Origin of the sequence: Kitasatospora sp. SolWspMP-SS2h (assembly GCF_003259315.1) — a bacterium.
Classification (GTDB): domain Bacteria; phylum Actinomycetota; class Actinomycetes; order Streptomycetales; family Streptomycetaceae; genus Kitasatospora; species Kitasatospora fiedleri.
Map to the genome: position 1 here is coordinate 56,177 of NZ_QLLT01000016.1, position 50,111 is coordinate 106,287.

Genomic DNA, 50,111 nt, shown 5'->3' on the forward strand with positions numbered 1-50,111 from the left:
GCCGGTGCCGATCGGGTGCTCTTCGGCGGTGCCGTCGGGGCCGGTCAGGGTGAAGTCGCCCTGGCGCAGTCCGACGGTCTGGAAGATCCGGCCGGGCCGGGTGGTGTACGTGAACTCCTGGCGCAGCACCCCGTGGTGCAGGGTGAGGGTGCCGGTGACCAGGTTGCCGCCGGTGCGCTCGGTGACCCGGACGCCGTGGTCGACGGGCTCGATCTCCAGGTCGCGGGCCTGGCCCTCGCGCCAGCCGGCCGAGCGGTCGGCCTCGGCGCTGGGCCAGGTGGAGGCGAACACCGGTCCGTGGTGGCCCTCGGCGTGCACGGTGAGGGTGCCTTCGGCGGCGTCCAGCTCGGCGGTCAGGCCGTGGTCGCCGAAGCGGTGCGGCCGGCCGTCGCCCGGGGCCTTGACCTGGTGGGGCGGTTCGGCGATCCGCAGCGGCCGGGTGGCGCCGTCGGGGCCGGTGAGGGCCGCGTCGAGCATCAGGCCGCGGTCGACGTCGATGGTGGCGGCGAGCTTGAAGGCGCCGAGGGCCAGAGCGTAGGCGACGGTCCTGGTTCCGTCCACCACCCGTACATCGGAGCGGAGTTCGCCGTCCCGGCCGTCGGTGACGTTGCCGAAGCTGCTGAGCTTGCCGAGTTCCGCCACGGCCTCGGGGCCGAGGTCGTGGAAGACGCCGCGCAGGATCAGCGGGATGTAGTTGTGCAGTTCGACGTTGCCGTCCTCGCCGGGGACGGTCTCGCCGACGGAGACGCAGCCGACCCGCCGGTAGAGCTTGAACGCGACGGTGTTGGCCGGGTTGACGGTGAGGCGCAGGACCAGGCAGCCGCAGCGCATCATCCACTCGACGGCCTCGGTGAACAGGCGTCCGGTGATGACGCCGTTGCGGTAGGCCGGGGCGACGAAGAACATGTCGGCGATGAGTTCGCCGGCCCGGGCCGAGCGCCGTCCGGTGCTGTGGAACAGCCCGAAGGTGCCCACCACCCGGCCGTCCTCGGTGGCGATCAGGAAGGTCGCGGTGTCGCGCTCGGCGAGTTCGCGCTCCAGTTCGGCGCCGGTGATCCCGCCCGCCACCGGGTTGGGGTTGTCGCGGTGCCGGTTGTACAGCTCGGCGATGTCGTGCGCGTCGCCCTCCTGGTAGGGGCGGATCGTGATGGACATGGCACACCTCCTTGTCTGTGCTGGTGCGGTGGGGCGGCGCGGGGTCAGCCCTTGCGCTCGGTGGTGACGATCAGCGAGCCGGCGGCGGCGAGTTCGGTGCCGACCGAGGCCCGGACCGAGACCGAGCGCAGGCCGCCGAGCTTCTGGCCGAGCTTGGCCTCCAGGGTGAGCTGGTCGCCGGGGACGACCAGCCGGGAGAACTTCATCGAGCTGATCGAGCCGAGGTAGCCGACGCTGGCCGACGGGTCGGCGGGCGCGTCCCCGGCGGCGGGGGCCGGGGCCTCCAGCAGTTCGGCGACGTAGACCACGGCGACCAGCTGGGCCATCGCCTCGACGATCATCACGCCGGGCATGATCGAGTGGTCGGGGTAGTGGCCGGCGAAGAACGGCTCGTTCACCGAGACGCTCTTGACGCCGCGTCCGGAGACGCCGGGGACCACGTCGTAGGCGCGGTCGATCATCAGCATCGGCCAGCGGTGCGGGAGCATCCGCTTGATGTCGTCGGAGGAGTAGGCGAAGGTCTTCGGCTTCTCCTTGCCCGGGGCGGCGGGCGCGGCGGCCCGGGCGGGGGCGGGTGCGGTGGCCACGGTCAGACCTCGCGGGCTTCGATGAAGTCGACCAGGGCGTTGATGGAGCCGAAGGCCTCGAAGTCGTCGTCGCTGATCAGCACGTCGTACTCGTTGTTGATCATGACGACGATCTCCAGGGTGTCCAGCGAGTCCATCTCCAGGCCGCGGCCGAACAGCGGCTGGTTGTCGGAGACGACCTCGGCCTCGGCGTCCAGGCCCAGGCGGTCGATGATCATCGACTTGATCTTCAGGTTCTTCTCCAGGCGCTGCTCGGCCTGGGTGCGGACGTCCTCGAAGGTGGCGGTGGACATGGGGGACTGCCTCTCTCTACGGGTCTCTACGGATTGATGGAACGTCAGTTCGATTGCGGAGGACGGCGGCGGTCAGCTGTAGAGCATCCCGCCGTCGACCGTGAGCACCTTGGCGGTGATGTACGAGGCCGCCGGGCTGGCCAGGAAGACCGCCGCCTGCGCGACCTCCTCCGGGGTGCCCATCCGGCCCAGCGGGATCGCCGCCGCGGCCTCCTTGAGCTGGGCGCGCGGCACCTTCTTCACCATGTCGGTGTCGATGAAGCCCGGCGCGACCACGTTGACCCGGATGCTCTTCGGCGCGCCCTCGTAGGCCAGGGTCTTCGCCATCGCGATCACCCCGCCCTTGGAGGCGGCGTAGTTGGCCTGGCCGACCCGGCCGGCGATGCCGGAGGTGGAGGCGATGAAGACGATCGCCCCGCCGGAGGCGTACATCTGCTTGGTGGCCTCGCGGGCGGTCAGGAACGCCCCGGTCAGGTTGGTGGAGATCACCTCCTGCCACTTGGCGGCGCTCATCGCCGCGAAGTGGCCGTCGGCGGTGATGCCCGAGTTGAGGACCGCGACGTCCACCCCGCCCCAGGCGGTGCGGATCTCCTTATACATCGCGGTGACCTGCGCCTCGTCCGAGACGTCGGCCCGGACCAGCAGCGCGCGGCGCCCCAGGCCCTCGATCTTCTCCGCCAGCTGCTCGGCCTTCCCGGCGCTGGAGCGGTAGTTGAGGGCGACGTCGCAGCCGTGCTCGGCCAGCTGGAGCGCGATGGCCGCGCCGATGCCGCGGGAGGCACCGGTGACGATCGCCCGGGTGCCCTCGGTGAACAGGCCGGTCATGCCGCGCTCCCGGTCAGGTTGGAGGTGACGGTGTGGGTGCCGGGGTCGAAGCCCTCGGCCTCGGTGCCGAGCCCGGCCTTCTCGGCGGCGGTCAGCACCGCCTCGGCGACGGCCAGGTCGAGCACCCCCAGCCCGAACGGGGAGAACACCACGGTGCGGGCGCCGGAGGGGAGTTCGGCGGTGCCGTCGAGCAGCGCGCCGATCTCGGCGGTGACGAAGCGGCGGTGGCCGGCCTGCTGCTCGGCCTTGTGCAGCGAGGTTTGCTCGCGGATCGCGTGGTCGGCGTCGTCGACCACGTTGACCGCGCCGAGCACCGACTCGACCGACAGGTCGCGCAGCGACAGGTGCAGCACCACCTGGCCGTGCGGGCGCTGCGGGTGGTCGGCGAGGTCCAGCCAGTACGAGGAGTCAGTGGTGGCGATCGACACCGTGTCGGCGCCCAGCACCCGGCTCAGGCCGGCCGCCCGGAAGTCCAGGTGCGGGTACGCGGCGGCCAGTTCGGCGGCGAACACCTCGGCCCGCTCCGGGAAGGCGTCCTGGAGCAGGACGGTCTCCAGCTCCTCGTGCACCTGGTCGAGGAAGTGCACCACCCGCTGGTTGATGGTGCCGCAGCCGACCAGGCCGACCGTGCGGACCTCGCGCCCGGCGTTCAGCAGGCCGGAGGCGAGCGCCGCGCCGGCCGCGGTGCGCACCGCGGAGATCTGGCTGCCCTCCATCAGGGCGAGCGGGTAGCCGGACTCCAGGTCGTTCAGGATGCACAGCGAACTGGCGCGCTGCATCCCGCGCTTGACGTTCTCCGGGAAGGAGGAGATCCACTTCAGGCCCATCACCGGGGCCGGTCCGCCGAGGTAGGCGGGCAGCGCGATGATCCGCGAGTCGGAGCGGTGCAGCGGGCGCAGGAAGGTCGAGAAGGGGAGGTCGGACTTGCCCTGCCCGTGCAGCACGTAGGCGTTGCGGACCAGGTCGACGACGGTGGCGTCGAGGCCCGCCAGGGCGGTCCGGACGTCCTCCCGGCCGAGGATCCTCATGTCGTTCCTCTCTCTTGCTCGGTGGGCGGCAGGTACTGCCGGAGGTAGGTCTCGACCCACTGGTCGTCGTAGATGGTGTCGAGGTAGCGGTCGCCGCCGTCGGGGAGCACGGCCACGCAGGTGGCGCCGGGCTCGATCCAGGAGGCGGACTGCCCGATCGCGGCGATCACCGCGCCGGAGGAGCCGCCGGCCAGGATCGACTCCTGGCCCAGCAGGCTGCGGCAGCCCCGGATGCACTCCGAGTCGGTCACCTTGACCACCCGGTCGGCCAGGCCCGGCTTGAGCAGGGCGGGGACGACCGCGGCGCCGTGGCCGGGGATGGTGCGCCGGTGGGAGGACTCCCAGGGCTGCGGCGGTCCGAAGATCACGCTGCCGACGGCGTCCACCGCGACCACCCGGGTGGGCAGTTGCTGGTCGTGGATGTACTCGGCGCAGCCGCGCAGCGTGCCGGTGGTGCCGGCCGCCAGGAACAGGTAGTCGGGGGCGGCGGGCAGCGCGTCCACGATCTCGCGCATGGTGGTGCGGTGGGCCCGCGCGTTGTCCTCGTTGGCGTACTGGTTGGGCCACCAGGCGTCGGGGACGGTCTCCAGCAGGTGCCGGACCCGGGCGATCCGGGCCGGCAGGTACTCGCCGGTGGCGGGGTCGCGGTGCTCGACCACCTCCACCCTGGCGCCGTAGGCCCGCATGATGGCGAGGTTCTGCGGGGTGGTGCGCGGGTCGACCACGACGACCAGGCCGAGCCGGTGGAAGTTGCACAGCTGGGCGAGCGCGATGCCCAGGTTCCCGGAGGAGGACTCCACCACGGTGGAGACGCCGGGGACGATCCGTCCGGTGGCGATGGCCTGTTCGACCATCGACTTGGCGGCGCGGTCCTTGATGGAGCCGCCGGGGTTGAACCGCTCGCACTTGGCGTACACCTGGAAGCGGGCGGGCGGGAAGAGTCGGTCCAGCGCCACCAGCGGGGTTCCGCCGATCGTGGCGACGATGTCGGGGTCCGACGGCCGGTGCGGGCGGGCCCGCACCGTGGCGCCGTCGGGGACGAGCACGGTCATTGGGGCACCTCTCGGCTGATCTGGAGCCGCAGCTCACTGACGTAGCGCTCGCCGTCGGCGTCGGGCAGCCAGGACTCCTCGATGGCCGGCAGCGGCTCGCTGACGGTCACCGCGGCGTCCGGGTCGGCCTGGAGCGCCCGGCGGACGAGGTTGGCGAAGGAGAGCACCAGCACGGGGCTGGTGAAGTCGACCAGGGAGGGCTTGGTCTCCTCGGGGAACTTGACGAAGGCCCGGTCGGGCAGGCCGCGGTCGGTCACCCAGCGGCGCACCGCCAGGTAGTCGCGGTGCCGGTCGGCCTTGGCGGGCAGGGCCGGGCCGGTCAGCGGCAGCCGCCAGGTCTCCCGGAACAGGACCAGGCGGTCCAGGGTGACCCGGGGGGCGTGCGGGCGGTCCAGGCCGATCTTGAAGGCGTCGCAGGCGATGATCGAGACGAGCACGGCGAGCAGTTCGGACAGCGAGCGGGAGCGGCCGTCGGCGGTGGTCGCGGTGACGGTGCCGTCCTGTTCGGCCAGCGTGACGGAGACCGCGGGCTCGATCCGGTCGCGCCGGTCGAACGGGGCGCGGGTGAAGCCGATCAGCCGGTCGCCCTCGCCGATCGGGGCGGGGACCATCCGTCCGCTGTTGCGCTTCCAGCCGACCGGGAGCAGCGGCACCAGGCGTTCGGCGCCGATCGCCCGGTTGACCTTGTCGCGGACCGAGCCGCCGTCGGCCGTCCAGTCCAGGAAGGGCAGGTCGAGGGTGGCCAGGCAGGCGTGCATCTCGCCGAGCACCACCAGGTGCTCGCCGGCGTTGACGGCGTCCACCGAGCGGGCCACGACCTGGAGGTCGGGGCTGTGCACGGCCAGGTGCGGGGAGCGCACCGGCCCGGTGGCGAAGACCCGCCGCGCCCGGTCGGCGATCGCGTCGACCGCCAGGTCGATCCGGGTGGCGCCCTCGGGCACCTCCCCGATCACCTCGCGCCACTTGAGCGCGAGTTCCCGGACGGCCTGCCGCACGGGGTGGTCGTGCTCGCCCCAGAACAGCGCCAGGGTCTGCGGCCAGACGTCGGCCAGCGTGACGGGGGCGCCGGCGGGCAGCCGGCCGGCGGCGGTGCGGACGAAGCCCGCGACCTCGGCCTCGACCAGTTCGGCGAGGCGGTTGCCGAACCAGTCGGCGGCGTCGGCGACCAGGGCGAGCGGGCGGGCGATGCCGTCCAGGAAGTCCCGGCCGAGCTCCAGCCGGCAGTCCCGCAGCGCGTCCTGGTAGCTGAGGGTGCGGCCGGCGTACGCCTTGCCCTCCTCGCGGGAGGCGGCCTGGCCGGTCACCTCGACGAAGTGGGCGTCCAGCGCGTCCAGCGCCTCGACCAGCTGCTCGGCGGTCCGGGCCCGGTGCACGGCGTCCTTGAGCCGGGCGAGTTCGGTGAGCACCGCGTCGTGGCGGACGAACAGGGCGGGGTCGCCGATCGCCGCGACCCGGCGGCGCAGCACCTCCTCGGCCCGGACGTCGACCGGGATGTTGGCGTCCCAGCCGAGCACGCGCTGGCGCAGCAGCCGGCCCAGCGCCTTCTCGACCTTCCGGTGGGCGGTGGCGGCGTCCCAGCCGTGCTCGGCGACCAGCAGGTCGGTGATCTGCTCGGCGTTGCGGTCGCCGTCGGCGAGCCGCAGCAGCTGGGCCTCCTCGGGGCGCAGCCGGAGCACCTTGCGGGTGGGGAGCACCAGCTGCTCGCCGTCCAGGTGGACGTCGGGGCGGAGCATCGGCGGGAACCACCAGCGGGCGCCGGGCTGTTCGGCCATCCGGTCGGCGATCGCGGCGACCGTCCAGCGTTCCAGCGCGGTGTGCGTGGCGGCGACCGGGCCGGGGCCGTTCTCGATCGTGACGGCGCGGTCGGTGCGGCCGACGCCGATCCAGGCGGCGGGGCCGAAGAAGCCGATGGTGTCGGCCTTGGCGCAGTAGCGCAGCCAGTACATGGCGAGGGTGCGTTCGCGCTGGCGGCGCTTGGTCTCCTTGCCGCCGGGGGCGGCCAGCGAGTCGAGGACGCGGAAGACGGTGCGGTTCTGCCAGGCGATGGCGAGGCGGAGCCTGGGGTCGGTGGCGAGGGCGGCGAGGGCGGCGCCCTCGTGGTCGGCGTCGGCGGTGTAGGCGGCGCGGAACTCGTCCTCGGTGGCGCGGCCGGCGGCGAGCGCGGCGGCGGCGGCCGGGGCGCGGGTGCCGCCGACCAGGTCGAGGCCGGAGACCGGGAAGCCGGCGCTGCGCAGCAGTCCGACGCCCCAGACCTTCCAGTCGGTGCCGGCCAGCGGGTGGCGCGGGCCGAAGTCCGCCCAGTCGGCGGCGGGGGCCTCGACGGCGGGCGCGGTCATCCGGCCACCTCCGCCGGCTCGCGGGCGGCGGCGGGGGTCCCGGTGAGGGCGGCGGCCAGCCGGCCGATCCCCTCGGGGATCTTCGTGCGGGGCACGTTGCTGAAGCACAGCCGCAGGCCGTCGGCGTGCTCGCCGTCGATCGAGAAGTGCCCGCCGGGGACGACCGAGACGCCGCGGTCGGCGGCGGCCCGCGCGTACGGTCCGGCGTCGGCCCGGTCGCGGTGGCGCAGCCACAGGTAGAAGCCGCCGGCGGGGCGCTGCCAGTGCCAGGGGCTGTCGGTGCCGAGTTCGGCGTCCAGCGCGTCGGCCATCAGGGTGCAGCGCTCGCGGTAGGCGTCCCGGTAGCGGTCGATCAGGTCGCTCCAGCCGGAGCGGGAGTAGTGGGCGGCCAGCGCGCCCTGGGCGAGTGCGGAGGGCGACAGCGAGATGATCTCGGCGACCCGGGCCAGGTCGTGCCGCAGGTGCGCGGGGGCGGCGATCCAGCCGGAGCGCAGGCCGGGCGCGAAGATCTTGGAGAACGTCCCGAGGTAGACCACCCGCTGCGGGTCGAGGGACTGGAACAGGGCGGTGGTGGTGCCGTCGAAGCCGAGCAGCCCGTACGGGTTGTCCTCGACCAGCAGCAGGTCGAGCTCGCGGCAGGCGGCGAGGACCTCGGCCCGGCGCGGGACGGCGAGGGTGGCGCCGGTGGGGTTCTGGAAGGTCGGGTTGGTGTAGAGCAGCCGGACGGTGTGCCCGGCGGCGCGCAGGTCGGCGACGTCGCGGCGCAGCCGCTGCGGGTCGATCCCGTCGGCGTCCTCGGCCGCGGCGTGCGGGCGCAGGCCGGCGGTGCGGAACGCGGCGGTGGCGCCGGGGTAGGCGGGGGTCTGCACCAGGATGGTGTCGCCGGGGGCGCCCAGGGCCAGCGCGACGGCGGTCAGGCCCATCTGCGAGCCGCTGGTGGGGATCAGGTTCTCCGCGTCGGCCCGGCCGTCCTCCCGGGCCATCAGGTCGGCGACGGCGGGGACGAGCGCCTTGGCGACGTGCGGGGTGGTGTACTGGAGGGCGAGCTTGCCGCCGAGGCGCACGAGCCGGGCGAGCTGGGCGGATATCTCCGCCAGCGGCAGGACGTCCAGGTCGGGCAGTCCGCCGGCCAGGGAGATCACGTCCGCGCCCCGCTCGAACAGCTTCGGCATCTCGGCCGGGGGTCTGGTGTCGGTCCACATGGCTGTTCGGTCCTCAGATCCCGGCCGGGGCGGCGGTGTTGGCGTGCACGTAGCGCAGCAGGCCGGCCGGGGAGGCGAGCGCCGGGTCGGCGAGGGCGTCGGGGTCGACCTCGAAGCCGAACTCCTCCTCGATCGCCATCAGCAGGGCGATGGTGTGCAGGGAGTCGACGCCCAGGTCCACCAGCGGGGTCTCGGAGTCGGTGACCTGCACCGAGCAGGTCCGTTCGACGAGCTGGTCAAACTGCGACTGGTTCATGGCTGCTCCTCGGGGATGCGGGGGTGGTCTGGGGGGCGGTGCTCGCGGCGCTCCCGGCGGCCTCGACCAGGCGCTTGGCGGCGGCCCGGTCGGGCTTGCCGTTGGCGGTCAGCGGGACGGCGGCGATCGGGACGACCTGGTCGGGCATCCGGCTGTGGTCGAGCCGGTCGGCCAGCAGTGCCCGGACCCGCTCCGGCGGGAGGGTGCCGTGCACGGCCAGCAGCAGCGGGGCGCCCTCGGGTTCGGGGCGCAGCGCGACGGCGGCGCTGACGCCGGGGATGCGCTCGGCGGCGTCCTCGACCTCGGTGAGGGCGATCCGCATGCCGCGGCGCTTGATGATGTCGTCGTCGCGGCCGACGAAGTACAGCCGGCCCTCCTCGTCGAGCCAGCCCTTGTCGCCGGTGCGCAGTTCCAGCGTGCCGTCGGGGCGGCGGACGAACCGGTTCTGCTCCTCCAGCGGGATGCCCCAGTAGCCGGCCATCACGGTGGGGCCGGAGACGGTGATCTCGCCGGTCTGCCGGGGGCCGAGCTCGGTGCCGTCGGCGGCCAGGATGCGGATGCGGTCGCCGGGGATGGCCGGGCCGACCGAGTCGGGGTGCTCGGCGTACTCCTCGGGGTCGAGGATGGAGATCCGCTTGCACTCGGTCATGCCGTACATCGAGGCGAACTCGGAGCCGGGGAACAGCTCCAGCAGTTCGGCGGTGACGGCCCGGCCGGGGCGGGCGCCGGTGTTGGTGAACAGCCGGACCCTGGTGGGCCGGTGGAGCTTGCCCTGGAGCAGGGTGAGGATCTGGGCCAGCGAGGGCACCAGCGGGACGACGGTGACGCCGGTGCGTTCGATCAGCCGCAGCAGGCCCATGTCCTCGCTGCGCCGGGCCAGCACCAGGGTGGCGCCGACCAGGGCGGACATCAGGGCCTGGTAGAGGCCGTAGTCGAAGGAGAGCGGCAGCCGGCAGAGCACCACGTCCTGCTCCTCGTAGCCGAGGCAGGCGTGGACGGCGTCGACGGCGGCGAGCATCTGGCGGTGCGGGCAGACCACGCCCTTGGGGCGGCCGGTGGTGCCGGAGGTGTAGATCAGCAGCGCCACCGCGTCCTCGTCGACCTCGGCCCGGTGCGGGTCCGCGGGGGTGGCGAGCACCTGCTGCCAGGCCGGGCCGGCCTCGACGGTGCGGGCGGCCCGGCGGCCGGCCGCCGGGCGGCAGACCGCGAGGGCGGCGCCGCTGTCGGCGACGATGTGGTCGACCTGGTGGTCGGTCAGTTCGGGGTGGACGGGGACGAAGACGGCGCCGGTGCGCAGGGTGGCCCAGAACAGGGCCAGGAAGGCCCGGTCGTTGCCCCCGGCGTACACCACCCGGTCGCCGGGGGCGATGCCCTGGCCGCGCAGCCAGCCGACGGCGCGTTCCACGGCGGTGCCCAGCTCCCGGTAGTCCAGGGTGCCCTGGGCGTCGATCACGGCGGGGTGGTCGGCCCGCTCGCCGAGCGGGTACTCCAGCAGGTCAGACACCGGCATGGGCGGACACTCCTCGGCCGGCGGGGGCGGTCAGCCGCTCCCGGGCCCGGGCGACGTCCCGGGCGGTGGTGACGGACAGGACGTCGAGCGCGGGGTGCTGGCGCTTGAGGATGCTCGCCAGCGTCTTGGCGGGCGGCAGCGACACCGTCAGTTCCGGTGCGGCGGCGGCGAGTTGGAGCAGACACAGGTCCCAGCGGACCGGGCTGACCACCTGCCGGACCAGCCGGCGGCGGATCTCGTCCGGGTCGGTGACGGCCACGCCGTCGGCGTTGCCGAGCAGCGGGTGGGACGGCCGGGCGAACGGCACCCGGGCGGCGGCCTCCTCGAAGGACTGCCGGGCCGACTCCATGTACGGGGTGTGGAAGGCGCCGGCGACGCTGAGCCGCTTGACGGTGGCGCCGGCCGGCGGGGCGGCGGCGAGCTGGTCGAGGGTGTCGGCCAGGCCGGCCGCGACGATCTGGCCGGGGCCGTTGAAGGTCGCCGCGTACAGGCCCAACTCGCCTATTCTGTCCAGGACTTCGCTCTGCTCGCCGCCGACCACGGCGGCCATCGAAGTGGGTGCCTCGGTGCAGGCCACCGCCATCGCCCGGCCGCGGACCGCGGCCAGCCGGACCGCGTCGGCGGGGCTCAGCACCCCGGCGTACGCGGCGGCGGTGAGTTCGCCGACCGAGTGGCCGGCCGCCACCGCGGCGCCGTCCGGGACGGCGTCCCGGAGGGCGTGGTGGGCGAGCAGTCCGGCGGCCACCAGGAGCGGCTGGGTGTGCTCGGTGCGGGCGATCTCGGCGGCCGGGGCCTTGGTGCCGAGCTGGACGAGGTCGACGTCGGCGGCCTCGGACCAGGCCCGCACCCGCTCGGCGGTGGCCGGGTCGCGCAGCCAGGCGGCCAGCAGGCCCGGGGTCTGGGAGCCCTGGCCCGGCGCGATGAATGCGAACATGTGTTCTAACCCCCTTTCGGGTGGGACCCGCGCCCGGGAGGCGGGCGCCGGACGCGTGGATGACGGAGCTGTGCGGTCCCGGCTACGGGCGGCCGGTGGACTTGCGGAAGCGGCGGATCGCCAGGAACGAGAACCCGGCGAACCAGGCCAGCAGGTTGATCACCGCGCCGGCCACGCCGGAGTGCTCCCCGTGGAACGAGAAGCCGTCGTTCAGCGGGTACCGGGCCAGCGTCGCCACCCCGTACATCGGGGTGTAGCGGGAGACCTCCAGCATGGTGCCGCTGAGCGGGATGAACAGGTTGCCCAGGAAGGCCAGCGCGGTCATGGTCAGGCCCGGCATGTGCATCACCACGTCGGGCTTCATCGCCAGGCCCATCCCGATGCCGAGCGCGGCGAACACCGCCGACCCGACCCAGGCCACCAGCAGCGAGACCACCCACACGTGGGCGTCGGCGTGCGCCCCGGTCAGCGCGCCCAGCGCGCCCACGATGACGACCGGCACCCCGGCCATCAGCACCGAGCACAGCACCTTGACCAGCAGGTAGCCGGGCGGGGTGAGCGGACTCATCGCGATGGTCCGCATCCAGCCGGCCGACTTCTCCACCGAGATGGTGGCGGCCGAGCTGACCGCCGCGGTGGCCGCGCCGTACACCGCCTGGCCGATCATCATCCAGGCCGCGAAGTTGCCGTGCGGCAGGTCGGCCCCGCCGGACGGGGCGGTGCGGAACAGCGCCAGGTAGAGCACGGCGGGCAGCAGCACCGTGAAGATCGTGGTCTGGCGGTTGAAGCGGCGGCGCAGCTCGTAGCGGACGAAGGTCGGGTTGACCCCGTTGAAGACCGAGGTGCGGGGGGCGGCGGGCGCCGTGACGGCGGCCATCAGACGTTCTCCTTGGCGGTGTCGGCGGCGGTGTCGGCGGCCCGGGCCCCGCGAGCCTCGTGGGCGTTCTCGGTGAGGGCCAGGAAGGCCTCCTCCAGGCTGCGCGGCGCCACCTCGACGTCCCGGGCCCGGGTCTCGCCGACCAGCACCCGCAGCAGGGCGTCCGAGTCGGTGCAGGTGAAGTAGGTGCGCTCGCCGCGCGAGGTGCTGGAGCGCACCCCGGGGGTCCGGGCCACCAGGGCGGCCTCGTACGGGCTGAGCACCGCCGAGACGGTCCGGCCGCTGATCGCCGAGCGGATCGAGGAGGCGGAGCCGTCGGCCACCACCGCGCCCTTGTCGATCATCACCACCCGGTCGGCGAACTGGTCCGCCTCCTCCATGTAGTGGGTGGCGAACATGACCGTCATGCCGCGCGCCGCGTCCTCCCGGACGGCCGACCAGAAGTTCCGCCGGGCCACCACGTCCATGCCGGCCGTGGGCTCGTCCAGCACCAGGAAGTCCGGCCGGGAGAGCAGCGCCAGCGCGAAGCGCAGCCGCTGCTGCTCACCGCCCGAGCAGGCCGCCACCCGGCGGGCGCGCAGCTCGGTGATGTCGGCCCGGGCCATGCAGCGCTCCGGGTCCGAACCCGGGTGCAGCGAGGCCAGCATGTGCACGGTCGCCTCGACGGTCAGGTCCGGCAGCAGCCCGCCGGACTGGAGCACCGCCGCCACCCGGCCGGCCCGGACGGCCTGCTCCGGGTCGGTGCCGAACAGCCGCACCTCGCCCTCGTCCGGGCGGGTCAGCCCGAGCAGCATGTCGATCGAGGTGGTCTTGCCGGCACCGTTCGGGCCGAGGAACGCCACCACCTCGCCGCGCCGGATCCGCAGGTCCAGCCCGTTCACCGCGGTGAACACCTCGCCCTTGGCGTTGCTGAACCGCTTGACGACGCCGGTCAGTTCAGCGGCCAGGGGGTCGGACGCCGTCCCCCTCGACGTCGTTCGGTTCTGGTAATCGATCATCATCCGGGTCCTCACGGTTCGGCGGAGTTTCGCCTCCTGGTGAGCACCACTCTCCCGGCCGCCCCTATCCCCCCGAACCGACCGGCCTATCGGCCCCCTATCCCCTCCCGCACCCGCCCGAACACCCGCCCCACCCGCCCCGCGAGCGCCACCGCCACCGCGGCACCGCTCCGGAAACACCGGTGGCGGCGCCCCGGCGACCCGGGACACCGCCGCCGACCGGTGCCGTCAGACCTCGACGACCTCCACCCCGGCCTCCAGGCCCCGGAAGTCGTCGGCGTTGCGGGTGTACAGCGGCAGCCCGTGGGCGGCGGCCGTGGCGGCGATCATCAGGTCCATCCGGCGCGGCCGGGGGTTCCGGTCCGCCTTGACGGTGAGCGCGACCAGGGTGCCGAACCGCCGGGCCGCCTCCCGGTCGAACGGGAGCGCGGCGAACTCCGCCTCCGCGTCCGCCAGTCGCTGCGCCCGCGCCATCATCTCCACCGGGTCCTTCGCCATGGCCACGCCCTGGGCCAGTTCCGCGAGCACCACGGCGGAGACCGCCGCCTCCAGGGGCAGCGACTCCGGGTCGATCGACGGGAGGTCGATCAGGACGCAGGTGTCCAGCATCCCGCGCGGCCTGCGCCCGCTCACTCCCGCTCCTCCGGCTCGTCGCCGATCCGGTCCTCGTCGCCGAAGAACCCGTCCGCCTCCGCGCGCATCCGCGCGGCATCGACCGCCGGGGCATTGCGCCACTTGCGCTGGAGCTCGTCGAGCGGCACGAAACGGCGGCGCGAACCGAGGGGCCGCACCTCGGCGATCTCGGTGCCGTTCCGGGTGACGTGGTACGTCTCGCCCGCCTCGACGTCGTCCAGCACGGCCTTGGACCGGGCGGCGAGCTCCCGTTGCGTGATGGTCTTCATGCCTCCAGCGTAATGCGGCGTATTGCAGCGCGCCACGCCTGCGCGGCCAGGATGTCGCGCGCTCCGCGAGGAGTCGGCGGAGCGAGGTGGCGACCCGGTCGGGTCCGCCGGGTTTCCCTGGTCCGGTAGCTCCGGCAACGGTCATCCGTGCTCGAAGTCTCGTGACAGGCCGGACAGGGCTGTGCCAATATGGCCGCCGCAGGTGACGAGAGGGTCGCCGTGAGCAACCGGGAAACCCAAGTGATCAACGGTAATGCCCTTCCGCTGCCCGGCTGGGACGGCGGGGACGGCAACAGTGCCTACCTGGACAAGACACTGCGGCACCAGCCGATGGATCGGGCGCTCGACGACCGGGTCAGCGGGCGGCTGGTCCTCCGGCTGTGGACCCGCGGGTTCGTCGCCTCGATGCTGTCCTTGCCGGTCGTGCTGGTGCTCGGCTCGGCCCTCGCGTCGTCCGACGCCTCGGTCTTCTCCCTCCTGACCGGGCTCTGGCTACTGCCCGCCCTGGTGTTCTGGGTGGTGTTCCTGGGCAGTCGCCTGGTGGAGCCGATCGCCGAGTGGCGGGTCCTGTTGAACGACCGCCAGGACACCGCGGAGTCGGTCTACGCGCAGATCCTCCAGGTGGTCGGCCGGCGCTACGGGATGCTCGCCGTGCGGCCCCGCCGGATGGCCCTCGGCAAGGGGGACGAGGTCAGCAGCCGGGTGATCCTGGGCAGCGGCGACTGCACGGCCACTGTCGTGGTCTTCCGGTACGGCGGAAGCCTGTACCTGGGCTGGCAGATGTGGCGCACCCGCCGCGGCGGGAAGCTGGTCTGGCAGTACCTGGTCGACCTGGTCGGATCGGTCTTCGGCCAGGGTGACCTGCAGTGGGCGATGCTCCGCGCCGAACGGGTACGCGCCATGCGCGAGGCGGTCCACGCGGCCTGCCGGGAGGGGCTGATGGTGGCGGTCGAACAGCGCCCGGTGGCGCTGCCCGCCCAGATGGGCGGGCACCTCCCGCCGGTCGAGTTCCCGCGCAGCGCGTCCGTGCCCGTCGGCGTGGTCCCCGTGCCCCGGCCGGCCGCGCCCGCCGGCCCGGCCCCGGTGCCGCCGGCCCAGCCGCCGACCGGCCAGGTCTGGGCTGCCGCACCGCCCGCCCCTCCCGTGCCGCCGCGTCCCGACGCCGGGCCGTTCCCGACCGGCCCCGGACAGCCGTGACCGCCGCACCCGCGGTCCTGGTCAGCTCGACGACGGAGCGGTCCTGGGCCTGGACGGGCGTCCGGATCGAGCCCGCCCCGCTGCTGAGCGACCACCAGGGCTGGGCCGATCGGCCGGAGTCCGCGCGCCTGCACAACGCGGCCGCCGCCGAGCTCGCCTGGCTGCGGGCGATGCGCCTCCACACCGGCACCAGCTTCGAGCTGCGGCTCAGCAGCCGGGACGGCCGCCTGGACGCCGCCCTCCTCGGCCGGGCGTCCGGCACGACGGCCGAGCAGGCCCGGCAGGCCGCCGGGGCACTGGCCGCGGCATTGCTGCATGTCCCCCGGCACGTCCACGCCGTCCCGGTCGGCGACGAGACCGAACTGGCCGGTCTGCTGGCCCTGCCCGGTCCCGTCGACGGGGACCCCCGCGTCCACCTGCGGGAACTGCGCAAGACGCTCACGGTGCGCCCGCTGTCCCGCCACGCGGAGCTCCGGCCGTGGACGGTCACCACCTCCCGGCTGGCCGAATCCCGCACCCCCTGGGACACCGTGTGGACGGAGCTCGCCGCCCGCCCCGCGCCGACCGTGCTCGCCGTCTGCCTGCACCCCTACGAAGTGCCGGCCGCCCTCACCGCCCACCTCGAACAACGGGCCCACCGGTACGCCGCCCTCGCGACCCCCGGCCCGGGAAACCCGGTCTGGGGCGGTCGGCGGGGCCCCGACCACGCGGCCCAGGCGGCGCGCGACCACTACGCCGACGCGGCCGTGCGCTACGCCCGGCACTGCTACCAATTGCGGATCACACTGGCCTCCCTCGCCCCGTTGCCGCCCGGCCTGGCCGAGCGGGTCGCCGAACAACTCGGTGCGCCGGGCGAGGCCACCGCCGTCCCGGTCGCCCCGGCCGAGGGCGAGGAGCACCGCGTCGCACGGCACGGCCTGCGCACGCTCGACCTCCACCGCCTGCCGCACGCGCACCGGACGGTCCAACCGCCCGAGCTCGTCGAGGAGTTCGACCTCGCCCTCGCCGACTTGGCCGACCCGGCCGAGGCCGCCGTCGCGTTCCGCCTGCCGTACGCGCTACCCGCCCGACCGGCCTTGTTCCACCGGCTCGTCACGCCCCTGCCCGCCGCACCCCCGCCGGGTGCCGGGCGGCCCACTCCGCTACGCCCCACGCTCTGACCGCCAAGGAGACCACTGTGTCCACCATCCTCATCACCTTCGACGGCTCCCCGGAGACCGTCGACGAGGACGCCCGCGACCTGCGCGGCCACCTCGACCAGGACGACGAACTGCGCGGCCGGGTCGGCGGCCGACTGCTGCCCGCTCAGCCCGGCACCCAGGGCACGATGGCCGAGGCCGTCGAGATCGCCCAGGCCCTCGGCCCGGTCGCGGCACCGCTGATCAGCGCCTGGGTGACCGCCCGGCTCCGCCGCGGGCCCGCCTCGATCACCGTCCGACGCGCGGACGGCGCCCAGGTCACGGTCAGCGGCAAGAACGCCGCCGAGACAGCCGAGCTGATCGAGCAGGCGGAACGCCTCCTGACCGAAGAGTGACCGGGTCCCGACGGGCAGTCCCCACGCCCCGCCCCCCGCTGCTCCCCGACCCGGACACCTCCTGGGCCGTCCTGGTCGGTGTCTCCACCTACCGGGAGCTCAGCCCCGTCCCGCCCGCCGTGTACTCGGCGCACCGCCTCGCCGAAGCGCTCTCCGGCCCCGACGGCCTGCTCGACCCGGCCCGGACGATCGTCTTGGCCGACCCGCAGTCGTCCGACGAGGTGCTGAAGGCGGTGCACCGGGCCGCCCAGGCCGCGAACAGCCTGCTGCTGTTCTGCTACGTCGGCCACGGCGAACGGCCGCAGAACGACGACGGCAGCCTGTACTTCGCGCTGCCCGGCACCGAGTCGGAGCACGTCCCGCGCACTTCGCTGGACTCCGCAGGGGTGTTCCGGGAACTGCACCGCTCACCGGCCCAGCACCGCGTCGCCCTGCTGGACTGCTGCTACTCCGGCCGCGCCCTCGACATCCCCGCCGCCGCGGACGTCCACCTGCTGACCGCGGCCGACCGGGGCCGCCGGGCGCTCTACCCGCCCAAGGGCGACCTGACCTGCTTCACCGCCGAGATCCTCAGTTTCCTGGCTGAGGGCGTCCCGGACGGGCCCGCGTACCTCGACCTCGCCGAACTGCACCGGCGGCTATCGGTCACCCTCGGCCAAGTACCGGAAGGCTTCAAGAAGGGCACCTTGGCGCCCAACCCGGTCCAGCGGACGATCGGCCCCAGCGGAGACCTGGCACTCGCCCGCAACCCCGCCCACGGGACCGGCCTGACCCGGGAAGGACTACTCGCCCGGGGCAGGTTCGCCTACCAGGTCTCCGACGTGCGGCACGTCCGGCAAGCCTGGCGCGCGGTCCAGGCGGAACACCTGATGGCAGGAATCGCCACCGACGCGGCCTTCGCCCTCGGCCCGCACGACCCCACCACCCTGCGCCTGCGCTACGCCCACGCGGCCACCGTAGACGCCTCAACCGGCCCGGCCGCCGCCGCCGCGCAACTCGCCCCGCTGCTGCACGAGATGCGACAGTTCCTCCCGGCGGACGACCCCCTCCTGGCCGAGGCCGCCACGACCTTGGCCACGTGGCGCGCATCGACACCCACGGCCACAGCCACGCAGTAGCCGACCGTGAACTACGCTGCGCCGCAGGCCTCCCGGGTCAGAGGTCGCCGAACTCGCCTACCACGACGGCGGTGACGAAGGCGTCCCAGCTCGCGCGCGTGAAGCGCAGGCGCGGGCCGTCGGGGTCCTTGGAGTCACGGACGGTGCCCGGACGGTTGGCGTCCAGCTCGACGCAGGCGCCGCCGTCATCGTTGCTGTAGCTGCTCTTGACCCAGTTCTCAGGCATGCCGTCGGGGTGCATCCTCAGCGAATCCTTCCAGGGCGGAACTGATCACGGTCTCGGAGTCCCGTGGAGAGAGGGACTGAGCCCGCAACAGATCGTAGTCCTTCCGGCGTCCCACGACGGTCTCTGCGTCATCGTGCAAGCGTCCCCAGCGATCGCCCTCTTCGTAGACGGCCACCGACCGGTCCGGTGAGGTCAACATGATCAGTGAAGAACCACTCATCCGCGAGTACGCACCGGTGCTGAACGGCAGCACCTGGATCGTCACATTGCGGCGCCGACCGGCAGCCAGCAGCACGGAGAGCTGTTCCACCATCACCTCCGGACCGGCGATCGGACGGCGTAGCGCTGACTCATCGAGGATGAACCAGTACTCGCACACTGCCGGTTCGGCGCGGAGGCGTTTCTGCTGTTCGAGCCGGGCGGTCAGCCAGCTCTCGATCTCAGCGTCCGACGCGCGAGACGCGCTCGCATACATGATGGCCCGGATCACCGGTTCGATCTGGAGCAGACCAGGGATCGACAGTGAGTAGGAGGCATGTTCCACCGCGCGGTCGTTCAGTCTGTGGAACGCGCTGTACTTGTCGGGGAACGGCTCCCGCTTCGCCAACTCGTAGAGGCGGCAGAACAGTCCGTCCGTCCCGAAGGCCATGTCCAGCTTCTCCGACAGGCCGACCGGCGGCTTGGACGCGCCGCTCTCGATCCGCGACAGGTGCGCCTTGGAGAACATGAGGATGTTGCCCAGCGCCTCCAACGACATGTTGTCGTGCAGCTTGCGGAGGCGGCGGATCTCGGCGCCGTAGAAGTGCCGGGGCGAAAGGTCCGGCTGAAGGTCCCGTTCCTGCCAGGCCATCCGTCCGGCCCCCTCCTTGTTCCGTGCCGGACCCCCGCTCAGGCCCGCAACACCGTGCTCCTTGTCGAGGGTAGCGCCGCCCGGCAACGCTTGAGGCACAGACAGTGACCGAAGCGGACGGCAATCTCCCGACGGAGCAACGATCATGACGACTTGTCAGCCAAACCCCTTCATCCCACCGGCGGCAGCCGAGGGGCCGTCCGACGACCGTCCCGCCCCGAAGCCCGGGATGACGATCCGGGTCTACACGGTGCGGGCCGACGGCAGCCGGGAGCAGGTCTCGTTCCGGACGTCCGACGAACCGCTGATGCCCGCGCCGCGCTCCACGCTGACCTGGCCGGCCTGCGGGTGCCCGCGCTGCATCGGCAGCGGCACCGCGCAGGAGCCGGACGCGGCCTGAACTCCCTCTCCCCTCATCCACCGAACGGAATCAAGTGCTGTACACCGGACAGTCGTTGGAGGAAGTCGCCGTCCTCCGGCGTTCCCTGCGCGAGGGGTCCGACGACCCCGAGCGGGCCTCGGAACCGGTCGAGCCCGCCGCGCCCCTCCCCCTCCCGCCCTCGTCCCCCGCGTCCCGCCCATGACGGACGGGGAGGCCGCCGCCGAGGCGTCGCAGCAGCGCGCCTGGACGATCGCCGAGCGGCTGGCGCGGGCGGGTGGCGGGAAGGCGCGGCTGAGCACCATCCCGGGCGGGTACCGGATCGAGCTGCACCTGGAGGGCCCCGCGCCGGACGAGTACGGGGTGCTGGCGGCCCTCGCACTGGGCGACCGCTGGGGCCACCGCCGCTCCCTCACCTCGCGCGACGGCGGTGGCGGCGTGCAGGAGAGCGTGTGGAGCGAGGTCCACCTGCCCCCCGCCGACGGCGCGGCCCCTCCGGCCGGACGCTGAGGACCTCCGCCGCCCTCCGCCCGAGGACCCGACCGGTCGCCGCACCTGTACGTGACGTTCCGTCAGGGTGCCGAGTCAGGAACTCCCTTGCTGCGGTCGTACGCCTGGACCGGCGTCATCCAGCCCCGGTAGCCGGGCAGTTCGACGGTGCCCTCGTGGCCGACCTGGGCGCAGCGGCTGGTGTCGTCGGCGGTGCTGGCGTCGGCGCCCTTGAGGATGGCGGACGGGTCGGCGGGGGGTGCGGGCGCGGTGGTGGTGCCGGTCCCGGCGGGGTAGCGGGTGCCGGTGGGCCAGTCGGTGCCGATCAGCAGTTCGACCGAGTCGCCCTCCCCGGCCCGGACGGCGCTCGCGGGCAGGCCGAGGGCGGCGGCGACCTGCTGGGCCGCGGCCTCCTCGCCCGCCGGGTACGTCACCGCGCTGTGTTCGGCGGTGACCTTCGGACCGGTGGTGGTGCCCTTGGCGAAGCCGGCCTGCCGCAGCGCGTCGACGAGCGCCCCGGCCCGGCCCGTGACGCCGGTGCCGTTGCGCACCACGACGGTGATCCCGCCGCGGGCCGGTCCGGTCGCGGCCGGGGGCGCCGCCGTCTCGGCGGGGGCGGACGGGACGGACGGGGTGGCGGACGGGGCGGTGTCCCCGGACTGCGGGCCGCCGCTGAGCGACCGGTCGTCCTTGATCGCCCGGAACAGGTCGGTCGCGCCCGGGCCGATCAGCCGCCGGTTGTCGTCCGCCGGGTCGTGGATGATCTGCATGGTGGTGAAGGTGATCCGCTCGGACGGCACCTTGCTGATGTCCTGGCCGAGGCCGACCAGCTCGGTGATGCCGTCCAGGCCGGGGTCGACGGTGAGCGCCTTGGTGGCGGCGTCGGCGAGCGACAGCAGCTTGCCCGGGTCGGTGAGCGTCCCGGCGCCCTTGAGTTGGCGGATCATCGAGCCGAGGAAGAGGTGCTGGGCCGAGGAGCGGCCGGTGTCGGTGCCGTCGCCGAAGCCGTGCCTGGTCCGGACGAACTGGAGGGCCGCCATGCCCTGGAGGGTGTGCTCGCCCTTGGTCAGCTTGAGGTGCGAGTACGGGTCGTAGACGTTGTCGCTGACGCACACCGGGACGCCGCCCACCGCGTCCGACATCTTGACCACGCCGCTGAAGTCGACCTGCACGAAGTGGTCGATCGGGAGGTCGGTGAGCTTGCGCACGGCCGCCACGGTGCAGCCGGGGCCGCCCTGGAGGGTGGCGTTGATCAGTCCGCGCTGCGCCTTGAACACGGTCTTGCCCGCCGCGTCGCGGCAGCCCGGCAGGTCGGTCCGCAGGTCGCGCGGGATGCTCATCACGGTCGCGTTGCCGCGGTCCGCCGAGACGTGGAGCAGCAGGTTGACGTCGGCGTTGGCGCCGCCGCCGCAGTCGCCGCCGATCTGGCAGTCCTCCGGGTCGGCGCGCGAGTCGGAGCCGATCACCAGCACGTTGATGGGGGTGCGGCCGAAGGCGTCCGCCACCTCGTGCCCAGCGTCGCCCTCCTCGCCCGCGTACAGCGGCGCCTGCTTGATGTTGGCGTTGAACCGGTAGTAGAGGTAGCCGCCCGCACCGGCGGTCAGCACCACCGCCCCGACCGCCGTCCACAGCAGCGCCCGCTGCCAGCGCCGCAGCCGTCGGCGTCCCCGCCGCCCCGACCGGCGGGCCGCCTCCCGGCGCGCCGCCCGCCCGCCCGTCGCCGGGCCGGAAGCCGGACCGGAACCGGAAGCCGGACCGGAACCGGAACCGGAAGCCGCACCGGAACCCGGCCCCGCGGACGGACCCGCCGACGGCCCCGGCGCGTCCGCCGCGCCGCCCGCCCGTCGGCGGGCCGCCCGGCCGCCCTCCCGCTGCCGGGGCAGCGCGCCCTCGGACCCGTCGCCCGCCGGTCCGGCGTCCTCGGCCTGTCCGCGTATCACATCGCACCCCCGTGGCCCGGCCGTTCCGGGCTCTCACCCCTATAGATGCGCGACCGGGGCCGGGTGTTTCACGGTTCGTCCGAACACTTCTCCCGCGCACCGCCCCGGCGGGGTCACAGCCTGATCCACCCCGCCGCCAGCGCCACCACGCCCAGCACCGCCCCGGCCGCCGACACCGCCAGCACCACCGCCTCGCGCGGCGAGAACGGCCGGCGGCCCTGCTCGCGGCGGGCCATCACGAACAGCACGGTGGCGGGCGCGTAGACGACGGACGACACCAGCAGGTACGTCCAGCCCGCCGCGTAGACCAGGAACGCGGTGTACGCGGTGGCCAGCCCGGCCACCAGCAGCGCGGCCGGGCCCGCGCGGTCCCGCCGGGCCACCCGCACCCCGTACCCGGCGGCCAGCAGGTACGGGACCAGGCCGAGCGTGCTGGTCAGGTCGAGCGCGAAGTCGAAGGCGTCGTCGGAGAAGGCGGTGACCACCAGCATCAGCTGCGACAGCACGCTGGTCAGCAGCAGCGCGGGCACCGGCACGTCCCGGGCGCCGGTCCGGGCCAGGAAGCGCGGCATGTCCCCGTCCCCGGCCGCGACGAACAGCACCTCGGCGGCCATCAGCGTCCACGCCAGGTACGCGCCCAGCACCGAGACCACCAGGCCGACGCTGACCAGCACCTGGCCCCAGGTGCCGACCGCCGCCGCCAGCACGCCCGCCATCGAGGGCTGCCGCAGCGCGGCGATCTCGTCCGCCGGCAGCAGGCCGTAGGAGACCACGGTGACCGAGGCGAACACCGCGAAGACGCTCAGGAAGCCCAGCACGGTGGCCCGGCCGACGTCCGAACGGCGGGCCGCGTGCCGGGAGTAGACGCTGGCGCCCTCCACCCCGAGGAACACGAACACGGTGGCCAGCATCGTCCCGTGCACCTGGTCGTAGAGCGAGCCCGTGGCGGCGGCGCCCCGGACGTTGGCGGCGAACACGTCCGCCCGGAAGCAGGCGAGCGCCAGCACCACGAACACCAGGATCGGCACCAGCTTGGCCGCGGTGACGATCCGGTTGACCGTCGCGGCCTCCCGCACGCCGCGCCGCACCAGCAGGAAGAACCCCCACAGCCCGGCCGAGGAGAGCAGCAGCGCGAGCCAGGTGTCGCCGTCCCCGAGCGCCGGGACGAGCGCCCCGACCGTCGACATGATCAGCACCCAGTACGTCACGTTGCCGACGCAGGCGCTGGCCCAGTAGCCGAACGCCGAGAAGAAGCCCAGGTACTCGCCGAAGCCCGCCTTCGCGTACGCGTACACGCCCGCGTCCAGCTCCGGCCGCCGCACCGCCAGCGACTGGAACACCAGCGCCAGCATCAGCATGCCCGTCCCGGCGATCAGCCAGGAGACCAGCGCGCCCAGCACGCCGGTCTCCTGCGCGAACCGGCTCGGCAGCGAGAACACGCCCGCGCCGACCATCGAGCCGACCACCAGCATGGTCAGCGTCCGCCGGGTCAGCCGCGCCGTGCCCGCCGCCGGTCCCCGGACCGCCGCCGCCGTCTCCCGTGCCGTCTCCTCCGCCGCCACCCGCGCCGCTCCTCCCGCTCGCGGCCCGGCGGCCCCGGAGGCCGCCGCCGCGGGCGGAACGCTACCAACCGAATGTCCGTTTGGCACCGTTGTGCACCCGTTGGTCACCCGTCCGCGCGGCGACGACCACCGCGGCGGCGGCCACTGCGACGGCGGCCACTGCGGCGGCGGCTACTGCGGCAGCAGCTCCCGGCGCAGGCGCTCCTTGATGACCTCCAGGTCCTCGCAGTCCCCGTCGGTCCGCTCGGCGATGTGCACCCGGTACAGCTCCTCCAGCCGCGCGTCGTCGGGCTCCAGGCCCAGCTGCTCCAGCAGGTGCCGGAGCACCGTCCGGCCGGAGTGCCGGCCGATCAGGACGGAGCGGGTGCGGCCGAAGCGGGCGGGCTCGACGTACTCGTAGGTGGCCGGGTTGCGCAGCACGCCCTGCTGGTGGATGCCCGCGGCGGTGCCGAAGGCGTAGGTGCCGAAGATCGCCTTGTTGCGCGGCTCCTCCAGCCGGATGACCCGGCGCAGGACGGTGTAGGCCTCGTACATGGCGGCCAGGTCGATGTCGGTGCGCAGGCCGGTCTCGTCCTCCTTGTAGGCGAGGATCGCCGCGATCTCCTCCAGCGGGGTGTTGCCCGCCCGCTCGCCGACGCCGCCCAGGGTCGCCTGGACCTCGTCGGCGCCGGCCAGCAGGCCGGCCAGCGCGTTGGCGGTGGACAGGCCGAAGTCGTCGTGGCAGTGGGTGGCGATGCAGGTCTCCGCCGGGACCCAGGACCGGAACCGGCGGATCAGCGCCGCGTACCCGTCGGGGGTCATCGCGCCGGAGGTGTCCGCGACCACGAAGCCGGTCGCCCCGGCCTCGACCGCCTGCTCGGTCATCGGGCGGAGCAGGTCGTCCTCGCCGCGGCTGGCGTCCTCGATGCCGACGGTGACCGACTCGACGCCGTAGGAGCGGGCCAGCCGCACCGACTCGACCACCTCCTCGATCGCCTGCTCCCGGGTGATCCGCCGCTTGTACTCCAGGTGCAGGTCGCTGCCGGTGGCGGCGATCTGGACCTGGTGGTTGGCGGTGCCGCCGGCCTCGACCGCGGCCAGGACGTCCCCGGCGACGGCCCGGCAGAAGGTGGTGAAGCGCGCCCGGGTCAGGTGCTTGGAGATCAGCCGGGTGGCCTCGAAGTCGCTGGGCGAGGAGGCCGGGAAGCCGGTCTCGATGCGGTCGACGCCGAGGGCCTCGATCCGCAGCGCGAGGTCGAGCTTGTCCTCGGGGCCCATCGCGTTGGCGGGCGCCTGCTCGCCGTCGCGCAGAGTGGTGTCGAAGAAGGAGATCCGCCGCACGTTCTCGTTCATGGTTGTCCCCGTTTCCCGCACTGCGTCGCGGCAGTGGGTGACGTCTCGGAATTGCGGAACCGGTTCGGGCCGGTCGGCGGTGTCACCGACGGCGTTGGTGCAGCGCGGTGGCCATCCGGTCGATCGCCTCGGTGATGACCTCGCGCGAGGTGGCGAAGGAGAGCCGGATGTGGCCCTCCCCGCCGGGGCCGAAGGCCGATCCGGGCATCACCGCGACGCCGGCCTCGGACAGCAGCCAGGTGGCGAACTCGGCCGAGCTCGCGAAGCCGGTGCCCCGGATGTCGGGGAAGGCGTAGAAGGCGCCCTCCGGCCGGGGACAGCTGACGCCGGGCAGCGAGTCGAGCCCGGCGACGATCAGTTCCATCCGGGCCGCGTACTCGTCCGTCATCGCCTGGACGGCGTCCTGCGGGCCGGTCAGCGCGGCCAGGCCGCCGCGCTGCACGAACGAGCCGGCGCAACCCACCGAGTGCTGCTGCACCTTGAGCATCTCGGAGATCACCGGCGCCGGTCCGGCCACGTAGCCCAGGCGCCAGCCGGTCATCGCGTACGCCTTGGAGAAGCCGTTGACCAGCAGGGTGCGCCCGGCGCCCGCGGGCAGGCTCGCCGGGCTGACGTGCTTGGTCCCGCCGTAGACGATCTTCTCGTAGATCTCGTCGGAGACCACGAACAGGTCGTGCTCGTCCGCGACGGCGGCGACCGCCTCGGCCTCGGCGGCGTCCAGCGCCCGGCCGGTCGGGTTGTTGGGGGTGTTGACCAGGATGACCTTGGTCCGGTCGGTGATCCGGCGCTCCAGCAGCTCGCGGGTGATCCGGAAGCCGTCGTCGCCGTCGAGCGGGACGTCCACCGGGACGGCGCCGATCAGGTGCGCCATCGAGTGGTAGCTGACCCAGCCCGGCGTCGGGACGAGCAGTTCGTCGCCCGGGTCCAGCAGCGTGGTCAGCGCGGTGAACAGCGCGTTCTTCGCCGACGGGGTGACGATCACCTCGGTGGCCGGGTCGACGCTGACGCCGTTGTCCTCGGCCAGCTTCCGGGAGATCGCGGTGAGCAGCTCGGGGATGCCCCGGCTGGCCGTGTAGTGGGTGAAGCCGCCGGCCAGGGCGCCGGCGCCCTCGGCGGTGATGTGCGCGGGGGTGTCGAAGTCGGGTTCGCCGCCGCCCAGGTCGAGCACCTCGACGCCCTGGGCGCGCAACGACTGCACCAGTTCCAGGACGGCGAAGGTCGCGGACTTCTCGATCCGGCCGAAGCGGCGGGCCACGCTCCTCATCGGTCCGCCCCCGGCGTCCCGGCGGCCTGCGCCCCGTCGGCCGGTGCCCCGTCTGCCGGTGCCGCGTCGGCCAGCGCCTCGTCGACGGTGGTGATCTCGGCGCAGCGGGCGATCACGGTGAGCGCGGCCCGGTGCATCTCGGGGCCGTCCGCGGCGGTGGCGTCCTCCAGGACCTTGACCCGGTAGTCGCGGTCGTGGCCGTCGCGGGCGGTGGCCAGGATGACCATGTCGGTGGAGACGCCGGTCAGCAGCAGGGTGTCCACCCCGAGGGTGCGCAGCAGGAGGTCCAGCCCGGTGCCGTGGAACGGGCTGATCCGGTGCTTGGCGATGACCGGCTCGCCCTCGGCGGGCTTCACCGCGTCGTGCACCTGAGTGGCCCAGTCGCCGAGCAGCAGGCGGCCGTCGGGCTTGGCGGCCCGGAAGATCGGCGAGCCGGGCGGCCACTCGGGGTAGCCGGCGGTGAAGCCGACCACGACGTAGATCACCGGGATGTCCGCCGCGCGGGCCCGCTCGATCGCCCGGGCCGCGTTCTCCAGCACCCGGCGGTCGGCCACCTGCTGCTGGTACCCCTCGGCGCCGTATTTCCCCCGCGGATGCACGATTTCATTTATCAGATCGAGTACAAGAAGCGCCGATCGGCCCACCGATTACCCCTCCAATGAAACCCCGGTCAATACCTCCGCTATTAGAACCAACCGTTCCAAGATCGTCAAGATTGTTATGTGAACCCCGCGTCAAACCCGCCCCGCCGACCGCCCGCACCGCCCGTACCGGACCGTCGATACCCCATCCCACCTGGACGTATGCCACGGCGGACGGCCGCGCTCGATCCATGAGCAAAATCGATGCGAAGCATGAATCCATTGACATTGCATTTCCCGGCCGGAGCCGGTTAGCGTTGATCGCGCACTGCGGTCGCCGATAAATCACCCGCGGACCGGCCGGTCCGCCGGAGGGGCGCCCACCATATCTCGGGTCAATTTCTGGTGAATTCTTCACCACAGGCTGCAGGGGTGACATGAAGGACCGCGCCACCACCAACTCCACCGGAACGGCCCCGCACCGGATCGCGCTGATCGGGAGCGGCCCGCGGGGGCTCAGCATCGTCGAGCGGCTGGCCGCCCGGCTCGCCGGGGGACCCGCGCACCGGCCGGTGGAGATCCACCTGATCGACGCCGTCGAGGTGGGCACCGGCCGGATCTGGCGGACCGACCAGCCCGACTGGTTCCTGATGAACACCGTGGCCGACGAAGTCTCCTCCTTCTCCGGCCCGCCCGACGACGGACCGGCCCGCCCCGGCGCCGGGCCGTCGCTGGCCCAGTGGTGGGCCGAGCACCGCCCGGACCACCCGGGCCCCAACAGCTACGCGCCGCGCCGGCTCCACGGCGAGTACATGCAGTTCGTGCTGCGGACGGTCGAGGAGAACCTGCCGCCGCACGCCGCCCTGCACCGGGTGCGCGGCGAGGTCACCGACCTGGAACGGCTGGCCGACGGCTACCGGCTGGCCTTCGCGGACGGCACCGAACTGCGCGCCGACCGGGTCGTCCTGACCACCGGCCACACCCGGCCCGAACTCTCCGGGCTCCAGAAGCGGCTCGCCGACTTCGCCGCCGAGCACCCGGCGCTGCGCTACATCCGCGGCGACTCCGCCGCCGACATGCCGCTCGACGAGATCCCCGCCGGGTCGCCGGTCGGCGTCCTCGGCCTGGGCCTGTCCTTCTACGACGTCATGGCGGCCCTCACCGAGGGGCGCGGCGGCACCTTCGTGGAGACCGACGGGCCGGGCCTGCGCTACGAGCCCAGCGGCACGGAGCCGCTGATCGTGGCCGGCTCCCGCAGCGGCCTGCCGCTGCTCGCCCGCGGCCGCAACCAGAAGCACCACGACCACCGCTACACCACCCGGCTGTTCACCCTGGACCGGGTCCGGGCCGCCTGCGCCGGGGAGCGCGTCGACTTCGCCGCCCACGCGGTGCCGTGGCTGCTCGCCGAGGTCCACCTGGTCCAGTACGCGACCGTGCTGCGCGGGCGCGGCGCCGGCGGCGAGGACGCCTTCGTGGCCGACGTGCTCCGGGCCGCCGAGGCCGGGGTGCCCGACGTCGCGGCGATCGCCGCCCGGCACGGGATCGCCGAACTGCCCCCGATCGACCTGGACGAGGTGGCCCGCCCGTTCCACCGGCGCAGCTACGCCGACGACGGGGAGTTCGAGGCCGACCTGCTGGCCGCGGTGGGGCGCGACCTGGACCACGCCGAGCAGGGCAACGTCGGCTCCCCGGTCAAGGCCGCCCTGGACGTGCTGCGCGACACCCGCAGCATCGTCCGGGCCCTGGTCGACTTCTCCGGGCTCACCCCGCGCTCGCACCGCACCGACTTCCTGGAGTGGTTCGTCCCCCGGGTCTCCTTCCTCGCCGCCGGCCCCCCGCTGCGGCGGCTGCGCCAGGTGGTCGCGCTGGTCGAGGCGGGCGTGCTGCGCGTCCCCGGGCCCGACACCCGCTTCGAGGCCCGCCCGGACACCGGCCGCTTCGCCGTCCGCTCGCCCCAGGTGCCCGGCTCCGAGACCGCCGTCGACACGGTGATCGACGCCCGGGTCCCGGTGCCCGACCTGCGGTCCGACCCGGCCGAGCTGACCAGGCGGCTGGTCGAGCGCGGCACCCTCACCAGCTACCTGAACGGCCTGGACGACGAGGTCTTCGACACCGGCGGCGTGGCCGTCACCCGCAGCCCGTTCCACCCGATCGGGCGCGACGGCCGCCCCGACCCGGGCCTGTACGTGCTCGGCATCCCGACCGAGCACACCCGCTGGTTCATGCAGGGCGGCAGCAGCCGCCCCGGCTTCTGGACCGACTTCGTCCAGGACGCCGACGCCATCGCGGGCGACGCGCTGCGGCCCGCCACCGAACCGGCCGCCGAGCCGAACGCCGAACCCTCCGCCGCCGAACCGGCTCCCGCCGGGGACACTTCCGTACGGGAGTCCGCCGTCCCCGCCGGCGCCGGGAGCCGCTGACCACCATGACCGACGACCGGGAGCACACCAGCAGCATGGGCACGACCCTCGCGCAGAAGACCTGGCAGCAGCACGTCGTCCGGCGCCAGCCGGCCGGCGACGACCTCCTCTACATCGACCTCCAGCTGCTGCACGAGGTGAACACCCCGCAGGCCTTCGACCGACTGCGGGCGGCCGGCCGCAAGGTCCGCCGGCCCGACCTCAACCTGGGCACCGAGGACCACAACACCCCGACGCTCGCCCTGGACCGCCTGATCACCGACCCGAACGGGCGCCGGCAGAGCGAGCTGATGCGCGCCAACTGCGCCGAGTTCGGCATCCCGCTGCACCGGCTGGGCGACCCGCAGCAGGGCATCGTGCACGTCATCGCGCCCGAACTCGGCCTGGTCCGGCCCGGGATGACGATCGTCTGCTGCGACTCGCACACCACCACGCTCGGCGCCTTCGGCGCGCTGGCCTTCGGCATCGGGGCCAGCCAGGTGGAGCACGTGCTGGCCACCCAGACCCTGCCGATGCGGCCGATGAAGGACATGTCGGTGACCGTCACCGGCACCCTGCCCGCCGGGGTCACCGCGAAGGACCTGGTGCTCGCGCTGATCGCCGAGATCGGCACCGCGGGCGGCCAGGGCCACATCATCGAGTACCGCGGCGAGGCGATCACCGCGCTCTCGATGGAGGCCCGGATGACGCTGTGCAACATGTCCGTCGAGGCCGGCTCCCGGGCCGGGCTGATCGCCCCCGACGAGACCACCCTGGCCTACCTGCGCCGGTGCCCCGGCCTGCCGCAGGGCGCGGAGTGGGACGCCGAGGTCGCGCACTGGATGTCGCTGCGCACCGACCCGGACGCGGTCTTCGACCGGGAGGTGGTGATCGACGCCACCACCCTGAGCCCGTACGTGTCCTGGGGCACCAACCCGGCCCAGAGCGTCCCGCTGGACGGCGCGGTGCCCGACCCGGCCGGCTTCGCCACCGCGGAGGAGCGGACGGCGGCCGAACGGGCCCTAGCGTACATGGACCTGGCGCCCGGCACCGCGATGCGCGACGTCCCCGTCGACACCGTCTTCATCGGCTCCTGCACCAACAGCCGGATCGAGGACCTGCGGGCCGCCGCCCAGGTGCTGTCCGGCCGCAGGGTCGCCGACGGCCTGCACCTGATGATCGTCCCCGGCTCGGCGCAGGTCCGCCGGCAGGCCGTCGAGGAGGGCCTGGACCGGGTGTTCGCCGAGGCGGGCGCCGACTTCCGGGCCGGGGCGGGCTGTTCGATGTGCGCCGCGCTCAACGAGGACCGGCTGCTGCCCGGGCAGCGCGCCGCCTCCACCAACAACCGCAACTTCGAGGGCCGGCAGGGCAAGGGCTCGCGCACCCACATCGTCTCGCCGCCGGTCGCCGCCGCCACCGCCGTGGCCGGCCGGCTCGCCTCCCCCGCCGACCTCTGAGGAACCGTCATGGAGAAGTTCACCGTCCACCGCGGCACCGCGGTGCCGCTGCGCCGCAGCGACGTCGACACCGACCAGATCATCCCGGTCCGGTTCTGCGCCAGCACGGACCGTGACGGCCACGCCGACGCCCTGTTCGCCGACTGGCGCGACGACCCCGGCTTCGTGCTCAACCGGCCCGAGCACCGGGGCGCCACCATCCTGCTCGCGGGCAACGACTTCGGCACCGGCTCGTCCCGCGAGTACGCGGTCTGGGCGCTCCAGGACTACGGCTTCCGGGTCGTGGTCGCCCCCCGCTACGGCGACATCTTCCGCGGGAACTCGCTGATGAACGGCCTGCTGACGATCGTCCTGCCGAGCGCCGTCGTCACCGGGCTGTGGGAGGCGGTCGAGGCCGACCCGGCGGTCCCGCTCGTCGTCGACCTGGAGGCGCTGGAACTGCGCTGCGGCGACCGGGTCCACCCGTTCGAACTGGACGCGGAGGCCCGGGACCGGCTGCTGGCCGGCCTGGACCCGATCGACGCGACGCTGCGTGACGAGAACGAGATCGAGGCGTACGAGAAGAACCGGCGACCGGCCCTCCCGACCACCTGTTGACGTTGCCGAAGTGCGCGAAAGCGCCATAGCCGATCATTTCCCGTGGGAATTCACAAAATACTCACGACAACAGAACGACAGTTGTCGCCATTTTCGAACATGCTAGGGTCGGACGACCTGGCAGCACCGCCCTGCTGCTGACACGGGAACGGGGGCCCGGACGTGAAACTGTCCCAGTGCGCCGCCTTTGTGGCAGTCGTGGACACCGGGAGTTTCACCGGTGCCGCGAGAGCGCTGGGAATCAGCCAGTCCGCGGTCAGCCACGCGATTGCCGGCCTAGAGTCGGAACTCGGCGTCGGCCTCATGCACCGCGACCGCAAAGGCATCGAACTGACCGATTCCGGACACCGGGTGCTCACCCACGCCCGGGCCGTCATGCTCCATTCCGAGCAGATGCGCAACGTGGCCGGGAGCGCGGCCAGGGAGCCCTCCGGCCGCATAAGGATAGGAACCAGCCAGAGTTTCGCCTGCCGCCTGCTCCCGGCCCTGATGACGGAATTCCGCGGCCGCTACCCGGAGCTCGAAATCGAGCTGAAGGAGGGGCCCGACCTCCGGATCTCCGAGTGGCTGCGCGGGTACGCCGTCGACGTGGGCATCGTGACCCTCCCCAAGCGGGACCTCAAGACCCACCCGCTGCTGGAGGACCAGCTGTACGCGGTGCTGCCGGCCCGGCACCGGCTCAGGTCCGCGGCGGGCGTCCGCATCCTGCAACTGGCCGACGAACCCCTGCTGATGCCGCACGGCGACACCGAGGGGCTGGTCCGCTCGCTGTTCCGCGCGGTGGGCCTGGAGCCGAACGTCTCCTACCGGGTCCAGAACCTGAACACCCTGCTGGCGATGGTGGCCGAGGGCCACGGGGTGACGGTGCTGCCCTCGCTCGCCATGCTCCCGATGTCCCCGGCCCTGCGCGCGGTGCCGCTGGCCCCGGCCGTCCGGCGCAAGCTCGCGATCGGGATCAGCCCGCTGGTGCGCAACTTCCAGGCGGTGTCCGCCTTCGTCTCGACCGCCCGGGCCCTGGCCGGCAACCGCGACTGGACGCTGCCCCCGGGCACCGTCGGCGTCGGCCCGCAGAACACCGCCCGCCCGATGGGCGTGGTGCGCGTCCCGTGAACCCGCCCGACGGGCCCCGCTCCGGCGTCCGGAACGGGGCCCGCGGGCGCGGGGCGGCTCAGCCCCAGGTGAGCAGGCGCTTCGGGTGCTCCAGGACGGCGGCCACGTCCGCCAGCACCCTGGAGCCCAACTCGCCGTCGACCAGCCGGTGGTCGAAGGAGAGCGCCAGCGTGACGACCTGCCGGGGCACCACCTCGCCCTTGTGCACCCGGGGCCGGAGCCGGATCGCGCCGACCGCCAGGGCGGCCGACTCCCCCGGGCTCAGGATCGGGGTGCCGGTGTCCACGCCGAAGGCCCCGAGGTCGGTGACCGTGACGGTGCCGCCGAGCAGGTCCGCCGGGTCGGTGCGGCCCTCGCGGGCCGCCCCGGCCAGCTCCTCCAGCGCCCCCGCCAGCTCGGGCAGCGTCCTGGCCTGGGCGTCCTTGACGTTCGGGACCACCCGGCCGTCCGGCGAGCCGAGCACGAGGCCCAGGTTGACCGCCCGCCGGTGGACGATCTCCTGGCGCTCCTCGTCCCAGGCGGCGTTGATCTCCGGGTGGCGGCGCACCGCGGTCAGCAGCGCCCGCACCACCAGCAGCAGCGGCGTCACCCGCAGCCCGGCCAGCTCCGGGTCCCGCCGCATCCGGTCGGCCAGCTTCACCGTCCGGGTCACGTCGACCGTGGCGAACTCGGTGACGTGCGGGGCCGTGAAGGCGCTGGCGACGGCCGCCCGCGCCGCGGCCAGGCGGGCACCCGTCACCGGCACCCGGCGGTCCCCGGGCGCCGCCGGGACGGCCTGGGTCCGGGCCGCCGGAACGGCCTGGGCCGGAGCCGCCGGAGCCGCCTGGACCACCTGAGCCGTCGGAGCGGCCGGAGCCGCCTCGACGGCGGTGGTGACGGCCGTGGCGGCGGCGGTGACGGCGGCCTCGGCCGCCGCCCGCACGTCCTCCCGGCTGACCGTCCCGTGGACGCCGGTCGGGGGCACCGTCCGCAGGTCGATCCCGAGGTCCTTGGCGAGCTTGCGGACCGGGGGCTTGGCCCGGGGCCGCTCCGGACGCGCGGTGCCCGCCGGGGCCCCGCCCGCCGGCCGCCGCTCGGCCTGCGGTCGCTCGGCCTGCGGTCGCCCGGTCTGCGGGCGCCGTCGGGCGGTCCCCGAGGGTGCGACCCCGTAGCCGACCAGGACCGGCTGCCGGGCCGGGGCCGGAGCGTCGGCGGCCGGAGCGTCGGCGGCCGGGGCGGCGTCCGCGGGCGCGGTGTCCACCAGGATGATCACCGCGCCGACGTCGACCGTGCTGCCCTCCGGGTGGCGCAGCTCGCTGACCACGCCGGTGAAGGGGATGGGCAGTTCGACCGCCGCCTTGGCGGTCTCCACCTCGCAGACCGGCTGGCCGTCGACCACGGCGTCACCGACCCGCACGTACCACTTGAGGATCTCCGCCTCGGCGAGGCCCTCGCCGACGTCGGGCATCGCGAACTCGCGGAAGCGCTGGGTGGTCTTCGTCATCGGGCCGCCCCCTCAGTAGGAGAGCGAGCGGTCGACGGCCAGCAGCACCCGGTCGATGTTGGGGAGGTACTCCTCCTCCAGCCGGGCCGGCGGGTAGGGCGCGTGGTAGCCGCCGACCCGCAGGATGGGCGACTCCAGGGAGTAGAAGCAGCGCTCCTGGATGCGCGCGGCGACCTCCGCCCCGGGGCCGGTGAAGACCGGTGCCTCGTGCACCACGATCAGCCGGCCGGTCTTCTCCACCGAGGTCTGCACGGTGTCGAAGTCGATCGGCGAGAGCGAGCGCAGGTCCACCACCTCGAGGGAGCGGCCCTCCTCGGCGGCGACCTCGGCGGCCTCCAGCGCGAGCTTCACCATCGGGCCGTAGGCGACGACGGTCAGGTCGCCGCCCTCCCGGACCACGTGCGCCCGGTGCAGGGGCAGCGCGGGGGCCGAGAGGTCCACCTCGGACTTGTCCCAGTAGCGCCGCTTCGGCTCCAGGAAGATGACCGGGTCGTCGCTCTCGATCGCCTGGCGGAGCATCCAGTACCCGTCCGAGGCGTTCGACGGCGAGACCACCTTGAGGCCCGCGGTGTGCATGAAGTACGCCTCGGGGGACTCGCTGTGGTGCTCGATCGCGCCGATGCCGCCGCCGTAGGGCATCCGCACCACCACCGGCAGCTTCACCTTGCCCAGCGAGCGGGCGTGCATCTTGGCGAGCTGGGTGACGATCTGGTTGAACGCCGGGAAGACGAAGCCGTCGAACTGGATCTCGACGACCGGGCGGAACCCGCGCAGGGCCAGGCCGATCGAGGTGCCGACGATGCCGGACTCGGCGAGCGGCGAGTCGGTGACCCGGTCCTCGCCGAAGTCCTTCTGCAGGCCGTCGGTGATCCGGAAGACGCCGCCGAGCCGGCCGACGTCCTCGCCCTGGATGAGGACCTTGGGGTCGTCCTCCAGCGACGTGCGCAGCGCCTCGTTGAGGGCCTTGGCCAGTGACAGGGTGGTGGTGGTCACCTCAGTTCCCCTCCTCGAACGCGGCCTGGTACGCGGCGAATTCGGTCCGCTCCTCGTCGACGAGGGCGTGCGGTCCGGCGTAGACGTGCGCGAAGACCGCGTCGGTGTCCGGGTCGGGCATGCTGCGGACGCCCTCGCGGACCCGCGCGGCCAGCTCCTCGGCCTCCCGGTCGACCTGCGCGAAGTACTCCTCGTCGGCCTGGCCGCTGGTGGTGAGGTAGGTGCGCAGGCGGCGGATCGGGTCCTTGGCCTCCCACTCCTGCCGCAGCGAGCTCTCCCGGTAGCGGGTGGGGTCGTCGGAGGTGGCGTGCGGCCCCATCCGGAAGGTGAACGCCTCGATCAGCATCGGGCCCTGGCCGGAGCGGGCCCGCTCCAGCGCGGCCCTGGTGACCGCGAGGCAGGCCAGCACGTCGTTGCCGTCCACCCGGACGCCCTCGAAGTCCCAGCCCGCGGCGCGCCGGTAGATCGGCGTGCGGGTCTGCTTCTCGGTGGGGGTGGAGATCGCCCACTGGTTGTTCTGGCAGAAGAACACGATCGGGGCGTTGTAGACCGAGGCGAAGGTGAAGGCCTCGGCCACGTCGCCCTGGCTGGAGGCGCCGTCGCCGAAGTAGGAGAGCACCGCGGCGTCCGCGCCCTCCTTGGCGATGCCCATCGCGTAGCCGGTGGCGTGCAGCAGCGGGGGGCCGATCACGATGGTGTAGAGGTGGAAGTTGTTCTCGTTCGGGTCCCAGCCGCCGTGGTTCACGCCGCGGAACATCCCGAGCAGGTTCAGCGGGTCGACGCCGCGGGTCCAGGCCACGCCGTGCTCGCGGTAGCAGGGGAAGACGTAGTCGTCCGGCCGGGTCGCCCGGCCCGAGCCGATCTGGGCGGCCTCCTGGCCGAGCATCGGGGCCCACAGGCCCAGCTCGCCCTGGCGCTGCAAGGTGACCGCTTCGGTGTCGAACCGCCGGGTCATCGTCATGTCCCGGTACAGTCCGCGCAGTTCCTCCGCCGACAGGTCCACCGAGTACCGGGGGTCCTCGACCCGTTCGCCGTCGGGGGTGAGGAGTTGAACCATCTCGGGGTCGCTGGGCCTGCTGTCGGCCGCCTTCCCCCGAGCGGGCCGGGACCTGCCCGTCTTGCCCTGTGCTACCACGTGTGCTCCTTCGTCTGTCCGACAACGGGATCGGCCGGTGTCGGGAGTTCCCTGCCGCCGGCAGGGAGGGGTATCCCCTGCGCCTGCGCGGCGCACGGGATGTGCGCGCCGGGACCGGGCCAGGGGTGACGATGTCCCTGGCGACCGGTGTTTCTCGGCCCGCCCTTCGGCGCACCGACAGTATCCGAATCCCCTTGAGCACCACAGTTTTGCGCTGGGTCCAGCCGCGGGTGCCCGGGACACCCGTCACCGTACCCCCCGGGTATCGCCCGGGGTAAGAGTCGAAATGCGCCTTTGCACCACCCCTTTCGGGGTGGAATGCGCGTCGGCTCAACTTAAGTGGAGTTCCGACCACCGCGATGGCGGAGGCGAGTTCGGCGGACTCCGCCGTCCGGCCGATTCCCCGCGCGCGGGGCCGGGCGAGACTGGCAGCGCGCACGGTCCCACGCGCCCAAAAAGATTCGTCCAGAGGGAGAGACCGCAATGCAACCGCTGTACACGATGACCGACGCCGAACGCGAGGAGCTGTTCGAGGTCCTGGCCACCGTCGACAAGCAGCCGTACCGCGACTATCTCGCCTTCTCCGCCGCCGTGCACGACCTGATCGACCGCGGCGAGGTGCCGGCCTTCTTCACCGAGGTCTGCGAGCGCATCCGGCTCGACCGGGAATCCGGCACCGCGGTCGCCCACGTCCTGCGCAACTGCCCGCTCGACCGGGAGATACCCGAGCTCGACCTGGACGACCCGATCGCGGACAAGCACGCGAAGAAGACCACCTTCGTCTCCGAGGCGTTCCTGGCGCTGTTCGGCCACCTGGTCCGCACGCCGCTGCTCTCCTACGGCACCCGCTTCAACGGCGACTTCTTCGTCGACGTGATCGCCATCAACCGCTACAGCGGCCTGCAGACCGGCTTCAGCGACAGCGAGCTGGTCTTCCACAACGACCGCACCGCGCACCCGGTCCGCGCCGACTACATCTCCCTGCTCGGCATGCGCTGCCCCGACCGCGACTACATCTACACCGGCTTCGTCGACGGCCGGAAGCTGCTGGCGAACCTCACCCCGGAGCAGCAGGACGTGCTGCGGCAGCCGTACTTCGTCACCCCGTACGACGTGCTCTCCCGCGACAACAACGGCGACCTGTCCGTCTCGGACGTGCACGCCGTCCTGGAGAACGAGCACAGCTTCCGCTACCTCGACACCACCACGACCGTCACCCCCGACGCCCCGCCGCAGGCCATCGTCGCCCTGCTGGCCCTGAAGAACGCGCTGGTCCGCGCGGACAAGACCCGGCACCGCATCCTCACCGGCGACCTGTTCACCTTCGCCAACCAGGACGGCCTGCACAGCCGGGACAAGATGGAGATCAACGACCCCGAGGCCGCCCGCCGCCGCTGGCTGCTCAAGTCCTACGCCTTCCGCGACCAGGCCGCCTCCGACCGGCACGCCGACCGCTGGATCGACGGCGTGCCCGGCCGGGTCGGCGACGGCACCTGATCCCGCCCGGCTACGCCTGATCGACCGTCAGACCACTTCCCCAGCCAACGACTTCACCGGGAGACCGCGCAGATGACCGACAACGCCCTCGCCGACAGCGCCGTGACCGAGAACGGGCTGGCCGAGTGCCTGCCGGTGCTGTTCACCGAGCTGGCCGGCGGCAGGTTCGACTTCCAGGAGCTGGAGTTCGAGCCGCTGCTCACCGACGGCCGGGTGGGCGCCGAGATCCACCGCCTCTACACCACCGAGCAGACCGGCCCCGCCGGCCCGGCCGCCGCGATCGTCCGCTACCTGCCGGGCGCCGCGGCCAAGCCGCACCGCCACCCGGGCTACGAGCTGATCTACATCTGCAGCGGCCAGCTGGAGACCGACGAGGGCGTCTACCCGGCGAACAGCCTGCTGGTGATGAAGCCGGACAGCGTCCACGCCCCGCGCAGCGCCAACGGCTGCATCGCCCTGGTGGTGTGGGAGCAGCCCGTCCAGCCGGTCTGACCGCGCCGCCACCGGCCGGCGGCCCGCCCCCGACACAGCCTCGGCGGGCCGCCGGCCACCCCCGACATCCGAGTTCCGAGGAGTTCCTGTGACCGTCGTCCCTACGGCTACCGACCGAGGGGAATCCGGCGCCGCACCGCCGTCCCGCTTCGGCCCCAAGCACCGCTGGACCGTGCTCGGCCTCGGCGTCGCCGCCCAGGCCAGCTTCTCCGCCAGCTTCGCGGGCATCCCGGTCACCGGTACCACCATGCGGGCGGACTACCACCTGACCACCGGCCAGCTCGGCTTCGTCCTCGGCGCCACCCTGCTCGGCGTCGCGGTCTCCGAGATCTTCTGGGGCCTGCTGACCGACCGGTTCGGCGACCGGAAGATCCTGCTGACCGGCCTGCTCTCCACCGGTGCCGTGCTGGCCCTGATGGCGGTCTTCGTGGTGCCCGGCGGCGGCTCGGTCCCGGCCATCGGGCTGCTCGCGGCCGGCCTGCTGCTGGTCGGCCTGCTCGGCGGCAGCGTCAACGGCTCCTCCGGCCGCGCCGTGATGATCTGGTTCCGCGACGGCGAGCGCGGCTTCGCGATGAGCATCCGGCAGACCGCGATCCCGGCCGGCGGCGCGATCGGCGCCGCGCTGCTGCCCTGGCTCGCCTCCTCCTACGGCTTCCGCCCGGTCTACGGCGTGCTCGCGCTGTTCTGCTTCGTCACCGCCGCCGCCACCTGGCGCTGGCTGCACTCCCCCGAGGACCTCCCGGCCGCCGGGGGCGCCGCCGCCCGGGCCGCCGCCCCGCAGGACACCCGCTCGCCGCTGGTCCGCTGGGACTGCTGGCGGCTCGCCCTGGCCAGCGCGCTGCTGACGATGCCGCAGATCGCCGTGCTCTCCTTCGCGGGCGTCTTCCTGCACGACGCCAAGCACGCGGGCCTGTTCGCCGCCAGCGCGACCATCCTGACCGCGCAGATCGGCGGCGCGGCCATCCGGGTCTGGAGCGGCCGCTACACCGACCGGAACAAGAACCGCCGCAGCTACGTCCGGGCGGTCGGCGTGATCGCGGGCGTCCTGATGGCCGGTGCGGCCGTCCTCGCCCACGCCCCGACCTTCTGGACCGCCGCCGCCCTCGCCATCGGCGGCATGGTCGCCAACGCCTGGCACGGCGTCGCCTACACCGAGATCGCCGCCATGGCCGGGGCCGAACGCGCGGGCACCGCGCTGGGCCTGGAGAACACCACCGCGTTCACCGGCGCCTTCGTCACCCCGATGCTCATCCCGCTGCTGCTCGGGGTGTCCTCCTGGACGGTGGTCTGGATCGCCGTCGCGGTCGCCTCGCTGCTCGCGGCCCCGCTGGCCCCCGGCAAGTCGGTCGGCCGCCCGCTCGCCACGGCCTGACGCCCAGCGGCGCGGCGCGGCACGGACCGCGCGGCGTGGACCGCGTGCTACCGGTCGGCCGGACGCCCGCCGTACGCGCCCTGCCTTCCCTGCCCTCCCCGCTCTCCCCACCCGCCGTGCCCGACACGGCCCCGAAACCCCGGGACAGTCTCCCCGGCCTCGTCCCGGGCGGCCCCGTCCGGACCGTGCGCAGGACCGCCGTCAGGCACCCTGCGCCCGGTCCGGCGGGGCCTGCAACCGTGCCTGCCGGGCCGCCCGGCCGCGCTGCATCAGCAGCACCGCCTCCAGCCGGTTGCGCACCCCCAACTTCGCCAGCGCGTGCGAGACGTGGCTCTTCACGGTGGCCGCGGAGAGCTTCAGCACCCCGGCCGCCTCCGCCGTGGACCGGCCGTCGGCCAGCAGCTCCAGCACCTCGCGCTCGCGCTTGGTGAGGCAGCGCAGCAGCCGGTCCGGGTTCTCCGTCCCGGGCGGACGCGGCTCCCCCGGCGCCGGGCCGGACGGCGAACCGACCGAGGACAGCCGCCGGGTCTCCAGCACCTGCGCGAGCACCTGCGGGGAGAGCACCACGTGCCCGGACGCCACCGCCCGGGTCGCGCTGGCCAGCCGGGCGATCTCGGTGTCCTTGACCAGGCACCCGGTGGCCCCGGCGGCGAACGCCGCGTCCACCCGCCACCGGCTCCAGTCCGTGCCGATCAGCAGCACCTTGACCTGGCACCCCACCAACTGCCGCACTACCGACCAGGGTTCGTCCTGCGGGCCGACCACCAGCACCACCACGTCGGCCAGCGCCAGCCGGGACCACTCGTGGATCGGCCGGTGGCTGTCCACGCACCGCAGGTAGTCCAGGTGCGCGGCGTCCCGCAACACCGTCCCGAGCACCCGGCGCGAGATCGGGTCGTGATCCGCCAGCAGTACGCTCGTTCTCGGCTCGAACTGCTCGACGTCGACCACCCAGTCGTCATCGGCCCGCGGGGCCGCCACCGGCGGCTCGGCCACCGTCGTCATGACGCGTGCCACCTGCCGTAGAGCTGAGTCGTTCTTGATCACGGTTCAGCGCCCCCCGGATCGCATCGCACTGAGATAACGTTTCGACCCGCCAGCCTAGCGCCCGCACACGAAGCCGTCGTGAAAAAGTTGTGTCCGGCCGATCCGCCCCCGGCACCGCCCAGGGCTGACGCCCCGAGCTGATGCCCCGTCAACCCGCTTCCCGCGCGGCGCGGTGACGGCCGGACCGGCGCCGTGCCCCTCGCGGTCAGCAGCTGCGGGTGCGTCCGGCGCCGTACTGCTCGTCAGTGACGTGTTCGAGCCAGGTGATCTCGGGACGGTCGTCGCCGGGGGCGGTGGCGTCCCACAGGGCGAGGTGCTGCATGAAACGGTCGGGAACGGCACCGTGCCAGTGCTCCTCCCCGGGCGGGCAGACGACGGTCTCCCCGGGGTGGGCTTCGAAGACGGTGCCGTCACGCGTGCCGACCAGAGCCACGCCGGCGACGACGTGGAGGGTCTGCCCGACGGCGTGATGGTGCCAGGCGGTACGAGCACCGGGAGCGAAACGGACCATGCTGGCGCACAGCCGGGACGGCTCCTGCCCGACCCGGATGGCGTCGAACCAGACATCACCGTTGAAACGCTCCCGGGGACCCTTGCTCGTGGGCCCGGGGCTGACGAACTCCACGGGGTGATCCTTCCTCTCGTCCGGACGGGGCGGATCGGAGCATACGGGCGGCCGAACGTCCGAGCACGGCACGCCCCCGCCGACTTCCCCGGCGCCTGCCCTCGCCGGGTCCGGGTGGCAGGCGATCGCCTTCGAACCCTCTACTCCAGCACCGAGGCCCGCTCGTCCAGTTCCTCGACGCCGGGTACGTCCCGGAGCCGGTAGAGGCGGGCACGCATGTCGTGGACGGCGTCCTGGACCTTGATCGAGCGGATACCGTCCGCGCAGTCGAGGAAGTCGTTCCAGGCGGTGAGGGCGCCGTCGACGTCGTCCTGGCGGAGTCGGACGGTGCCGAGGTCGGCGAGGACGATGGCGCGGGTGCGGCGACGGTCGAGGCCGTGGATCTCCAGGACGTGGTGGAGGTGGTCCTGCGCGCTGGTGCAGTCACCGAGCTGGGCGAGGACCATGCCGGCTTCGTGGGTCCAGCGGCCGATGCTGTAGTGCGAGGCCCAGGAGTCGCCGGGGGCGCCGCCCGCCAGGGCGACCCCGACCAACTGCGGCACTTCATCTCCACCGCCCTGCTGGACGACGAGCACGGCGAACTCGCCAACCTCGCCTACTGGGCGCTGTGGCTCGGCGCGATGCCGGCCGACCGCACCGACGACACCTTCATGCACCGCCCCGACCCGGCGAGCTGGGACCCGATCCACCTCTACCGCGCCCTCGTCTCCTCCTTCCACCTCGCCCCCGGCACCGTCGACCTCTACGTCCACTCGATCAGCACCCTGTCGCACCTGCACCCGTGGCTGCCGCACGCAGCACCGGACTCCGCCCAGGCGTTCGACAGCTTCACGCCCCAACTCCTCGACGGCACCCTGATCTCCCCGACGTCCCGCCGCGACCTGGACCGCCTGCGCTACGGTCGAACCGAGAGTTGACGGCTGCTCAGGAGGACTGCATGGCGCACCAGCTCGACGGCGAGGAAGCGGCCGGCATCGCCCGCCTGCTGTTCGAGACCGGCTCCCTGCGCGCCCTGCCCCGCACCGGCTGGCGGCAGGACGGCATCCCCCTGACCGCCACCGAGACCGTCACCGAGCACAGTCACCGCGTCGCCGTCATCGCCGCCACCCTCGCCGCCCTGGAAGGCGCCGACCCCAACCGCACCGCCCTGCTCGGCACCCTCCACGACGTCCCCGAGGCCCGCACCGGCGACCTCACCCCACTCACCCGCAAGTACGTCACCGCCGCCGACCCCCGCAAGGTCGTCGCCGACCAGACCGCGACCGCCCACCCCGCCGTCCGGGACCTCTTCGCCGACGCGATCGCGGAGTTCGAGGAAGGCACCACCCCCGAGGCCCGCTGCGCCAAGGACGCCGACAAGCTCGACTGCCTGCTGCGCGCCACCGAGTACCGGGCCGCGGGCATCCCGGCCGTCCAGGGCAAGATCGACCGCTGCCGCGCGGCCCTCACCACCACCTCCGCCCAGCGGATCGCCGACGCCGCACTCGCGCTCGACCCCACCGACTGGCAGTCCGCACCGGCCCCCAGGTAGCTCCAGCCGGAACCGCCCCGAACGGTCAGCACCAGATCAGGTGCTCGTCGCGGAACACCGGCCAGGGCCGACTGGAGATGTCCGGGGCATCGGCCAGCGGTGGCTACCCCCGGGGGAACCTGCGGGGCAGCCACCGCTGTCGGCTGTGCACCTGCAGCCCCCAAGCCGACCTGACGGCCCACCGCAGGCCTCCCGCACCGGCCGCGCTCGAAGATCGCTTCCGCGAGATGGCCGCAGCCGAGTGTCGCCAGCCTGGAACTGACTTGGTGAGAGCCAGGAGCGGTCGGGTTACGCGGGGTGGTCAGGTGTTGGCGGCTCGGGTGATCTGGAAGCCGCTCTGGTCGCCTCCGGCGAGGGTGACCTGGTAGTGGGGGAGGGCGCGGGTGCTGGTGCTGCGGTAGCCCTGGCCGTGGTTGTCCAGAACGGTGGTGCCGCTCTTGCCGTCGGCGACCCAGTCGAGGGTGAGGGTGAAGGTGCAGTCGGTCGGGCAGGGCATGACGGGGTCGAGGTCGAAGACCTCGGGGTCGGTGAGGGAGATCGTGTAGGGGAAGGAGACGGCGGGCGTGATGGTGCCGTAGTTTTCGCCGGGCTTGGGAGTCAGCTTGGGCGGTTTGGCGGCGAGGTCGACGTCGAAGTGGCGGGGCGTCACTTCCCCTCCGCACCCGCCGCCAGCCATCGAGACGACGATGCCACCGGTCAGCGCAGGACGTGGGGTGACGTCGATGCGCATGTCCTTGAGGATGACGCTCTGCTGAGTGCGGCCCTGGATGGTGACCTCGAACGAGCGGTCCAGGACTACCGCTTCCTGCGGGGGAGCCCCGCCCGGCTGCAGGCGGCTCATGAACTGCTCCGGCGTCCCGTCGAACCACACCGTCGGGCACAGTTGTGGCGCTGGTGACGCCTGGGCCGCGATAGGTGCCTCACCGCTCCACCGATCCCCGGCTGCCTCCTGTCCCGGGACGCTGCCAGTTGCTGCCCCCGAGGCCGACGACTGGTGGGCGGCTGGGCCACGGTCGTCTCTCTTGACTCCGAACGGGTCGACGGCGACGAGCACGACGGCAAGGACGACGGCTGCGGCAACCGAGATGACGACCACGCCGCGGCGACCAGGCACACGGATGCCGCCCCCCGCACCGCGGCGGCTGCCGGACGCCTCCCGCGATGCTGCGTCGACGGTTGCGGTCGGCTCCGACGCTCCGTCGACGGCGAGCGGTCGGGTCTCTTCCCGGATCTCCTGCGAAGTTGCCCGAGCGACTACAGCCAGGGCCGCCGCCTCCCACTTCTTACGGGCCTCGGCCATCACCTCGGGGTGCCCGCGGCTGACCGCCCGGGCGAACGCCATCGCCTGGTCCTTCGTCGGGAACCGGTCCCCCCGCAGCATCTCACCCAGAGTGCTGCGGCCCACCCGCGTCCCCAACCGCTCCGTCTCCGCCTCCAGCACCCGCAGAGACCGCTTGCCATCACGGATGTGCAACCCCGTCAGATACGCGGCAAACCCTTCCACCGCAGCCCGCCGCTCCCCCTCGCCCACCGCTCCTCCTCCATCAACTGTCCGACATTGTCCGGCGGTTGACGCCGCACGTCCGAGCACCGCCGAGATTGTCCGCCACACGTGACCGCCCCACAACCCACCCGCTGAGCTGGACGCATCCCACTCCCCCAACCCCTCTCACCCAGGGGCTGGCCGTGCTGCGCCCAGGAGGCCACGATGACCGCACCGTCCCGCCGCCACGGACCCTCCGAGCCCTGCTGGATCCACCACGTCCACCCCGAACTCGTCACCGAGCTCCTGTGCGCCTGGGACCTGATCCAGCGCACCTGCCGGCGGGGTGCCACCGACGACGAACTCGCTCGACGCACCCGCCACGCCCCGCAGGACATCACCACCATCCGGATCGCCCGCAACCACTGCGCCCACCCCCACAGCATCCGCCACTTCCCCGAGTCCAAAATCCGCACCGCCTTGACCCTGGCCCTGGACGTGCTCGACACCCTCTGACTCGCCACACATGCGACGGCGCAGGCCGACGCACCCACGCTCTCCGCCTTGCAACAACGCCAAGAGCCGGCCTTCGGCCGACCCCTGCCAGAGACGCGAACCGCCTCGTCGAGCTTCGAGAGCCGGGTCGCTGATCCACGGATCGTGACGTAGCGCGACGGGTCCGGGGCCGGCTGGAGGGCGGTGGACGTGGGTGGAAAGGGGGTCCGAGGGGGCGGTTCGGGGGCGTCGTCCCCGCACCGCCCCCGCACCGATCCGCAATTCGGGCATTCCGGGCACTATCCCGAGCGGCGCAAGCAGTCCCCGAACCGCTCCGGATGCGAGTAAGGCCAGGTCAGACGGTGTCTGACCTGGCCTCGACTCGGGTGGGCCGCCAGGGGTTCGAACCCTGAACCTACGGATTAAAAGTCCGCAGCTCTGCCAATTGAGCTAGCGGCCCGCGGCAGGCGTGGACCCGGGGGACAGCGCCTGCCGGGGTGATCCTACCTGGTGCCCGGTGGGGGAGGGCCAGCGGATTGCCGGGCGGGTCGTGCGGGTGGGAGTGGGGGGAGGTGGGCGGCGCGGACGCGGTGGAGCCAGGCTTCGGCGGGGCGTTCGTCGGCGACGGCGGGGAGCACGCCGGGGCGGTCGAAGCGGGCGGCGGCGTCGGCGAGGAGGGCGGTGGCCTCCTCGGGGCGGTCGGCGTAGCGCTCGCCGAGGGCGCGGACCCGTTCGGGGTCGGGGAGCCGGATCTCCAGGTGGCCGGTCTCGTGCAGGGCGACGCCCTGGCGGACCAGCCGGACCAGGTGCCGGGCGTGCTTGGCGGCCCGGGCCCGGCCGGCCGGGTCGGTGCGGTCGCGGGCGGTGAGCTTGCGGAACTGCTGGTCGGCGTAGCCCAGGTAGGCGCCGCGGACCGCCGGGCCGGAGAGGAAGGACGCCCGCAGGCCGATCAGCTCCTCGCCGAGCGGCGTCCGCACCTCGTACAACTCCTCCGGCAGCCAGACGAGTTCGGTGGCCGTCGGGTTGCCGTTGAGGGCCAGGCGGCACCACTTGGCGGCCTCGTGCAGGGTGCGGTCGGGCCGGGTGGTGACGTGCGACTCGGCGGGCCGGTGCAGGCCGTGGAAGGCGGTGGTGGGCGCGGCGAACAGGCCGAGCCGGTCGAGGTCGGACCCGGCGTGCGCCAGGCCGTACGCGGTGGAGCCGACGATGCCGGAGAGCAGGACGTTCACGGGCGGACGCCTCCCCGGCGGTCGCGGACGGAAGTGGGTACGGGCGGAAGCGGGTACGGACGGGTGCGGCCCGGCCCGGCCCCAGTCTCGCCCGCGCCGCCCCGCCCCGACCAGCGATTTCCGCCGGGGCGGTCGCGGGGGAGCGCGGGGGAGACAGAACCCGGCGTACAGGCCGACCGGCCGACTCGCCGCTCGGCCCGGCGGGGAGGGAGGGGGGCGGGAGGGAGGGTCCGGACCGAACCCTCAGCCCCCGTCCGGCAGTTCGAGCGGCAGGTGACCGTAGCCGACCGACCCCGGCACGCCCCGGCGCAGGCCCGCCAGCAGGGCGGGCGGCGGGGTCGCGTGGACGGTGGTGTAGTGGTGCTCGCCGAGCGCCGGGTCGCTGGGCCAGGCGAGGCGCTCCTCGGCGGGGGTGGTGGCGAAGTGCCCGTCCGCGCCGTTCCGGTTGCCCCGGCCGTCCAGTCGGACCCACCACGGACTGCCGGGCAGCAGGACGCCGTTGAGCCCGTGCAGCACCTCCAGCTTCTGGTAGCACAGCCCGGCCGGGATGCCGTTGGCGCGCAGCAGCGCGGCCAGCAGGTGCGACTTGCCGTGGCAGATCGCGTTGCCCGCGGTGAGCACGTCGGAGGCCCGGTAGGCGGCCGACCAGTGGCCGACGTCCGCCGAGTGGTCGATCCGGTCGCGGACGTACCCGAAGGCCGCCTCGGCCGTCCGCACCGGGTCCGCCCGCCGCAGTTCGGCGGCGAGCCGGACGATCGCGGGGTGGTCGTGGTCGACGACCCGGTCGGCGACGAGGTACGCGGCCGGGTCCGGCCGTTCGGCCCGCAGCGGGCCGTGGGGGGAGACGGAGAGGTCCATGGCAGCGATGCTCGGCGCCCGACCGCACGGCCCGCAAAGGGGTTTCACCCGATGGGATAGCGTCGGCGGCGACACCTGTCGTGAACGAAGGACGCGGGACGCGGGACGCGGGAACGAAGGACGCGGGACGAAGGGCGGAGGCGTGGTCGGCATGGCGCAGGACGAGGTGCTGGACGGGGTGCCGGACGAGGTGCTGGTGGTCACCGGCGGCGGTCGCGGCATCGGGGCGGCCACCGCGCTGCTCGCCGCCGGGCGCGGCTACCGGGTGTGCGTCAACTACCGCAGCGACCGGGGCTCGGCGGAGGCCGTGGTGGAGCGGGTCCGGGCCGCGGGCGGCACCGCGCTCGCCGTCCGCGCGGACGTCTCGCACACCGCCGGGGTGACCGAGCTGTTCGACACCGTCGACCGCGAACTCGGCACCCTCACCGCGCTGGTGAACAACGCGGGCACGCTGGAGCGGCAGTGCCGGCTGGACGAGCTCGACGAGGACCGGCTGAACCGGATCTGGGCGGCCAACATCACCGGCCCGTTCCTGTGCGCGGCGGCCGCGGTGCGCCGGATGTCCACCCGGTACGGCGGCCGGGGCGGGGCGATCGTCAACGTCGGCTCGGCGGCGTCCCGGCTCGGCTCGCCGAACGAGTACGTCGACTACGCGGCGTCCAAGGGCGCGCTGGACTCGATGACCACCGGCCTGGCGCTGGAGGTCGCGGCCGAGGGCATCCGGGTCAACGCCGTCCGCCCCGGCCTGATCCACACCGGCATCCACGCCCTCGGCGGCGAACCCGGCCGGGTCGACCGGGTCGGCCCGAACCTCCCGATGGGGCGCGGCGGGCAGCCCGAGGAGATCGCCGAGGCGATCCTGTACCTGCTCTCCCCCGCCGCCTCGTACATCACCGGCGCCTTCCTGGACGCCGCCGGCGGCCGCTGACCACCCCGCCACCGCGACCGCGACCGCCCACCGCCGGTCGCCTGGCCCCCACGACTCCTGCAACTCCCCCAACTCCCGCCACCGGAAGCGCGGTTCCGGCTCCACGGCTTCGCGGCTCCCGGTACCGGTTCGGTGAACGCCCCGGCCCGGCGTCCGCCCCTGCCCCTACGGTGGAACGCATGACCGAGACCGAGATCGCCGCCGCGCCCTTCCTCGACATCCCCGACGTCCCCAACCTCCGCGACGCCGGGTCCGGCGTCTACCGCCCCGGGCTGCTCTACCGCTCGGCCACCCTCCACCACCTCACCGACGAGGGCCTGCGGCGCCTCACCGAACTCGGCATCCGCACCGTCCTGGACCTGCGCAGCGCCGGCGAGGTCGCCCTGTACCCGGACCGGCTGCCCGACGGCGCCACCTACCTCCACCTGCCGATGCTGCCCGACCCGGCGACCACCGACCGGGCGTGGCCCGAGGACCAGTCCGCGCTCTACCCGTTCATGGCCGAGACCGGCGGCATCGCCATCGCCGCCGCCGTCCGCGCCCTGGCCACCGGCGCCCCGCTGCTGGTCCACTGCGCCGTCGGCAAGGACCGCACCGGCCTGACCGTCGCCGCCCTGCAGACCCTGGCCGGCCTCCCGCTCGACGCCGTCACCACCGACTTCCTCCGCTCCAACGCCGGCCTCGGCCTCGACCTCGGGCCCGTCCCCTACCTCGACGCCGCCGGGGTCGAACGACTCTCCCGCCCCGTCGAAGCCGCCCACCTGCACGCCGCCCTCACCCACGCCACCACCCGGCACGGCTCCCTCGCCGCCTACCTCCGCGACCACGGCGCCACCGACGCCGACCTCGCCACCCTCCGCTCCCTGGGACCGTCCTGACGGCCCACCGCCCGCCCGCACACCACGCGCCGCCACCCGGCTGCTCCGGCCGCCGTTCCCCGGGCGGGGGGCGGCTCGTTAGGAGCGTTACCGTGGACGGTGCGCCCACCCGTACGTCCACCGGCGCGTCCACCGGTACGTCCGGTCCGTCGTCGGACGGGCCCGGGCCCGGGCCCGGGCCCGAAGTCGTGAAGTCGTGAAGTCCCGAAGTCGTGAAGGAGCCCGTCCCATGGCACGTTTCCCCGCCACCGCCGCCGTCGCCGCCACCGGGCTGGTCGGCGGCTACGCGACCGCCCGGTTCAGTGGGCGCCGGGAGTGGGGCGGTGCCGTGCTGGCGGCGGCCGGGGCGACGGCCGCGGTGCGCTGGGGGCGGCGTTCGGGGGTGCCGGCCGCGGCGGGGCTGACCACGCTGTACCTGGCCGCGTTCGGCGGCTCGCACCCGCTGGCGAAGAAGATCGGCGCCTGGCCGGCCGTCCTGACGGTGACGGGCGTGGTGGCCGCGGCCTCCGCGCTGGCCACCGGCGACTGAGGTCCGGCGGCACCACGCAGCGGCGGCACCACGCAACGACAGCACCGCCCGACGACAGCACCACCCACCAGCGGCCTCCCCCAGCGGCGGCCCCCAGCGGCATCCCCCAGTGACGGCCCTCAGCGGCCGAAGCGTTCCTCGAACGCCGTCCGGTTCGCGGAGGGGACGCTGCGGTCCCAGACCGCGAACACCACCCGGTCGAAGGCCGCGCCCCACTCGTCCAGGGCCCGCCCGAAGGCGTCCGCCACCTCCGCCGGGTCGTTGCGGAACACCCCGCAGCCCCAGGCGCCCAGCACCAGTTCGCGGGCGCCGTGCCGGGCGGCGGCGGCCAGCACCCGTCCGGCCCGTTCGGCCAGCAGCGGGCCGAGGCCGAGCGGACGGCCGGGCGAACGCAGCGCCAGCTGGCCCGCGTTGGGCGCGGGCGAGGTGAGGAAGCCGACCCGGTGGGTGCGCTCCAGCAGTTCGCCCCGGTCGTCCCGGATCACCGGCACGCCCGGCGACCAGATCACCCGGTGGCTGTAGCGCAGGTCGGTGGAGGCCCGGTGCGCCTCGTAGTAGTCGGGGGCCTCCAGCAGGCAGCGGTACAGGAGCGAGGAGCGGCAGACGTCCTCCTCCTGGGCCTTCGCCCCGCGCAGGTAGCCGCCGCCGGGGTTGCGCGCGGACGCGAAGTTCAGCACCGCGACGCTCCGCCCGCCGTCCGCGACCAGCCGCCGGGCCGCCTGCATGCTGCCCTCGCCGGTCACCTCGACCTCCGCGTCGGCCACCGCTCCGACCCCCGCCCCGGCCACCGCGCCGGGAACGCGGACGGGCCCCGGGCCGGCCCCGAACTCCGCGTCCGCCGGGTACGACACCGTCCCGGCCCGGGCCTCGGCCAGCTCCTCGGCGATCCGCACCACCGCGCCGGCCGGGCTCCGGTACTCGCCCCGGTCCGCGATCTCCTCGTTCTGCGTGGCCATCGCCCGCTGCCTGCTGCTCACACCGGGCACGCTAATCCCCAACTCCCTTCCCCACCAGCGATTTTCGCCCCTGCCCGGCCACGCCCCCGGGAACGCGGACGGGCCCGCCCCACCGAAGTGGAACGGGCCCGGATCAGCCGGCCTGCGGCGCGTCAGTTCTTCCAGCGCGGCTTGCGGTCGCCGCCACCGTTGAAGCCGCCGCGGTCGTCACGGTTGAAGCCGCCGCGCTCGCCACGGTCCCGGTCGCCGAACGAACGGCCACCGCGGTCGTCGCGGTTGAAGCCGCCACCCTGCGGGCGCCCACCGGTGCGGTGGTCGTCACGCCGCACGAACGGACGGCTGCCGCCACCGGCCTGGCCGCGGTCCCGGTCGCCGAACGGACGCGCCGGACGGTCGCCGAACGAACGGCCGCCGCGGTCGTCGCGGTTGAAGCCACCGCGCTCGCGGTCACCGAACGAACGGCCGCCACGGTCACCGCGGTCGTCACGGTTGAAGCCACCGCGCTCACGGTCTCCGAACGAACGGCCGCCACGGTCACCGCGGTCGTCGCGGTTGAACCCGCCACGCTCACGGTCACCGAACGAACGGCC

At 73.7% G+C, this 50,111-nt stretch carries 51 protein-coding genes, 1 tRNA gene and 1 pseudogene (1 of these 53 cut by a window edge); 19 read left to right on the plus strand and 34 right to left on the minus strand.

The features are described from left to right. The 15 genes from K353_RS36915 to K353_RS20700 form a co-directional block, all read right to left on the minus strand. Positions 1-1,155 carry the 5' portion of a GNAT family N-acetyltransferase gene (locus K353_RS36915; RefSeq protein WP_111555047.1) on the minus strand. Its footprint begins 867 nt before the window's first position, so the window shows 1,155 of its 2,022 coding nt (coding positions 1-1,155); it begins with the start codon at positions 1,153-1,155; the stop codon falls past the left edge of the window. Between the two features lie 44 nt (positions 1,156-1,199). Continuing rightward, a complete protein-coding gene (gene fabZ, locus K353_RS20635; protein ID WP_233533710.1) occupies positions 1,200-1,742 on the minus strand; it encodes a 3-hydroxyacyl-ACP dehydratase FabZ in 543 nt (180 codons plus the stop codon). 2 nt (positions 1,743-1,744) lie between these two features. After that, on the minus strand, positions 1,745-2,035 hold the full coding sequence (locus tag K353_RS20640) for an acyl carrier protein (protein ID WP_035864774.1): 291 nt from the start codon (positions 2,033-2,035) through the stop codon (positions 1,745-1,747). A gap of 72 nt (positions 2,036-2,107) precedes the next feature. Further along, on the minus strand, positions 2,108-2,860 hold the full coding sequence (gene fabG, locus K353_RS20645; protein ID WP_100836931.1) for a 3-oxoacyl-ACP reductase FabG: 753 nt from the start codon (positions 2,858-2,860) through the stop codon (positions 2,108-2,110). Beyond that, a complete protein-coding gene (gene sbnB, locus K353_RS20650; RefSeq protein ID WP_111555048.1) occupies positions 2,857-3,888 on the minus strand; it encodes a 2,3-diaminopropionate biosynthesis protein SbnB in 1,032 nt (343 codons plus the stop codon). Before sbnB ends, fabG begins: the two co-directional genes overlap by 4 nt. Beyond that, the gene (gene sbnA / locus K353_RS20655; RefSeq protein WP_111555049.1) at positions 3,885-4,940 is read right to left on the minus strand and encodes a 2,3-diaminopropionate biosynthesis protein SbnA; all 1,056 of its coding nucleotides are present in this window, start codon (positions 4,938-4,940) and stop codon (positions 3,885-3,887) included. The genes sbnB and sbnA overlap by 4 nt, the downstream gene beginning before the upstream one ends. Then, entirely contained in the window at positions 4,937-7,276 is a 2,340-nt protein-coding gene (locus tag K353_RS20660; protein ID WP_111555050.1) for a lantibiotic dehydratase, read from the minus strand. The genes sbnA and K353_RS20660 overlap by 4 nt, the downstream gene beginning before the upstream one ends. After that, a complete protein-coding gene (locus tag K353_RS20665) occupies positions 7,273-8,478 on the minus strand; it encodes a PLP-dependent aminotransferase family protein (protein WP_111555051.1) in 1,206 nt (401 codons plus the stop codon). The genes K353_RS20660 and K353_RS20665 overlap by 4 nt, the downstream gene beginning before the upstream one ends. A gap of 13 nt (positions 8,479-8,491) precedes the next feature. Next, positions 8,492-8,734 carry an acyl carrier protein gene (locus K353_RS20670; protein ID WP_100836936.1) on the minus strand — a complete coding sequence of 81 codons (243 nt, stop codon included), beginning with the start codon at positions 8,732-8,734 and terminating at the stop codon, positions 8,492-8,494. Next, the gene (locus tag K353_RS20675) at positions 8,715-10,244 is read right to left on the minus strand and encodes a class I adenylate-forming enzyme family protein (protein ID WP_111555052.1); all 1,530 of its coding nucleotides are present in this window, start codon (positions 10,242-10,244) and stop codon (positions 8,715-8,717) included. The genes K353_RS20670 and K353_RS20675 overlap by 20 nt, the downstream gene beginning before the upstream one ends. After that, positions 10,231-11,178: an ACP S-malonyltransferase gene (locus K353_RS20680; protein ID WP_111555053.1), complete on the minus strand. Its 948-nt coding sequence runs from the start codon at positions 11,176-11,178 to the stop codon at positions 10,231-10,233. The genes K353_RS20675 and K353_RS20680 overlap by 14 nt, the downstream gene beginning before the upstream one ends. Before the next feature lie 82 nt (positions 11,179-11,260). After that, positions 11,261-12,055: an ABC transporter permease gene (locus K353_RS20685; RefSeq protein ID WP_111555054.1), complete on the minus strand. Its 795-nt coding sequence runs from the start codon at positions 12,053-12,055 to the stop codon at positions 11,261-11,263. Continuing rightward, on the minus strand, positions 12,055-13,053 hold the full coding sequence (locus K353_RS20690; RefSeq protein ID WP_111555147.1) for an ABC transporter ATP-binding protein: 999 nt from the start codon (positions 13,051-13,053) through the stop codon (positions 12,055-12,057). Before K353_RS20690 ends, K353_RS20685 begins: the two co-directional genes overlap by 1 nt. A 228-nt stretch (positions 13,054-13,281) precedes the next feature. After that, a complete protein-coding gene (locus K353_RS20695; protein ID WP_233533711.1) occupies positions 13,282-13,686 on the minus strand; it encodes a type II toxin-antitoxin system VapC family toxin in 405 nt (134 codons plus the stop codon). Next, a complete protein-coding gene (locus K353_RS20700; RefSeq protein WP_111555055.1) occupies positions 13,683-13,955 on the minus strand; it encodes a type II toxin-antitoxin system Phd/YefM family antitoxin in 273 nt (90 codons plus the stop codon). The genes K353_RS20695 and K353_RS20700 overlap by 4 nt, the downstream gene beginning before the upstream one ends. A 240-nt stretch (positions 13,956-14,195) precedes the next feature. Here K353_RS20700 and K353_RS36920 point away from each other — a divergent pair, with 240 nt between their 5' ends. The 4 genes from K353_RS36920 to K353_RS20715 are packed head-to-tail and all read left to right on the plus strand — an operon-like array spanning position 14,196 to position 17,804. Further along, a complete protein-coding gene (locus tag K353_RS36920; RefSeq protein WP_111555056.1) occupies positions 14,196-15,152 on the plus strand; it encodes an adhesin in 957 nt (318 codons plus the stop codon). Next, positions 15,149-16,312 carry a hypothetical protein gene (locus tag K353_RS33885; protein WP_146616525.1) on the plus strand — a complete coding sequence of 388 codons (1,164 nt, stop codon included), beginning with the start codon at positions 15,149-15,151 and terminating at the stop codon, positions 16,310-16,312. Before K353_RS36920 ends, K353_RS33885 begins: the two co-directional genes overlap by 4 nt. 17 nt (positions 16,313-16,329) lie before the next feature. Next, the gene (locus K353_RS34440; RefSeq protein ID WP_158585445.1) at positions 16,330-16,686 is read left to right on the plus strand and encodes a hypothetical protein; all 357 of its coding nucleotides are present in this window, start codon (positions 16,330-16,332) and stop codon (positions 16,684-16,686) included. Continuing rightward, positions 16,683-17,804, plus strand: coding sequence for a caspase family protein (locus tag K353_RS20715; RefSeq protein WP_158585446.1), 1,122 nt, complete (start codon positions 16,683-16,685; stop codon positions 17,802-17,804). The genes K353_RS34440 and K353_RS20715 overlap by 4 nt, the downstream gene beginning before the upstream one ends. Positions 17,805-17,841: 37 nt before the next feature. Here K353_RS20715 and K353_RS20720 read toward each other — a convergent pair whose 3' ends face one another. Then, positions 17,842-18,030, minus strand: a complete 189-nt coding sequence (locus K353_RS20720) for a DUF397 domain-containing protein (protein ID WP_111555148.1) — start codon at positions 18,028-18,030, stop codon at positions 17,842-17,844. After that, positions 18,023-18,880 carry a helix-turn-helix transcriptional regulator gene (locus K353_RS20725; protein ID WP_158585447.1) on the minus strand — a complete coding sequence of 286 codons (858 nt, stop codon included), beginning with the start codon at positions 18,878-18,880 and terminating at the stop codon, positions 18,023-18,025. The genes K353_RS20720 and K353_RS20725 overlap by 8 nt, the downstream gene beginning before the upstream one ends. Before the next feature lie 229 nt (positions 18,881-19,109). Between K353_RS20725 and K353_RS20730 the strand changes: the two genes are divergently transcribed. Further along, the gene (locus K353_RS20730) at positions 19,110-19,280 is read left to right on the plus strand and encodes a hypothetical protein (RefSeq protein WP_159073101.1); all 171 of its coding nucleotides are present in this window, start codon (positions 19,110-19,112) and stop codon (positions 19,278-19,280) included. Between the two features lie 180 nt (positions 19,281-19,460). After that, positions 19,461-19,769, plus strand: a complete 309-nt coding sequence (locus K353_RS20735; RefSeq protein WP_111555059.1) for a hypothetical protein — start codon at positions 19,461-19,463, stop codon at positions 19,767-19,769. Between the two features lie 62 nt (positions 19,770-19,831). Here the strand turns inward: K353_RS20735 and K353_RS20740 are convergent, their stop codons facing one another. The 5 genes from K353_RS20740 to K353_RS20760 form a co-directional block, all read right to left on the minus strand. Then, complete coding sequence (locus K353_RS20740; RefSeq protein WP_233533712.1) at positions 19,832-21,358, minus strand: LCP family protein; 1,527 nt, start codon at positions 21,356-21,358, stop codon at positions 19,832-19,834. Positions 21,359-21,801: 443 nt separating this feature from the next. Then, a complete protein-coding gene (locus K353_RS20745; RefSeq protein ID WP_111555151.1) occupies positions 21,802-23,160 on the minus strand; it encodes a basic amino acid/polyamine antiporter in 1,359 nt (452 codons plus the stop codon). A gap of 261 nt (positions 23,161-23,421) precedes the next feature. Further along, on the minus strand, positions 23,422-24,582 hold the full coding sequence (locus K353_RS20750) for a LeuA family protein (protein WP_111555060.1): 1,161 nt from the start codon (positions 24,580-24,582) through the stop codon (positions 23,422-23,424). Positions 24,583-24,664: 82 nt separating this feature from the next. Next, a complete protein-coding gene (locus K353_RS20755; RefSeq protein WP_111555061.1) occupies positions 24,665-25,846 on the minus strand; it encodes a pyridoxal phosphate-dependent aminotransferase in 1,182 nt (393 codons plus the stop codon). After that, positions 25,843-26,490 (minus strand): cysteine hydrolase family protein, encoded by a 648-nt coding sequence (locus tag K353_RS20760; RefSeq protein WP_111555062.1) that lies wholly within the window; start codon positions 26,488-26,490, stop codon positions 25,843-25,845. Before K353_RS20760 ends, K353_RS20755 begins: the two co-directional genes overlap by 4 nt. 374 nt (positions 26,491-26,864) lie before the next feature. Between K353_RS20760 and K353_RS20765 the strand changes: the two genes are divergently transcribed. The 4 genes from K353_RS20765 (at position 26,865) to K353_RS20780 (ending at position 31,990) form a co-directional block, all read left to right on the plus strand. Further along, positions 26,865-28,847: an FAD/NAD(P)-binding protein gene (locus tag K353_RS20765; protein ID WP_111555063.1), complete on the plus strand. Its 1,983-nt coding sequence runs from the start codon at positions 26,865-26,867 to the stop codon at positions 28,845-28,847. A gap of 35 nt (positions 28,848-28,882) precedes the next feature. Then, positions 28,883-30,283 (plus strand): 3-isopropylmalate dehydratase large subunit, encoded by a 1,401-nt coding sequence (gene leuC, locus K353_RS20770; RefSeq protein WP_111555152.1) that lies wholly within the window; start codon positions 28,883-28,885, stop codon positions 30,281-30,283. Between the two features lie 9 nt (positions 30,284-30,292). Beyond that, positions 30,293-30,880, plus strand: coding sequence for a 3-isopropylmalate dehydratase small subunit (gene leuD / locus K353_RS20775; RefSeq protein ID WP_100836950.1), 588 nt, complete (start codon positions 30,293-30,295; stop codon positions 30,878-30,880). A gap of 162 nt (positions 30,881-31,042) precedes the next feature. Then, complete coding sequence (locus K353_RS20780) at positions 31,043-31,990, plus strand: LysR family transcriptional regulator (RefSeq protein WP_111555064.1); 948 nt, start codon at positions 31,043-31,045, stop codon at positions 31,988-31,990. Positions 31,991-32,048: 58 nt separating this feature from the next. Here K353_RS20780 and K353_RS20785 read toward each other — a convergent pair whose 3' ends face one another. The 3 genes from K353_RS20785 to pdhA are packed head-to-tail and all read right to left on the minus strand — an operon-like array spanning position 32,049 to position 35,601. Continuing rightward, positions 32,049-33,473: a dihydrolipoamide acetyltransferase family protein gene (locus tag K353_RS20785; RefSeq protein WP_111555065.1), complete on the minus strand. Its 1,425-nt coding sequence runs from the start codon at positions 33,471-33,473 to the stop codon at positions 32,049-32,051. Positions 33,474-33,485: 12 nt separating this feature from the next. Continuing rightward, positions 33,486-34,451 carry an alpha-ketoacid dehydrogenase subunit beta gene (locus tag K353_RS20790; protein WP_111555153.1) on the minus strand — a complete coding sequence of 322 codons (966 nt, stop codon included), beginning with the start codon at positions 34,449-34,451 and terminating at the stop codon, positions 33,486-33,488. 16 nt (positions 34,452-34,467) lie between these two features. Continuing rightward, a complete protein-coding gene (gene pdhA / locus K353_RS20795; RefSeq protein ID WP_233533714.1) occupies positions 34,468-35,601 on the minus strand; it encodes a pyruvate dehydrogenase (acetyl-transferring) E1 component subunit alpha in 1,134 nt (377 codons plus the stop codon). Positions 35,602-36,084: 483 nt separating this feature from the next. Here pdhA and K353_RS20800 point away from each other — a divergent pair, with 483 nt between their 5' ends. From K353_RS20800 to K353_RS20810, 3 genes are all read left to right on the plus strand, one after another. After that, on the plus strand, positions 36,085-37,098 hold the full coding sequence (locus tag K353_RS20800; RefSeq protein ID WP_111555067.1) for a TauD/TfdA family dioxygenase: 1,014 nt from the start codon (positions 36,085-36,087) through the stop codon (positions 37,096-37,098). 72 nt (positions 37,099-37,170) lie between these two features. Continuing rightward, positions 37,171-37,590, plus strand: coding sequence for a cupin domain-containing protein (locus K353_RS20805; protein ID WP_111555068.1), 420 nt, complete (start codon positions 37,171-37,173; stop codon positions 37,588-37,590). Between the two features lie 88 nt (positions 37,591-37,678). Continuing rightward, complete coding sequence (locus K353_RS20810) at positions 37,679-38,962, plus strand: MFS transporter (protein WP_111555069.1); 1,284 nt, start codon at positions 37,679-37,681, stop codon at positions 38,960-38,962. A 201-nt stretch (positions 38,963-39,163) separates the two neighbouring features. Here K353_RS20810 and K353_RS35850 read toward each other — a convergent pair whose 3' ends face one another. The 3 genes from K353_RS35850 to K353_RS20825 all read right to left on the minus strand — a co-directional run bounded on the left by K353_RS35850 (position 39,164) and on the right by K353_RS20825 (position 41,080). Next, positions 39,164-39,967 (minus strand): response regulator transcription factor, encoded by an 804-nt coding sequence (locus K353_RS35850; RefSeq protein WP_111555070.1) that lies wholly within the window; start codon positions 39,965-39,967, stop codon positions 39,164-39,166. A 247-nt stretch (positions 39,968-40,214) separates the two neighbouring features. Continuing rightward, positions 40,215-40,634 (minus strand): cupin domain-containing protein, encoded by a 420-nt coding sequence (locus K353_RS20820; RefSeq protein ID WP_111555071.1) that lies wholly within the window; start codon positions 40,632-40,634, stop codon positions 40,215-40,217. 140 nt (positions 40,635-40,774) lie between these two features. Further along, positions 40,775-41,080 (minus strand): hypothetical protein, encoded by a 306-nt coding sequence (locus tag K353_RS20825; RefSeq protein ID WP_146616527.1) that lies wholly within the window; start codon positions 41,078-41,080, stop codon positions 40,775-40,777. Between the two features lie 33 nt (positions 41,081-41,113). Here K353_RS20825 and K353_RS20830 point away from each other — a divergent pair, with 33 nt between their 5' ends. Then, on the plus strand, positions 41,114-41,551 hold the full coding sequence (locus K353_RS20830) for a hypothetical protein (RefSeq protein ID WP_199528184.1): 438 nt from the start codon (positions 41,114-41,116) through the stop codon (positions 41,549-41,551). A gap of 20 nt (positions 41,552-41,571) precedes the next feature. Beyond that, positions 41,572-42,165, plus strand: coding sequence for an HD family hydrolase (locus K353_RS20835; protein WP_111555073.1), 594 nt, complete (start codon positions 41,572-41,574; stop codon positions 42,163-42,165). A 301-nt stretch (positions 42,166-42,466) separates the two neighbouring features. Here K353_RS20835 and K353_RS20840 read toward each other — a convergent pair whose 3' ends face one another. After that, positions 42,467-43,696, minus strand: a complete 1,230-nt coding sequence (locus tag K353_RS20840) for a hypothetical protein (protein WP_111555074.1) — start codon at positions 43,694-43,696, stop codon at positions 42,467-42,469. A gap of 177 nt (positions 43,697-43,873) precedes the next feature. On the opposite strand from K353_RS20840, the gene K353_RS20845 reads away from it, so the two are divergent. After that, the gene (locus K353_RS20845; protein WP_111555075.1) at positions 43,874-44,164 is read left to right on the plus strand and encodes a hypothetical protein; all 291 of its coding nucleotides are present in this window, start codon (positions 43,874-43,876) and stop codon (positions 44,162-44,164) included. Between the two features lie 366 nt (positions 44,165-44,530). Here K353_RS20845 and K353_RS20850 read toward each other — a convergent pair. From K353_RS20850 to K353_RS20860, 3 genes are all read right to left on the minus strand, one after another. Next, positions 44,531-44,603 (minus strand) — tRNA-Lys (locus K353_RS20850). Positions 44,604-44,646: 43 nt separating this feature from the next. After that, on the minus strand, positions 44,647-45,372 hold the full coding sequence (locus tag K353_RS20855; protein WP_111555076.1) for a DNA polymerase beta superfamily protein: 726 nt from the start codon (positions 45,370-45,372) through the stop codon (positions 44,647-44,649). 243 nt (positions 45,373-45,615) lie between these two features. Beyond that, positions 45,616-46,230: a transglutaminase family protein gene (locus K353_RS20860; RefSeq protein ID WP_111555077.1), complete on the minus strand. Its 615-nt coding sequence runs from the start codon at positions 46,228-46,230 to the stop codon at positions 45,616-45,618. 151 nt (positions 46,231-46,381) lie between these two features. Here K353_RS20860 and K353_RS20865 point away from each other — a divergent pair, with 151 nt between their 5' ends. From K353_RS20865 to K353_RS20875, 3 genes are all read left to right on the plus strand, one after another. Next, a complete protein-coding gene (locus tag K353_RS20865; protein ID WP_111555154.1) occupies positions 46,382-47,158 on the plus strand; it encodes an SDR family oxidoreductase in 777 nt (258 codons plus the stop codon). Between the two features lie 179 nt (positions 47,159-47,337). After that, positions 47,338-48,036 (plus strand): tyrosine-protein phosphatase, encoded by a 699-nt coding sequence (locus tag K353_RS20870; RefSeq protein WP_111555078.1) that lies wholly within the window; start codon positions 47,338-47,340, stop codon positions 48,034-48,036. A 229-nt stretch (positions 48,037-48,265) separates the two neighbouring features. Then, the gene (locus K353_RS20875; RefSeq protein ID WP_111555079.1) at positions 48,266-48,565 is read left to right on the plus strand and encodes a hypothetical protein; all 300 of its coding nucleotides are present in this window, start codon (positions 48,266-48,268) and stop codon (positions 48,563-48,565) included. Positions 48,566-48,684: 119 nt separating this feature from the next. Here K353_RS20875 and K353_RS20880 read toward each other — a convergent pair whose 3' ends face one another. Together K353_RS20880 and K353_RS20885 are read right to left on the minus strand one after the other, a co-directional pair. Then, positions 48,685-49,542, minus strand: coding sequence for a TIGR02452 family protein (locus tag K353_RS20880; protein ID WP_111555080.1), 858 nt, complete (start codon positions 49,540-49,542; stop codon positions 48,685-48,687). A 131-nt stretch (positions 49,543-49,673) separates the two neighbouring features. After that, positions 49,674-50,111 (minus strand): annotated as a pseudogene (locus tag K353_RS20885) (RNA helicase); the annotation flags it as partial.

What these genes read in the sequence shown, in the direction of transcription:
- K353_RS20640 (WP_035864774.1), bottom strand. Translation starts at nt 2,035, where the DNA reads ATGTCCACCGCCACCTTCGAGGACGTCCGCACCCAGGCCGAGCAGCGC.
- fabG (WP_100836931.1), bottom strand. Translation starts at nt 2,860, where the DNA reads ATGACCGGCCTGTTCACCGAGGGCACCCGGGCGATCGTCACCGGTGCC.
- sbnB (WP_111555048.1), bottom strand. Translation starts at nt 3,888, where the DNA reads ATGAGGATCCTCGGCCGGGAGGACGTCCGGACCGCCCTGGCGGGCCTC.
- sbnA (WP_111555049.1), bottom strand. Translation starts at nt 4,940, where the DNA reads ATGACCGTGCTCGTCCCCGACGGCGCCACGGTGCGGGCCCGCCCGCAC.
- K353_RS20660 (WP_111555050.1), bottom strand. Translation starts at nt 7,276, where the DNA reads ATGACCGCGCCCGCCGTCGAGGCCCCCGCCGCCGACTGGGCGGACTTC.
- K353_RS20665 (WP_111555051.1), bottom strand. Translation starts at nt 8,478, where the DNA reads ATGTGGACCGACACCAGACCCCCGGCCGAGATGCCGAAGCTGTTCGAG.
- K353_RS20670 (WP_100836936.1), bottom strand. Translation starts at nt 8,734, where the DNA reads ATGAACCAGTCGCAGTTTGACCAGCTCGTCGAACGGACCTGCTCGGTG.
- K353_RS20675 (WP_111555052.1), bottom strand. Translation starts at nt 10,244, where the DNA reads ATGCCGGTGTCTGACCTGCTGGAGTACCCGCTCGGCGAGCGGGCCGAC.
- K353_RS20680 (WP_111555053.1), bottom strand. Translation starts at nt 11,178, where the DNA reads ATGTTCGCATTCATCGCGCCGGGCCAGGGCTCCCAGACCCCGGGCCTG.
- K353_RS20685 (WP_111555054.1), bottom strand. Translation starts at nt 12,055, where the DNA reads ATGGCCGCCGTCACGGCGCCCGCCGCCCCCCGCACCTCGGTCTTCAAC.
- K353_RS20690 (WP_111555147.1), bottom strand. Translation starts at nt 13,053, where the DNA reads ATGATCGATTACCAGAACCGAACGACGTCGAGGGGGACGGCGTCCGAC.
- K353_RS20700 (WP_111555055.1), bottom strand. Translation starts at nt 13,955, where the DNA reads ATGAAGACCATCACGCAACGGGAGCTCGCCGCCCGGTCCAAGGCCGTG.
- K353_RS20720 (WP_111555148.1), bottom strand. Translation starts at nt 18,030, where the DNA reads ATGCCTGAGAACTGGGTCAAGAGCAGCTACAGCAACGATGACGGCGGC.
- K353_RS20725 (WP_158585447.1), bottom strand. Translation starts at nt 18,880, where the DNA reads ATGGCCTGGCAGGAACGGGACCTTCAGCCGGACCTTTCGCCCCGGCAC.
- K353_RS20730 (WP_159073101.1), top strand. Translation starts at nt 19,110, where the DNA reads ATGACGATCCGGGTCTACACGGTGCGGGCCGACGGCAGCCGGGAGCAG.
- K353_RS20735 (WP_111555059.1), top strand. Translation starts at nt 19,461, where the DNA reads ATGACGGACGGGGAGGCCGCCGCCGAGGCGTCGCAGCAGCGCGCCTGG.
- K353_RS20745 (WP_111555151.1), bottom strand. Translation starts at nt 23,160, where the DNA reads ATGCTGGTGGTCGGCTCGATGGTCGGCGCGGGCGTGTTCTCGCTGCCG.
- K353_RS20750 (WP_111555060.1), bottom strand. Translation starts at nt 24,582, where the DNA reads ATGAACGAGAACGTGCGGCGGATCTCCTTCTTCGACACCACTCTGCGC.
- K353_RS20755 (WP_111555061.1), bottom strand. Translation starts at nt 25,846, where the DNA reads ATGAGGAGCGTGGCCCGCCGCTTCGGCCGGATCGAGAAGTCCGCGACC.
- K353_RS20765 (WP_111555063.1), top strand. Translation starts at nt 26,865, where the DNA reads ATGAAGGACCGCGCCACCACCAACTCCACCGGAACGGCCCCGCACCGG.
- leuC (WP_111555152.1), top strand. Translation starts at nt 28,883, where the DNA reads ATGGGCACGACCCTCGCGCAGAAGACCTGGCAGCAGCACGTCGTCCGG.
- leuD (WP_100836950.1), top strand. Translation starts at nt 30,293, where the DNA reads ATGGAGAAGTTCACCGTCCACCGCGGCACCGCGGTGCCGCTGCGCCGC.
- K353_RS20785 (WP_111555065.1), bottom strand. Translation starts at nt 33,473, where the DNA reads ATGACGAAGACCACCCAGCGCTTCCGCGAGTTCGCGATGCCCGACGTC.
- K353_RS20800 (WP_111555067.1), top strand. Translation starts at nt 36,085, where the DNA reads ATGCAACCGCTGTACACGATGACCGACGCCGAACGCGAGGAGCTGTTC.
- K353_RS20805 (WP_111555068.1), top strand. Translation starts at nt 37,171, where the DNA reads ATGACCGACAACGCCCTCGCCGACAGCGCCGTGACCGAGAACGGGCTG.
- K353_RS35850 (WP_111555070.1), bottom strand. Translation starts at nt 39,967, where the DNA reads ATGACGACGGTGGCCGAGCCGCCGGTGGCGGCCCCGCGGGCCGATGAC.
- K353_RS20825 (WP_146616527.1), bottom strand. Translation starts at nt 41,080, where the DNA reads ATGGTCCTCGCCCAGCTCGGTGACTGCACCAGCGCGCAGGACCACCTC.
- K353_RS20835 (WP_111555073.1), top strand. Translation starts at nt 41,572, where the DNA reads ATGGCGCACCAGCTCGACGGCGAGGAAGCGGCCGGCATCGCCCGCCTG.
- K353_RS20845 (WP_111555075.1), top strand. Translation starts at nt 43,874, where the DNA reads ATGACCGCACCGTCCCGCCGCCACGGACCCTCCGAGCCCTGCTGGATC.
- K353_RS20860 (WP_111555077.1), bottom strand. Translation starts at nt 46,230, where the DNA reads ATGGACCTCTCCGTCTCCCCCCACGGCCCGCTGCGGGCCGAACGGCCG.
- K353_RS20865 (WP_111555154.1), top strand. Translation starts at nt 46,382, where the DNA reads ATGGCGCAGGACGAGGTGCTGGACGGGGTGCCGGACGAGGTGCTGGTG.
- K353_RS20870 (WP_111555078.1), top strand. Translation starts at nt 47,338, where the DNA reads ATGACCGAGACCGAGATCGCCGCCGCGCCCTTCCTCGACATCCCCGAC.
- K353_RS20875 (WP_111555079.1), top strand. Translation starts at nt 48,266, where the DNA reads ATGGCACGTTTCCCCGCCACCGCCGCCGTCGCCGCCACCGGGCTGGTC.